Source organism: Bifidobacterium sp. A11, assembly GCF_000499185.1.
Classification (GTDB): Bacteria; Actinomycetota; Actinomycetes; order Actinomycetales; family Bifidobacteriaceae; genus Bombiscardovia; species Bombiscardovia mizhiensis.
In genome coordinates, this window is record NZ_AWUO01000003.1 from 1 (window position 1) to 57,671 (window position 57,671).

A 57,671-nucleotide genomic window follows, 5' to 3' on the forward strand; every position below is an offset into this window, starting at 1 on the left:
ACTTCACCTACCTGCAGGTCAGCGCAGGAACCTATCATTCCCTGGCCCTGGGCAGCGACGGATACGCCTACGCATGGGGATCCAACAGCTATGGCCTGCTCGGCGACGGGACAAGCAGCAGCTACCGGAATGCGCCGGTCAGGGTGAAGACGCCTGACCGCAGCACGTACCCGGACCTGCCAGCGGACTTCACCTACCTGCAGGTCAGCGCCGGAACCTATCATTCCCTGGCCCTGGGCAGCGACCGCAACGTTTACGCCTGGGGATACAACGGCTATGGCCAGCTCGGCGACGGGACAAGCAGCGAGCGGCATGCGCCGGTCAGGGTGAGGATGCCCGACCGGAAGGCGTACCCGGACCTGCCGGAGGATTTCACCTACCTGCAGGTCAGCGCCGGAGGCTGGCATTCCCTGGCCCTGGGCAGCGACGGCAACGTTTACGCCTGGGGATGCAACGGGTCTGGTGACCTCGGCAACAACAGCAGCGGCAGCTATGCGAATTCGTCTGTTCCTGTGCGCGTGCGCGACCCCGCCAGCCCCACAGACGCGAGCAAAGGACTGCAAGCCGTGCAAGTCAGCGGCGGATACCATTATTCGCTGGCCGTGGGCAGCGACGGCAACGCCTGGGCCTGGGGACGCAACCATTATGGCCCGCTCGGCAACAACAGCATCCCCACAGGGCAATATAACAGTAAAGCCCAGAGCCCTGTCCCTGTGCCGGTGTCGTTCAACCTGGCTCTGGTGATCACCGGCGTCAGGTTCGACCAGACCCCCGCATCAGGCCTGACGCGCGGCGACGGCAGCAGTGTCAGCGTGTTCACGCCCGCGCACCAGCCGGGCATGGTCACGGTCAGCGTGGACTACACGCTGGGCGGCGCAGGAAGCACGCTGACCGACACCTCGCTCAAATACACGTACCTGCCCGCAGGCGTGCTCCCCAAGGCAGGCGGGGAAGGCATCCTGCTCGCCCTGGCCACAGGCATGACCGGCATGGGCGGCGTCCTGGCCTCACGCCGCCACCGGAAAGAAACACACCAACTGCTACACGCTTCACCCGAGTAAGAGCGGCCGGGCGGCGTATCAATCCCCCCGCCCCCGGCCCTACACAGGGGGAGCAGGGAGGAAACGTGTCACTGTAGGCTCAAACCCCAAGAGAGCCGACACTTCCCTCCCGCGCCCCCACCACACTCCGTCCAGCCTGCAAAGTCTGGACGGCACATCAGGAGAGGGGCAACCGCCACGGCGGGATGTGGGCATGCAACCACCCCGCCATGGCGGCCACCCCCGCCTGATTCCAGCCAGAGCAAACACCTGTTATATGGCCAAACCGGCCATGTAGAATTGAACAAGACGACCATCCCGCCACAGACGGGAAGACAAGGAGGAGCAGATGGCTTTCAACGGGAATCCGCGGCCGCAGGCCCCATACGGTCAGTACACACAGCAGCCGATGCCGACCATGCAGGGCGGTGAGCCCTACGGCATGGGCGCGCCCATCGACACCAACGCAGCATACAGCTTTGAAAAGGCGGAACGGGTCTCCATGTCCCGCGCCTATGCGGAGATGGCCGTCGGCCTGCTGGTCACCGCCCTGACGGCCTACCTGACCGCCCGGACCGGACTGCTCCTGGCCTTCATGCAGGCCACGGGCACCCTGGGCTGGATCGGCATGGCCGTGGTCCAGGTGGCCTTCGCCATGATTCTGAGCTTCCGGGTCATGCGCATGCGCACCTCCACCGCCCGGGTCATGTTCTACCTCTATGCGGCCCTGATGGGCTTCACCCTGAGCACCATCTTCATGACCTACTCACTGCCCTCCATCATGCTGACCCTGGTGATCACTGCAGGCTTCTTCTTCGTCCTCAGCATGCTGGCGCTGACCACACGGCGCAACATGCTGGGCATGGGGTCCATCTTCATGGCCGGCCTGCTCATGCTTATTCTGGTCGAGGTGGTCATGCTCTTCGTGGCCCCCTCCAACACGGCCCTGCGCGTGGTCTCGGCCATCGGCATCATCCTCTTCGCCGGACTGACCATGTATGACGCCCAGCAGACCAGGGCCATCTTCGCCACCTACCGCAGCCAAGGGCCGGAGGCCATCAAGCGGGTCTCCATCCTCTGCGCCCTCAACCTCTACCTGGATTTCGTCAACCTCTTCCTCTACATCCTGGATCTGGTCGGCGACCGCAACTGACAAAAAGAAAATCCCCGCCCCTGGCATTGGTGGCGGGGATTTTTTGTATCTTCAGGCCTCCTGATCGGCCCTGGCCAGCAACCCACGCAGCACGTACTGCAGGATGCCGCCGTTGCGGTAGTACTCGGCCTCGCCAGGAGTGTCGATGCGCACCTTGGCCGCAAACTCCACCCTGCTGCCGTCGGGCCGCTGGGCCCGCACCTGAACCTGCTCGGGCAGGGAGCTGTTCAAGGCGTCGACGCCAACCAGGTCATAGGTCTCCTGGCCGTCCAGCCCCAGGCTCTGGGCCGACTGACCCGCAGGGAACTCCAGGGGCAGCACGCCCATGCCGATCAGGTTGCTGCGGTGGATGCGCTCGAAGGACCTGGCGATAACGGCCCGCACGCCCAGCATCCTTGTGCCCTTGGCCGCCCAGTCCCTGGAGGAGCCCGTGCCGTACTCGCTGCCGGCCAGCACCACCAGGGGCGTGCCCTGCCTGGCATAGTCCTGCGCCGCCTCGAAGATGGTCGTCTCCTGGCCGTTCAGGAAGTCGTAGGTGAACCCTCCCGGCCGCACGTCCAGCCCCACCGAGGCCAGCAGCTGGTTGCGCAGGCGGATGTTGCCGAAGGTGCCCCGGACCATGACCTCATGGTTGCCGCGCCGGGAGCCGTAGGAGTTGAAGTCCCTGGGGGCTATGCCGTGCTCCTGCAGGTAGCGGCCGGCCGGCGCGTCGGCCTTGATGGCCCCTGCGGGCGAGATGTGGTCGGTGGTGACCGAATCCCCCAGCAGAGCCAGCACCCGGGCCCCGTGAATGTCCTCCAGGGGGTCGGGCTGGGCCTTCATGCCGTCGAAGAAGGTCTGGCGGCGGATGTAGGTGGAATCCTGATCCCAGTGGAAGAGCTCGCCCTCCGGCACCTCCAGCTTCCGCCAGCGCTCGTCCCCGCCGAAGACGTCCGCATAGTCGCGCAGGTACATGTCCCGATCCAGGGCGGTGCCCACCACGGACTCGATGGCCTCCTGGGAGGGCCAGATGTCCGCCAGCATGACCGGCTTGCCCTGGCTGTCCTGGCCCAGGGGGTCGCGCCAGGGGTCGAAGTCCATGGTGCCGGCCAGGGCGTAGGCCACCACCAGGGGCGGCGAGGCCAGGTAGTTCATCTTCACATCCGGGCTGATGCGCCCCTCGAAGTTCCTGTTGCCCGAGAGCACGGCCGTCACCGTCAGGTCGTGGTCGGCGATGGCCTGGTGGATGGCCGGGTCCAGGGGGCCGGAGTTGCCGATGCAGGTGGTGCAGCCGTAGCCGACCAGCTCGAAGCCCAGGGCATCCAGGTCCTTGCTCAGGCCGGTCCGGTTCAGATAGTCCGTCACCACCTGGGAGCCCGGCGCCAGCGAGGTCTTGACCCAGGGCTTGGGCTTGAGGCCCCGGGCGCGCGCCTGGCGGGCCAGCAGACCGGCGGCCACCATGACCGAGGGGTTGGAGGTGTTGGTGCATGAGGTGATGGCCGCGATGACCACATCCCCGTCCCGCAGGCTGAACTCGCTGCCGTCGGCCTTCTTGACCGGCACAGCCTGGCCGTCTGCGTCCCTGCCTTGGTCGCTGTAATCCTTGAGATCCCGATGGAAGGTCTTCTGGGCCTGGTCCAGCAGGATGCGGTCCTGGGGCCGGCGGGGGCCGGCGATGGAGGGCCGCACCGTGGACAGGTCCAGCTCCAGCACCTGCGAATACTCGGGTTCAGGGCAGTCGGCATCCTCCGGGTCCATCCACAGCCCGTTGGCCTTGGCGTAGGCCTCCACCAGGCGCACATGCTCGTCGCTGCGGCCGGTCAGGCGCAGGTAGTCCAAGGTGATTTGGTCGATGGGGAAGATGGCGCAGGTGGAGCCGAACTCAGGGCTCATATTGCCCAGGGTGGCCCGGTTGGCCAGGGGGACCTGGGCCAGGCCCTTGCCGTGGAACTCCACGAACCTGCCGACCACGCCCACCTCGCGCAGCATCTGGGTCACGGTCAGCACCACGTCGGTGGCGGTGACCCCCTCGGGGATGGATCCGGTCAGCTTGAAGCCCAGGACCTGGGGCACCAGCATGGAGATGGGCTGACCCAGCATGGCCGCCTCGGCCTCGATGCCGCCCACGCCCCAGCCCAGCACGCCCAGGCCGTTGACCATGGTGGTGTGGGAGTCGGTGCCCACGCAGGAGTCCGGGTAGACCAGGGCCGGCCCCTCCCCCTGGGTCCTGTCCCTGCGCATGACCACCTGGGCCAGGTACTCCAGGTTGACCTGGTGGATAATCCCAGTGCCCGGGGGCACCACGCGGAAGTTCTGGAAGGCCTGCTGGCTCCAGCGCAGGAAGCGGTAGCGCTCACTGTTGCGCCGGTATTCCATGTCCATGTTGTGTTCCAGGGCGCCGGGCACGCCCGAGCTGTCCGCCTGGACGGAGTGGTCGATGACCATCTGCGCGGGGATGAGCGGGTTGACCAGGGAGGGGTCGTCGCCCAGGGCCTTGACGGCATCGCGCATGGTGGCCAGGTCGACCATGCAGGGCACGCCGGTGAAGTCCTGCATGAGCACCCGGGCCGGGCTGTACTGGATCTCCCTGTCGGGCTGGGCCTTGGGGTCCCAGTTCAGCAGCTGGTCCAGCTGGTCCCGGGTCACCGTGGTCCCGTTCTGGTGCCGCAGCAGATTCTCGGCCAGGATGCGCAGGCTGTAGGGCAGGTGGTCGATGCCCGGCAGGTCGCTGATCCGGTAGTATTCGAACTCCTCGGAGCCCACCTTGAGCTTGGAACGACCGGCATCTTGTGCGGATTCTGACATGCACCACCCCTTCCTTGGACGCTCAGGCACTGCCCTTGCGCCCATGTGGACCGGCGGCGGGAGGACCCCAGGCCGTCAGTGACGCTTATCTGTGCTTGTGAGGTTCATTCTTAGCGCCCATGTGTTACCTGACGGATGTAACGTGCGCATGCCGGATAGCCCAGGACGGCCAGGACCATGAGCAGGGCTCCCACCAGGGCGAAGGCCACGGTGGCGGACAGGGCCGGACCGGTGGGCAGGCTGATGGCGAAGAACCGCGCCACAACGGGGATCAGGGCCCCGATCACCCCGGCTGCGGCGAAGCAGAGGACCAGCAGCCCCCTCCAGGAGCGCAGGGGCCGGGCCACCTGGGTCAGGACCAGCACGCCCATGCAGAAGAGGACGATGGCGCAGACCGACCGCCAACGCCCCAGGTCAGCCTGCCGGGCCAGGTCCAGACCCAGCAGGCCGGGCAGGCTCCAGGCCGCCGCCAGCACAATCAAGGCAGTGGCGATGCCCGAGGGCAGGGCGAAGGCGACCACACGCTTGAGGAAGCCGGGCCGGTAGCGCCTGGTGTTGGGGGCCAGCGCCAGGAAGAAGGCCGGCGTGCCGATGGTCAGGGCGCCGATGTAGGTGATGTGCCGGGGCAGGTAGGGGAAGGGGATGCCGGTCAGGACCACGCCCAGGGAGATCAGGGCCGAGTAGACGGTCTTGACCAGGAAGAGGCCGGCAACACGCTCCATGTTGGCCATGACCTGCCGACCCCGGGCCACCACGTCGGGCAGGTGGGAGAAGCGCGAATCCACCAGGACCAGCTGGGCCACGGCCTTGGTGGCGGCCGCCGCATTGCCCATGGCGATGCCCAGGTCCGCCTCCTTCAGGGCCAGGGAGTCGTTGACCCCGTCGCCGGTCATGGCCACCGTGTGACCCTTCAGGTGCAGGGCCTGGACGATGGCCTTCTTCTGGTCGGGCAGGACCCGGCCCAGCACGTCCACGTCCTCCAGCACCTCGGCCAGGGCTACCGTGTCCTCGGGCAGTTGGCGGGCATCCATGGCCCTGGGGGCCCGGTCGCCGGTCAGGCCCACCTTGGTGGCGATGGCCGCCACCGTGGCCGGGTTGTCGCCCGAGATGACCCGGCAGCGCACGCCCTGCTGGCGGAACCAGGCCAGGGTCTCGGCAGCGTCGTCGCGGATGTGCTCCGAGCAGGTGATCAGGGCCAGGGGCTTCAGGTTCCCGGGCAGGTCGGGGCTGCTGGTGAAGTAGTCAGGCTGGTCGGTGCCCGGGTACCCGCCGGGGGCGGCCAGCATCAGCACCCGGTAGCCGCGGTCGGCCAGGTCGGCCACCTGCTGGTCCACCTGGGGCCAGCTACCCGCCTGAGATGCCAGGAGCACCTCCGGGGCGCCGAAGTACCAGATTCTGCCGGACTGGTCGGCCACGGCGCTCCACTTGCGGGCTGAAGAAAAAGGCAGGCGGCTGACGGCCCTGCCCGGGTGCAGGTCGTCCATCCCCTTGAGGATGGCACGGCCGGTGGCGTTGGGGCTCTCCTCCGCGCAGACGTCCACCAGGGCCTGCCGCAGCTGCTGGGCCGGCAGGTCCTCGGCCAGCGGATGCAGGTCGTCGTAGACGATGCCCCCGTCGGTGATGGTGCCGGTCTTGTCCAGGTTCAGGGCATCCACCCGGGCCAGGGTCTCCACGGACTCCATCTGCTGGACCAACGTTTGATGCCGGGCCAGGCGGATGGCGGCCAGGGCGAAGTTCAGGGAGGTCAAGAGGACCAGACCCTCGGGGATCATGCCCACGACCCCGGCCACGGCAGACACCACGGCCTGCCGCCAGGCTCCGGTGGCCAGGGCCGTCTGGAAGCCGCCCACGGTCCGCATCTGCGTGAAGATGAGCAGCAGGCAGAGGGGAATGACCACCACGGTCATGACCTTGAGGATGGTGTTGATGCCCTCGTTCAGGTCGGAGCGAACCTTCTTGTAGACCTTGGCCTTGGCCGTCAGCGTGGCGGCGTAGGAGTCGGCGCCCACGGCGGTCACCTGGGCCAGGGCCATGCCCGAGACGGCCGTGGAGCCCGAGTAGACCTGGTCCCCCGGCTTGTGCTTGACCGTGCGCGATTCGCCGGTCAGCATGGACTCGTCCAGCTCCAGGCCGTAGGTGTCGATGATCTTCGCATCGGCGGGCACCTGGTCCCCGGAGCGGATCCAGAGCAGGTCCCCCTTGACGATGGCATCGTGGGGCACGGTCAGGTTGCGGCCATCCCTGCGCACCGTGTAGTCGGAGGCCACCAGGATGGACAGCCCGTCCAAGGTGTGCTTGGCCTTGAGCTCGGTGGCCACGCCGATGCCGGTGTTGATGATGATGATCAGGCCGAAGACCGCGTCCTTCCACTGGCCGGTCAGCAGGACCACCACCATGGCGGTCAGGATGATTCCGTTGAAGAGGGTGAAGACGTTGTCGCGGATGATCTGGCCCAGGCTACGGGAGGTTTGGTCCTGGGAGACGTTGACCAGGCCCTGGGCCTTCAGCCGCTCCACCTCCTGGGAGCTCAGCCCCGGACGGTCGGTGTCCGGAAAGCCTGTGTCCGCTGCTGTGCTCATCCTTGGCCCCCCTCTCAGTCGGCGCTCAGGCGCACGGCCATGATCCTTGCATGCGGTCCGTCGTCCACAATGGTCTGCAGAGCGTCAGCCAGCAAGGGCGCGTGTGGATGCCCGGCAGGATCCACCGGGTGAACCGTAGCCGCATAGTAGAGCCTACCTGGGTCAGGGGTCCAAGCCTTGGCGCTTTGAGCGAACTCTACCACAGGAATGCCCGCCTTCCGGGCTGCCTTCAGGGCCGGGGTCCAGTCGCCGGCTCCGGGTTGACGAATCAGAATCAGACTGACCCCGCGGTTGATGGCATCCTGCACCCCATCCTGCTGATCGCTGGTGGACTGCGCCGAGGAGAAATAACCCTTCATGCGCTCCGCCTTCAAGGATGCCAGGATGCGGCTGTCAAGACCGGTATCCGGGTCCTTGCCACCCTTCTGCGGGCATCCAATCAAAGCCACGAGCGTGTCGGAGCGATCCACGCCGTCGTGGGGCACGGTGCCCTCGTGCCAGGAGTCGCCCACGGCCCTGTCCTTGGGGGCGCATCCGGTCAGCGTGGGCAGGCCTGCCAGCAGGGCGACCGCCAGCAGTAGACCCGCCAGCCGCCTGACCACTGCCACGATCCGCCCGGCGCGGCTCATGTCAGTGCTGCCTTCCCGCCGTGCGGGTGAAGACTGCCACGGTCTCCACGTGGTGGGTCATCGGGTAGATGTCAAAGGCCTCAAGGTGCTTGGGGCTGTAGCCCAGGGAGATCAGGGTGGCCGTATCCCTGGCCAGGCTGGTCGGGTCGCAGGCCACATAGATGATGGTCCCCGCCCCGCTGGCGGCCAGCAGCCGGCAGACTTGAGCCTTGGCGCCGGCCCTGGGCGGATCCAGCAGGATCAGGTCGGGATGGCCCAGCCCCTTGGGCGCACCGCCAGCCAGGACCTTGGCCACGTCCCCTCGCCGCAGGGCCACCCGGTCCAGTCCGGCCTGCTTCACGTTGTGTTTCGCGCTGGCAATGGCTCCAACGGATCCCTCCACAGCCAGGAGCCGGGCACGTCCGTCAGCCAGGGCAGCCAGGGGCAGGGTGAAGAGCCCTGATCCGCAGTAAAGATCCCAGATGACCGGTTCGGCAACCCCGTCCAGGGCCTGCCTGGCCTGGTCCAGAACCGCCTTGGTCAGCACGACCGGTGCCTGACGGTGGACCTGCCAGAATCCGTCGGCCCGAACCTGGTATTCAGGTCCTGCTCCGGCCTCCAACCGCTCCGTCAGCAGGCGGCTCCCCTGGCTCAGGCGGCCATCCACCAGCAGGGCGAAGTTGTCGCCGACCGGTCCCCCGTCGCGCGGCTGGGGCACAGCCAGGCGTATGCGGGCACCAGCAGGCAGGCCGCCCTCCCAGATGCCCAGTTCATCAGCCAGGTCCAGCAACTCCTGGGTGGCCAAGGGCATGGTCTGAATCGGCAGACGGTCATGCGAACCCCGACGGCGCATGGAGGGGCGTCCTTGGTCGTCAGCCACCAGCTCGATTCTGGTCCTCCAGTGCAGGCCACCCAGCTCCTCATCGCCCGGAACCCGAGCCACCGGCACTTGGACATCCACCCCGCCCAAGCGGGACATCTGCTGACCAATCAGATCAGCCTTCCAGGCCAGCTGACCGGGCAGACTGACGTGAATCAGATCGGCGCCACCCAGGCCACCTCCCCAGGCCAAGGGTCCAGCCAGGGGCCAGACGGGTTCGCGTCGGTCGGGGCTGGCTTCCAACACCTGGGTGACCTCGCCCGTGGCGAATCTGCCGGCCCGGCCATGAGGCTCGTCCAGGAGGACCTCCACCAGCTCCCCGGGCAGGGCGAAGCGGACGAAGACCACCCGACCGTCCTCCAGGTGGCTCACGCAACGGCCCTGGTCGGCATAGCGTTCGATGCGCAGACGAACCCTGGTCTCAGTCATGATCGGCATGAACCTCCTGGTCGGTCTGAGCCTGGTCGGCCTGACGACGATGGTATGGGCCGCCGATCAGCAGCCAGCTGACCCAGATGCCCAGAGCAAACAGGGGCAGGCCCAGGATCAGGCGTGCGGCGCCAAGCAACCCGACGGAACCAGTCAGGTAGAGCGGCACCTGGATCAGCAGGCGCAGCGCGAAGACGGCGATCCAGACCTGGGTGGCCTGATTATAGGCCCGTACCAGTTCTGGCTCGCCCCGCCAGGAGGCCAGCCACTGCCTCCAGCCTGAGACGACGGGCCGGCGCAGATACTCCACCAGCAGGCCGATGCCGGGCATCCGTGCCAGCAGCGAGGCGGCGAGCACAATGATCCAGAATCCGTTGGTCAAAAATCCTGGCAGGTAATAGTTGCGGGCATCCCGGGTCAGCCATGCGGCCACCAGGCAGATGCCCACCGAAAGCAGACCGGCCAGCGCCCCCAGAAAGGACTGCTGCTGGACCAGACGAATCAGCAGCTGCACGACTGCCAGGGCCGCTGAAACCTCCACGGTCAGCCCCAGACGGCCGGTCACCAGGAAGACAACCAGGAATACCAGCCCCGGCAGCAGGGATTCGACGATCCCCCGCCATCCGCCGATGGCCTCCATGACGGAGAAATCGTCGTCGGCCAGCGCTGCCAGCCCGGAATGCTTCTGCTTCACAGCCTTAGCGGACCTCCGAGAACATGGGTCCGCGCGACAGTGTGGTCTTCACCTCGGTCTGCTGGTCCGAGTCGAAGGGGCCCTCGGGCCTGCCGGGGATCTGCGCACTCTCATCGTCCTTGGACTCCGAGTCTTCGGCTTCTCCACGGCGCTGGTTGGGGGTGATGGGCGCATGCATGGGCACCAGGTCACGGGGGGCCAGGGGCTCATCGCCACGGACCACCACCAGGTCGGACAGGTAGCTGTCGAGCACATCCTTCTCCTTGCCGCCCTTGGCAGCAGGGCCGGAGAAGATGCCTCGCAGCATCCAACGGGGTCCGTCGATGCCCACCACCCGGGTCACCAGGTTCTTGCCCTTGACCTTGACGGGCAGGGTCAGCTCCTTGCCGAAGACGCCGTCCACCTCCTTGCAGGAGGGGTTGGCCTTGAGCAGGTCGGCCCGGACCTCGTCCCAGAGGCCCAGGGACTTGGGGGCCGCGAAGGGCTCCAGCTCCAGACTGGAGGACCCGTAGGTGATGGTGGCTCCCAGCACGTCACCGGTCTGCGAGTTGGCCTTGAGCCTCAGCTCGCTACCCTTGAGGAAGGGCAGCATCAGGGCACCGATGTCCAGGTACTCATCGGTGTCGGGAGCCTCGGGATCCAGGCTGTCCCAGGGGCCTTTCCCGCTCTGCTCGGCTTCATCGCGGTCAGCCTGAGAGGTCTGGTCTGATTTCTCCGTGGACTTTTCAACGTCCTTGGACTCCTCGACGGCCTCCTCAGCCTGCTTCTTGGCGCGTTTCCTGCCGAAACCGAACAATCCCATGATGCCTCATTTCCTTGTGAGTCTGTGCAAAGGATACCTAGTCAAGACCCAGGCGCAGCTTGCCGCCGGGGATGGCGTCCAGCAGATCCTTGGTGTACTGGCGTTGCGGGTGGTCGAAGACCTCGTCGGTGGTGGCGTGCTCCACCAGCCGGCCGTGCTGCATGACGACCACCTCGTCGGCGATCTGCCTGACCACGGCCAGATCGTGGGTGATGAACAGGTAGCTGAGCCCTTGCTCGGCCTGCAGGTCGTTGAGCAGCCGCAGCACCTGGTCCTGGACCAGCACGTCCAGGGCGGAGACGGCCTCGTCGCAGATGATCACATCCGGATTCAGGGCCATGGCCCGGGCGATGGCGATGCGCTGACGCTGTCCGCCGGAGAGCTCGTTGGGGTAGCGCCCCATGACCGACTCGGGCATCTCCACCATGTCCAGCAGCTCCTTGACCCGCTTCTGCCGGGACTTGGCGTTGCCGATCTTGTGGATGCGCAGGGGCTCCTCGATGGAGCGGTAGATGGAGTACATGGGGTCCAGGGAGCCGTAGGGGTTCTGGAAGACCGGCTGCACGTGCCGGCGGAACTCCATGAGCTGACGGCTGCCGAAGCCGGCGATGTCCTGGCCCTCGTAGGTCACCAGGCCCGAGGTGGGCTTGAGCAGGTGCAGGACCATGTTGGCCACGGTGGACTTGCCGGAGCCGGACTCCCCCACGATGGCCAGGGTGGTCCCCCGCTTGACCGAGAAGGAGACGTCATCCACGGCCTTGAACATCTCCTTGCGCCGGGGCAGCCTGAACTCGCGGGTCAGGTGCTCCACGGTGATGACGTGCTCGCTGCGCTCCAGGGTGCTCTCGCCCTTGACGTGATGCTCCAGCAGGTCTTCGGCATCCTGGCCGCGCTGCTTGGCGGAGATGATGCGCTGGGAGGCCAGCGAGGGCGCGGCCTGGACCAGCCGCTTGGTGTAAGGGTGCTGGGGGTGCTGAAGGACCTCCAGGCTGGGCCCGGACTCCACCACCTGGCCCCGGTACATGACCACGATGTGCTGGGCGCGCTCGGCTGCCAGACCCAGGTCGTGGGTGATGAAGAGCACGGCGGTGCCCAGGGATTCGGTCAGGCTGCGCAGGTGGTCCAGAATCCGCTTCTGGACGGTCACATCCAGGGCGCTGGTGGGCTCGTCCGCAATCAGCAGGTCGGGCCGGGAGGCCAGGCCGATGGCGATCAGGGCGCGCTGGCGCATGCCGCCGGAGAACTCATGCGGATACTGCCGGGCCCTGGTGGCGGCCTCAGGCAGCCCGGCCTCGGACAGCAGGCCGGCGATGCGGTCGTCCATGTCCGAGCCGGTCACATGCTCCTTGGCCAGCTTCCAGGCCGCATCGTCATCCACACCGGCGTCGATCAGGGACTTGGCCACGCCCCAGCGGGTCTCGGAGCCCACGTCCCACTCGGCCTTCATAGCCTCCATGGTCTGGTCCACGTCGGCGACCCCGGCATCGCTCAGGGCCTGGCGGGCGGCCTGGAGCAGGCCTGGCAGGTCCTTGGAGGAGATGAAGAGCTCGTCGTCGGACTTCTTGAGCGTCACCTCTTCATCGCTGGCCAAGGCCTTGGCCAGCCGGGAGCGCTTCTCCCGGGAGACATCCATATGGTTGGCGGTCAGCGCCTCCTTGACCTGGGAGCCTATGCGCCAGACCGGGTTCAGATTGCTCATGGGATCCTGCGGGACCAGGCCCACCTGGGAGCCGCGCAGCGCCTCGTAGTCCTTGCGGTCCAGGCCCACCAGCTCGCGGCCATTGAGCCGGATGCTGCCGCCGGTCACCTTGCCGGTGCCGGGCAGAAGACCCAGCACAGCCATGGCCGAGGTGGACTTGCCCGAGCCGGACTCCCCCACGATGGCCACCCACTGGCCGGGGTAGACGTTGAAGGAGGCGTCGCGAACTGCGTGGACGGTGCGCCCATCGGCGGTGAAGTCCACCTGCAGGTCCCGCACGTCGAGCAGGGGCTGCTGCTCCTGATTGGTGGTCATGTTCTTGTCTGCTTCAGTCATGCTTCCTCCGCTCAGGCCGTTCTGCTCTTGGGATCCAATGCATCCTTGACCGCGTCGCCCATCATGATGAAGGCCAGCACGGTGATGGCCAGGGCTGCGGAGGGATAGAAGAGGACCGAGGGGTTGGTGGTCAGGAGGTTCTGGGCCGTCGAGATGTCCCCGCCCCAGGAGACCACGGTGGAGGGCAGGCCGATGCCCAGGAAGCTCAGCGTGGCTTCAGAGACGATGTAGGTGCCCAGCGACATGGTAGCCATGACGATGACCGGGGCCAGGGAGTTGGGCATGATGTGCCGGAAGAGGTTGCGCAGGGGCGTGGAGCCCAGGGCCGTGGAAGCGGTGTTGAACTCCAGGTTCTTGGCCTCCAGGACGGCGCTGCGGGTGATGCGGGCCATGTTGACCCAGCCGAAGAGGGTCAGGGTCAGGATGATTTTCCACAGGGAGGTGGAGGTGCGGAACATCTGCAGGAGCACGATGGCGCCCAGGATCATGGGGATGGCGAAGAAGATGTCGGTGATGCGGCTGAGCACGGCGTCAACCCAGCCCCCGAAGAAACCGGCGATGGCACCGATGAGGCCGCCGAAGACGGTGACCAGGATGGTGGTCATGATGCCGATGGCCACCGAGGTCCTTGCCCCGTGGATGACGCGGCTGTAGACGTCGCAGCCCTGCAGATCGAAGCCGAAGGGATGCCCGGGCCGGCCGGGCTCCAGGGAGTCGGACAGGCTGCAGGCCATGGGATCCTGCCTGGCGAAGAGGTTGGGGAAGAGGGCCACCAGGATGACCACGATCGCCAGGATTGCGGAGATGATGAAGAGCGGGTTGCGCCTCAGGGTCTTCCAGGCGTCGGCCCACATGCTGGTGGGCGGCACGTCCTCATCCACCGAGTCCACCTCGCGCAGGGGCGTCTCGTCGATGGGGGCCACGAACCGCTCCTGGCCCGGCAGGGGGTCGGGGAAGTAGACGCGGGCCTGGCTTTCGTTCTGTTCGCTTGACTCGTTCATTGCCGTTTCACTCATAGTCGGTCCCTCTCCCTCACGCATACCGGATCCGCGGATCGAGCACTGCGTAGAGCAGGTCGACCAGGAGGCTGGTGATGACGAAGATCAGGACCAGAATGGTCACGATGGAGACCACCAGGGTGCCTTCGCCCCTCAGGATGGCCTGGTAAAGGGTGTTGCCCACGCCCTGGATGTTGAAGATGCGCTCGGTGATCATGGCCCCGCCCATGAGTCCGCCGATGTCGGCGCCCAGGTAGGTGACCACGGGGATCAGGGAGTTGCGCAGCACGTGCCGCACGATGACGGACCGGTTGCTCATGCCCTTGGCCCGGGCCGTGCGCACGTAGTCCTCGGAGATGTTGGAGGTGATCTCCGTCCTGGTCAGACGGATGATGGAGGCCATGGACACCGACCCCAGCACAATGGCCGGCATGAGCAGATCAATAAAGCCCGGATTGGCCCCGGCTGTGGCTGGCAGCAGATGCCATTTGACGCCGAACAGGTACTGCAGGATGAAGCCGGTGACGAAGGTAGGCACCGAAATCAGCAGCAGGGAGAGGACCAGGATGATGTTGTCCGACCACTTGCCCTTGGTCAGGCCGCCGATGATGCCGAAGATCACGCCGAAGACGCCCTCGAAGACGAAGGCCATCAGGGCCAGCTTGATGGTCACCGGGAAGGCCCTGCCGATCACGCTGATCACGGGCTGGCCGGCGAAGGTGTTGCCGAAGTTCAGGGTCAGCGCGTTCTTCAGGAAGAGCACGTACTGCACGATGAAGGGCTTGTCGAGATTGTATTCCGAACGTATCTGTGCGGCAACGGCCTGATTGACCGGCTTGTCCCCGAACATGGCGGCCACGGGGTCGCCGGGAAGCGCGAAGACCAGCGCGTATATCAGCAGTGTCGTGCCGAGAACGACGGGGATCATCTGCAGAATACGTCGCAGAAGATATTTTCCCATCGGCTATTCTCCTTTGTCATCCGCGACCGGGATCGGCATGGGGATCGGGGCCGCCGCAAAAATTCTTGTTTGAGTCTACCAGCACACCTCAACAGGGGTGCAAAGACGCCAAGGCCGGCGCGGAGTGGATCCTTCCGTGCCGGCCCGGGCGATGTCAGCTGTCAGGTGCGGGATTCAGGCTCCCGTCACCTCACTTGCTGATGTTGTAGTAAGCAGGGACGCCCTTCCAGGTGAAGGAGAATCCTTGGATGTTCTTGGCGGCCACGCCGTTGGAGTTCTGGTAGTAGAGCGGGACTGCGGGCAGATCGCGGAAGAGCAGCTCCTCGGACTGCTGGTAGATCTTGTTGGCCTCGTCGATGCTCTTGGCGGAGGCTGCCTTGTCCATCAGGCCGTCGAACTCGGGGTTCTTGTAGTCGCCGTCGTTGGACCCGTTGCCGTTGGCTGCCGAGCTGGCGAAGTTGCTGGACAGGTAGCTCTCGGGCGAGGGGTAGTCAGGCTGCCAACCGGAGCGGAAGGCCGAGTCGGTGAACTTGCGGTTCTGCACGTTGGAGCGGAACTCGCTGAAGGTGGGCAGAGGGTTGCCTGCAGCCTGGATGCCCAGGGCGTTCTTGATGGAGTTGGTCACGGCGTCGTAGATCTCCTTGTGGGCGCCATCGGCGTTGTAGGCGATCTTGAAGGTGTCGCCCTCGCCCCATGGGGAGATCTTGTTGGCCTCGGCCCAGAGCTCCTTGGCCTTGGACGGGTTGTACTTGAGCACGTCGGATCCCTTGATGCTGGTTGAGTAGCCGGGGATGACGGGGGCGGTGAAGTCGTGGACCTCCTTGGCGGTTCCGGACAGCACCTTCTTGATGATGGTCGGCCGGTCGATGGCCATGGAGATGGCCTGGCGACGGAGCTTGCCCTCCTGATCCTGGCCGAAGTGCTTCATGTAGGAGGGGATGGTGAACATCTGGATGACCGAGCCCGGGTCGTTGATGGCCTGGACCGTGTTATCGGTCTGGAAGGTCTTGCGAGCCGAGGCGGGCAGGGTGTCCAGCACATCCAGGTTGCCGGCCTGCACGTCGCGGTAGGCTGCGGTGGCATCGGTGTAGGCGCGGAACTCCACGCCGCCGTTCTTGACCTTGATGCCGCCCTTGTAAGCGGGATCCTTGACCAGCTTGATGGACTTGTTGTGCTCCCAGGACTGGAACTTGTAGGGTCCCACGGTCACCGGCTTCTCACCGAAGGCCTTGGTGTCCTTGTAGAAGGACTCGGGCAGGGGCGCAAACGCGGTGTAGCCCACCTGGATGGGGAAGGTGGAGGAAGGCGAGGTCAGATCAACGGTGAAGGTCTTGTTGTCGATGACCTTGAGGCCGGACAGCTGGGCATCGCCAGGGGTGCCCTCCTTCTGCAGGTCGTCATACCCCTTGATGTTGGCGAAGAAGCTGGAGCCCAGCTGCTTGTTGGCGATGCTGGACGCCCAGGACCAGGCCTTGGTGAAGGACTGTGCGGTGACCGGGGTGCCATCCGAGAACTTCCAGCCGTCGTTGATGGTCACGGTGTACTGGGTGTTGTCCTCGTTGGCCTTGATCTGCTTGGCGATCTCGTTGACCGGCTTGCCCTTGTCGTCAAAGCGGACCAGCTTGGAGAACATGACGTCGATGGGGTTGCCACCCCCCACCTCGTTGGTCATGCTGGGGATGAGCGGATTGGCCGGCTCAGGGTTGAAGACCGAGATGACGGCGTTCGAGCTGCCGCCGTTGCTCCCCTGGGCAGAGGAGCCGGATCCGCCGGATCCGCCGCAGGCGCCCAGGGTGAGCGCCATGACGCACAGTCCGGCACCCGCAATGGTCAGGGCCGATTGCTTCTTCATATATCTTGCTCTTTCCTTTGGTTGGTTTCCCGAACCGCCAGTCATCGACGGCGGTTCATGCCGTTTCCGGCACGATCATTACTGGTCCTTGGACAGCTCCGGGAAGATCGGATAGCCATCCCAGCCCAGACGCATCCCATGGACCTTCTTGGCGGAGGCGCCAATGTTGTTTCCATAATAGAGCGGAACCGCGGGCATGTCCTGCAGAAGGATCTCCTCAGCCTGCTGGAAGAGCCTGTTGGCTTCATCGGTGTCCTTGGCCTTGGCAGCCTGCTTCAGCAGGGCATCGAATTTGGGATTCTTGTAGTCGCCATCGTTGGATCCGTTGCCATCGGCCGCCGAGCTGGCGAAGTTGCTCATCAGATAGCTCTCAGGCGATGGGTAGTCGGGTGACCATGAAGACCTGAAGGCCGCATTGTTATAGAGGCGCTTTTTGATGTTGCCACGGAACTCGCTGAAGGTGGGCACAGGAGTGGCCTCGGCCTTGATGCCAAGCGTGTTCTTGATGGAGTTGGCCATGCCGTCGTAGAAGTCCTTGGCACCGCCATCCGAACTGTACAGCATTTGGAAGCTCCTGTCGGCCGGCCACTTGCTGATGGCATCGGCCTTGGCCCAGTACTCCTTGGCCTTCCTGGCGTTGTATTTGAGGTTGTCCGAACCCTTGAGATCCTTGGCATAGCCTGGGATGGTCGGTGCGGTGAAGTCGGTGGGCTGCACGCCCAGACCGCCCAGGACCTTGTCGATCAGCATCTTCCGGTCAATGGCCATGGAGATGGCCAGGCGGCGCAGGTGGCCCTCCTGATCCTGGCCGAAATGCTCCATCGTGGTAGGAATGGTGAACATCTGCAGGGTAGAGCCGGGCTTGTTATAACTCTGAACCATGCTGTCGGTCATGAAAGTCTTGACAGCGGAGGTGGGAATCCTGTCGATCACATCCAGGTTGCCCGCCTGCACATCGGAATAGGCAGAACCCAGGTCCGTGTAGACCTTATAGTCGATGCCGCCGTTGCGGACCTTGACCTCCCCGTCGTAGTCGTCGTTCCTGCGAAGCTTGATCATGGCGTTGTGCTGCCAGGACTCGAACTTGTAGGGGCCCGAGCTGACCGGGTTCTCCCCGTAGGCCTTGGGATTCTTGTAGAAGGACTCAGGCAGGGGCGCAAAAGAGGTATAGCCCACCTGAATGGGGAAGGTGGACGAGGGCGAGATGAGGTCCACGGTGAAGGTCTTGTCATCGATGACCTTCAATCCGGAGAACTGGGCATCCGTAGGCACGCCCTGCTTCTGCAGGTCATCAAAGCCCTTGATATTGGAGAAAAAGCTGGCGTTCAGCTGGCCGTTGGACACGTTGGCGCTCCAGGACCAGGCCCTGGTGAAGGACTTGGCGGTGATGGGGGTGCCATCCGAGAACTTGCGCCCGTCAACCAGGGTGACCTTGTACTGGGACATGTCGTCGTTGCCCTTGATCTCCGAGGCCAGATCGTTGTGGGCCTTGCCCTGGTCATCGAAGCGGATCAGCTTGGAGTTGATGGCGTCCACGACCTGTCCGCCGCAGCTTTCCGCGGCGCTGCTGGGAATGAGCGGGTTGGCCGGCTCGCACCCATGGACCGACACCACGGTATTGTTGCTGGCCTGGTCGCCGGACGACTGCTCGGCACCCTCGGTATCGGTACTGCTGCCACCACCACCGCAGCCGCTGGCCAGAAGCGCCAAGGCACAGATGACCGCTGACACCACCGTGAGCTGTGAACTTTTCTTCATTCCTGCTGCTCCCCTTTAGCTGGTTATCAACGTCTCGCCTGTATCCCGAAAGATACGCCATATTCTGATACCAGGATGTTTCCCAAGACAAGTCCTGTCTCATTTGCCGGATTTCAGGCCCTTGGAAAAGCCTGCCTGTACCGGGCCCGCAGCTGCTCGATGGAGACGTGGGTGTAGCGCTGGGTGGTCCGCAGGGAGGAATGGCCCAGCATCTCCTGAACCTCGCGCAGGTCGGCTCCCCCATCCAGCATGTGCGTGGCGGCCGAGTGCCGCAGGGCATGGGGGGCGATGTCGGGCACCCCGGCCTGACCGGCCGCCTGGTGGACCACCTTGCGGACCTGCCGTTGGCCAACCCTGCCGCCAAGCTGACCCAGGAAGAGGGCCTGACCTGCCTTGCGGGCCGATTTGGCCGTTGCGCCAGCCAGGACCGGCCGCCCCTCCCCCAGCCAACGGTCCAGAGCACGATCGGCGGGCAGGCCATAGGGCAGGACCCGCTCCTTGGAACCCTTGCCCAGGACCTTTACGGTGCGGCTGTGCCGGTTCACATCATCCAGATCCAGTCCGCAGAGCTCGGCCACACGCATGCCCGTGGCGTACAGCAGCTCCAACATGGCCGCGTCCCGCACCTGCAGGGCCGCCTGGACTTTCTGGTCCTCCCGGGGCTCGACCGGATCCTCGTCAACTGTATCCATCAAGGTACGAGCCTGGTCGTGCGTCAGAACCCGTGGCAGGTGCTCGGACTGCTTGGGGCTGCTCAGGGCCAGGGTGGGGTCGGTCTTGATGCGGTCGTGCCGGCTCAGCCAGCCGAAGAAGGACCTCAGTGCGGCTGTCTTCCGGGCCATGGTCGAGCGGGCGTGGGTGGCGGATTCGTGAGCCAGCCAGGACCTGATGGTGGCCAGGTCAATCTGCGCGGGATCATCGATGCCATGCAGATGCATCAGGTGCAGAAAGCCCGCCAGGTCAGCCCGGTAGGAGCGGACGGTATTGGGACTCTTGCCTGCCACCCGGGAAAGATAGTCGGTAAAGTCCTGCAGATCCTGGTCCACTACGGGCGCTCCCTTCGCTTGGCTGAGCAGTATGTGCAATACAGTCTAGGCGCTTTCGCCCTCGTCGCAGCCGCAGGCGATACTGACTCCGGAGGTGGATGGCCATGCGTTTGCCAGCAACCATACCGGCCGGAGCGCGGCTGGTGATCAGGATTGCCCTGGGATCGGACCCGGAAGACGGAAGGCCCAAGTTCCGCGACTACGTGGGCCATGTGGTCGACTGGGACGGACGGCGGCTGATCCTGGACAGGGACCCGGCGGCCAATGGGTCGCGTCCCGGGGAACGGGTGACCCTGCAAGCAGAAGACATGGTGGCCCTGAAGCCGGTCCCGGAACGCCGTTCGCCCCGTCCGGACCCACCTGATCTCAGTCGATGACCGGCGGGTGCAGCACCCGGGCACGGCTGGTGGTCAGGAAGGCCGAGACCTGCTCGCCGCGCAGGGCCGAATCCAGCAGCTCCTGCCGCCAGTTGCCCTCCTGCGGATCCAATTCAAGGTCGGTGGTGGGCATCGGCTCCTGGCCGGCCAGGGCAGCCTTGTAGCGCCGGAAGGGATCGGCCTGGAGGAAGAAGCCCCGGCGCTTTTCATCGGCCGCCGCATCCTGGTCCCGCAAGAGAGAGGCCATGCCCTGCAGATTCTCGGCCAAGTCATCCAGAAGGTCGGCCACCTGGTCGGCGTTCTCCTCCACCATGGCCCGGGTCCGTTCCGGATCGGTCAGGGCCACCCGGGTCATGTCACGCCAGGATCCGGCCGCCAGAGCCGAGGCCACACGGCGGTCAGGCGATCTGGTCAGCATGTTGGCCAGGGCGGTGGCCACCACATGGGGCATGTGCGAGATCAGCGCAGCGGCCCGGTCATGGGTGGCATCGTCCAGGGCGATCAGCCGGTTGCCCAGACCCTGGGTGACCATGTCGGCCACGGTCAGGAATCGGCTGTAATCCGTTTGCTTATCGACGCAGAGAGCCCAGAGGGCATCATCCAAGAGGGCCGGGTCCGAGTCCTCGTAACCGGAGCCCTCGCTGCCCGCCATGGGATGGGCGCCCACATACCGATCAGCCAGACCGGCCTGCTCGACCTGACGGCGGACCGGCCCCTTGACACTGCCCACGTCGGTCAGGGTGGTGCCCCGGGTCAACACCGGAGCCAGGGCCTTGAGCACCTCGGGCATGGCCCGCAAGGGGGTAGCCAGCACCAGCACGTCTGCCTTGCCCTTGGCCAGCTCTTCCAAGGTGTCCACGCAATGGATCCCCTGGCTGCGGGCCTGCTCGTAGGGACGGTCATTGTGGTTCCATGCGATCACGAACCGGCCCCGGGCGGCCAGGCGGCGGGCCAGCGATCCGCCGATCAGACCCAGCCCCGCCACGGCGATCTTGTGGGCCGAGGTCAGCACCGGCGAGGCGGCCATGCCTGCCATGGGGTGCATGTGCTCGGGCCCTGACAGGTCCATGTGCGGGAAAGACGCGGATTCATCTACCATAACAACTCCTTGCTGATCGTCTCGGTGTCGGGGTCCTCGCCCCGGAAGGCCCCCGCCCTGGGCAGCATCCATTCACGGATGGGGGGCGCAGGATGCGGGGTGCGCGGATGGACCGCCAGGGTCTTGAGCCAGTCCCCCCTGTCCAGCAGGTCGGCCAGCACCTGATGCAGACCCTTCTGCCAGGGTGCGGCGTCGATGCTGGCCACGAAGCTGTAGGTCCCGTCGTGCCCCTTGATGGGCCGGGACATGAATGAGGTCATGTTCAGGCCCGCATCGCGCAGACGGTCCAGCAGGTTGGCCAGCACGCCAGGCCCGGTATTCAGGGGAATGAAGGTGACGATGGACTCGAAATCCCCGCCCGGCGCCAGGCGGCGTGCCAGCCGGGCAGCCTGATCCCGGGGAGCCAGCAGCAGAAAGTCGGTACGGGCCCCCTGATAGTCCTGCACCTCGCGCCGGTAGGTCTCCAGTCCGTAGAGGCTCCCGCATATGCGCGGCCCCAGAGCCACCTGGTCGGGGCCCAAGTCACGACAGGCCGCAGCGTTGGAATCGGCCGGCACCGGATTGAGGCCGGTCTCTGCGATGAAGCCCTTGCACTGGGCCAGTCCATGGGGATGGGCGGCGACCTGGCGCAGGGGGCCATGGTCAGCCCGGACGAAAGCGTCGAAGACGATGGGCAGGCGAACCATGCCGAAGCCCGCTACCGCCTGAGCATCGATCAGGGCATCCATGTTGGGCACCACATGGCCCTCCACGTTGTTCTCCCAGGCCAGCACTCCCCAGCCTCGGCCCTCCTCCACAGCGGCCACAATGGCCGCCGCATCCGTGCAGGGCCTCAGATCCGCCTGGCAGCCCAGCCTTGTCGCCATGAGGCTGGCGGCCTCAAGGGCGGCCTGATGTGTGAAGGTCCCCTCGGGACCCAGGAAGTGCAGAGAAATTCGGTCGGATGAAGTCGCCGGCCTCGCTAACGGGTCCTGGCTCATGCAGATCGCCCCTGACGACGCAGGGGGCCATCGGCAAACCAGGAGGCCGGCAGACAGATGGCCAGGGTCTGGATCAGAACCAGCCCGCCCATCCAGAGGAAGACCGCATACTTGGCAAAGAATGTCGGGAAGTTGGCATAGGGCATGAGCACGTCGCCGCCGGGTCCGCGCATGGAGAGCAGCCAGACCGTGACCGTCGAGGCCACCAGATGCAGGGCCAGCCCCATGGTGCCGCTGTCGCAACGGACCCACCAGGCAGCCAGGGCCACCAGCAGATAGGCCAGGACCATCCCCCAGGGCAGACCCTGAGCGGCCCCGGAGCGCTGGACCAGGGTCCCCAGCACCCCCACCGCCAGGCCGATGGGCAGGCCCAGCAGGCAACGGAAGGCGCTGGCCTTGCTAGTCTCCCCCGTCGAACGGGAGGGGGCTTGGTCCTTGGATTTGGAAACCTGAGACTTCATGGGTTCCAGACTAGTCCGACCCGGTCACCGTGGGGCGGCCGGGTCGGACTGGTCTGATTGTGAGAGCAGGCTTACTTCTTGTTGGCCCTGCGCTGACGGGCGTTCCACTTGTACCAGGCATCCCTGTCCAGGATGATCTTGCGCACACGGATGGACTCGGGGGTCACCTCCACGCACTCGTCATCGTTGGCGAAGTCCAGGGACTCCTCCAGGCTCATGTCGATGGGCGGGGTCAGGGTCTCCAGCACGTCGGCGGTGGAGGAACGCATGTTGGTCATGTGCTTCTCCAGGGTGATGTTGATGTCCAGGTCGCCGGGCTTGTTGTTGATGCCCACGATCTGCCCCTCGTAGACGGGCGACTGGGGCTTGACGAAGAACTCGCCTCGGGCCTGGAGCTTCTGCATGGCGTAGGGGCTGGCCTTGCCCGAGCGGTCGGAGACCATGGATCCGTTCTGCCGGGTCTTGATGTCGCCCGCCCAGGGGGCGTAGCCGGCGGAGATTGAAGCGGAGATGCCGGTGCCGCGGGTGGCGGTCAGCAGGGCGGTGCGGAAGCCCAGCAGGCCACGGGAGGGCACGGTGAACTGCATTCTGACCCAGCCGGAGCCGTGGTTGGTCATGGTCTCCATACGGCCCTTGCGGTCGGCCATGAGCTGGGTGACCGCGCCCATGTACTCCTCGGGAACGTCGATGGTGTCGGACTCCATGGGCTCTTGAAGCTTGCCGTCCACGGTCTTGGTGACCACCTGGGGGCGGCCCACGGTCAGCTCGTAGCCCTCCCGGCGCATCTGCTCGGCCAGGATGGCCAGGGCCAGCTCGCCACGGCCCTGAACCTCCCAGGCATCAGGCCGGTCGGTGGGCAGCACCTTGATGGAGACATTGCCGATCAGCTCGCGGTCCAGGCGGTCCTTGAGCATGCGGGCGGTCAGCTTGTGGTCCTTGCCCTCGGTGCCGGCCAGGGGTGAATCGTTGGTGCCGAAGGTCATGGAGACGGCCGGGTCGTCCACGTGGATCAGCGGCAGGGGGCGGGGGTCGTCCTGGTCGACGATGGTCTCGCCGATCATGATGTCCTCCACGCCGGCCACAGCCACGATGTCGCCGGGGCCGGCCTCCTCCACAGGGAAGCGCTGCAGGCCCTTGGTGCGCAGGATCTCGGTCAGCTTGAAGTTCTCGATGGACCCGTCCACGCGCGACAGGCCGTACTGGCGGCCCTTGGTCAGGGTGCCGTTGTAGATGCGCACCAGACCCAGACGGCCCAGGTAGTCGGAGGCGTCGATGTTGGTCACATGGGCCTGCAGGGGGGCGCCCTCCTCGTATTCCGGCGCGGGAATGTTGGTCAGGATGGCCTCGAAGAGGGGCTCCAGATCGTCGTTGTCGGGCACAGCGCCGTCGGCAGGCTGGTTGACGGAGGCCTTGCCGGCCTTGGCTGCGCAGTAGATGACCGGCAGGTCCAGGAGGGAATCCAGGTCCAGATCCACTCCCTCCTCGCTCACGTCCTGGGCCAGGCCCAGGAGCAGATCGGTGGACTCGGAGACCACCTCGGAGATGCGGGCATCGGGACGGTCGGTCTTGTTGATGACCAGGATGACGGGCAGCTTGGCCTCCAGGGCCTTGCGCAGGACGAAGCGGGTCTGGGGCAGGGGCCCCTCGGAGGCGTCCACCAGCAGGACCACGCCGTCGACCATGGAGATGCCGCGCTCCACCTCGCCGCCGAAGTCGGCGTGGCCGGGGGTGTCCACCACGTTGATGGTGATGCCGTCGGGCTCGCCCAGCTTGGCGGCCAGGGGGCCTGTGTATTTGACGGCGGTGTTCTTGGCCAGGATGGTGATGCCCTTCTCCTTCTCCAGGTCGTTGGAGTCCATGACCCGGTCGGGCACCTCCTCCCGCTCGGAGAAGACGTGCGACTGCTGCAGCATGGCGTTGACCAGGGTGGTCTTGCCGTGGTCAACGTGTGCCACAATCGCCACATTTCGTATATCGCCGCGTACCGCCATCAAAACCTCATTCTCGTGAATGCTATCCCGGAATTGGACAAACAGAGACAAGTGTAACCGCCTTGTGTGACAGGCGATCACTCCTCCTCGCCCTGGGGTGAACCCTGGGCAAGATCCGGGGACTGAAGTTGGCCGGACAGCTCCTGGCGGGCCTGGGCCAGAGCCGAGTCCTCGTCGGGCAGGAAGGGGGCCAGGGAGGGCAGATCCTCCAAGGATTGCAGGCCCATCCGCTCAAGGAAAAGGTCGGTGGTGACCAGCAGCGCGGCATGGGTCTGCTCGTCCAGGCCCTCCTCGCGGACCAGGCCGCGCACCAGCAGGGCCCGGATGACCCCGTCTGAGTTGACCCCGCGGATCTGGCCCACCTGGGCACGGGTCATGGGCTGGCGGTAGGCGACGATGGCCAGGGCCTCCAGGGCCGCCTGGGAGAGGCGTGCCGTCTGGCCGTCCTTGACGAAGGCCGCCACCACGGGCTGGTAGGCGGTCCGGCTGGTCAGCTGCCAGCCCCGGGCGGTACGACGCAGTTCGAACCCTCGGTCGCTATAGGACTCGGCCAGCGATTCCAGGGCGGCATTGACCGGCTCCGGATCCACGGCCAGCACCCGGGAAAAATCCTCTGCGGTCAGCGGCCGGTCCGTGGCCACCAGAATGGCCTCCAGACAGGCGGTCAGTCCGCCGGGAAAGTCCTGTACGTCGAAGTCCACATATTCGGGACGGGTGTCGGGAGCCGAGGTTTGGCTCATGCGAAGTCCCCCTCACTGATCAAGGCTGTTTCCGGCTCCTGGGTAGGCCCTACCCAGCGCAGGTAGAGCGGCTGGTAGGGGCCATCCTGACGGTACTGGATCAGCTCCTGTCTAAAGAAAATCAGCACGGCCAGGAATCGGGCCACCACCTGCGCCCGGCCCTTGGAGGAGGCGACCAGATCGGCGAAGGCCACTGGCTGCCCGGGCTGTGCCAGCAGGGCCTGGCGAACCAGGTCGGCCTCCTTGTTCAGGTCGACCAGGGGCACGTGCAGCTGGTCCAGCCGGACCTGGGAGGCCGGAGCGTTGACCAGGGCGTTGGCACAGAGCAGGGCCAAATCCTCCGGCTTCAGGGTCCAGACCAGATCAGGCAGCAGATGGGCCAGCTGGGGCTCCAGATGGCCGGGATGCGGGTAGCGGCCTGAGTTGGCGGCCAGCCTGGCTCGAAAGTCCTGCCCTGCCTGCTTGAAGGCCCGGTACTGCAGCAGCCTGGCAAAGAGCAGATCACGCTCCCGGAGGGCATCCATGGAGGCCTGGTCGCGCATGGACTCGTCCTCCACAGGCAGGAGGGCAGCGCTCTTGGCCTCCACCAGCACCGAGGCCACATCCAGAAAGGCACTGGCCTGGTCCAGCCCTTGGCTGAAGTCCAGGGTGCGCACATAGTCCAGAAACTCCCCGGTGATGGAGGCCAGCGAGACCTCCGTCAGCGAGAGCTTGCGGTTGGCCAGCATGCCCAGCAGCAGGTCGAAGGGTCCCTGGTAGACATCCAGGTCGACGGCGAAACCGTCCGTTGATCCGCTCACGCCACGATGCCGCGGGCAATCAGCTCCCGGGCGACCTCCCGATACTCCTTGGCGGTCTTGTGCTCGGGAGCGAACATGGTGATGGGCTCGCCGGCCACCGTGGCATCGGGCAGCTTGATGGACCGGCTGATGATGGAGTGCAGAACCTTGCCCTTGAAGGCCTCGTAGATGCGCTGAAGCACCTCGTCCGAATGCAGGGTCTTGGTGTACATGGTGACCAGCACCCCGTAGATCTGCAGGTCGGGGTTGATGCGGCTGCGGACCTTCTCGATGGATTGCATGAGCAGGGCCACGCCGCGCAGGGCGAAGAACTCGGCCGCCACGGGAATGATGACCCCGTCCGCAGCAGTCAGCGCGTTGACGGTCAGCAGGCCGAGCGAGGGCTGGCAGTCGATGATGATGGCGTCATACTCCTGCCGCAGGGGCCGGATGGTGGCCGCCAGGGCCTGCTCCCGGCCGACCTCGGTGACCAGCTGAATCTCGGCGGCCGACAGATCGATGTTGGCCGGGATGATGTCCAGACCGTCGAAACGGGTGTGCCGGACCACCTCGTGAACATCCAGGGAGGTGTCGAACATGGCGGTGTAAATGGTGTTGTCCACGCTGTTGGCGTTGATGCCCAGGCCCACGGTGGCCGCGCCCTGGGGGTCGAAGTCCACGATCAGCACCCGGCGCCCATACTGGCACAGGGATCCGGCGATGTTGATGGATGAGGTGGTTTTGCCTACGCCGCCCTTCTGGTTGCACATGGCGAGAACACGGGCCGGGCCGTGCTGTTTCAAAGGCTCCGGGGCAGCGAACGTCTCATACTCGCGCCCTAACAAATCCGTAGGCATGCTTCTACCCTATCAAGTTTCCGACCGCATTCGCGGGTTGGCGGGTCAGCGAGCGCGGGGATGGGCCGTCTGGTAGGTCTCCATCAGGGCCTGGGGGCTGACGTGTGTGTAAATCTGGGTTGTGGTCACCGAGGCGTGGCCCAGCAGCTCCTGAACCGAACGTACATCGGCGCCTCCCTCCAGCAGATGAGTGGCGAAGGAGTGCCGCAGGGTGTGGGGGTGCAGGGGTCTGTTCAGGCCCGCCCGACGGCCGGCATCCCTGACCACCTGCCAGACGGTCTGCCTGGTCAGCCGCCTGCCCCGCTTGTTGAGGAAGACGGCACGCAGCTCCCTGCCCTTGGTGGCCCGATCGCACAGGCTGGACCGTCCCAGATTCAGGTAGGCCTGCATGGCCTGGCAGGCGTAGGAGCCCATGGGCACCAGACGCTGCTTGTCGCCCTTGCCGGTCAGACGGACCACACGCTCGTTTAGGTTCATGTCCTCCAGATCGGTACCGACGGCCTCCGAGACCCGGCAGCCGGTGGCGTACATGAACTCCAGCAGAGCCTTGTCCCGCAGGACCACCGGATCCTTGGATCCGCCCATGGCAGCCACATCCAGCAGCCGGGCCACCTGGTCCACGTCCAACACATCGGGCAGGGCCGAGGTGCCCTTGGGAGCCTTGACGGTGCGAGAGACATCCTGGTCGGTCACCCCCTGCTTGAGGGCGAACCGGTGCCACTCATGGACGGCGGCCATCCTTCGGGAGCGGCTGGCTGGACTCTCGTCGGCCAGGTGGGCCAGGAAACCCTCCACATCGGCGGTCTTGATCTGTTCCAGGTTGGTGATGCCTCGAGCGGATAGCCAATTGATGTACATGGTCAGATCGGACTTGTAGGCCTTGACCGTGGCAGGGGCCAGACCCCGCTCCAGTCCGGTATAGGCCAGGAACTGATCCAGCAGGGCGGTCAGCCCCTCCTGATGATCACCGTCCACTACCGCTTAACCTCCGGTTCTCTTCATCAGTGCTGGTCTGTAGGCCATATTCTAACGCCCCGCTCCCCTGTTTCCACGCTTCCGACGCGCTCGGTATTGCTGCGACCGCTCAAGAGAGCTCCCGGATCAGCCCTTGGATCCCCTCTTGCTGAAGAATCCGTCGGTAGGGTCCGGCCTCCCTGCTGATGATCCTGTCGATGGCATGCATACCCAGCAGCTCCACCGGTGCATTGTCATCGGTCAATATCCTCCCCTCTGCATCCCCAACCGTGCTCAGACGGGAGCTGACCTGCGCCATCATCCCGGATAGGTCCGGATCAGGGCTGACCCTGGCGGCAGCCTCCGCCAACAGGTCGGAACCCGGGTAGCCCCCCATCGCCGCCTTCTTGCCCTGGGTATCCACTCCTGATCCCGAGCAATTCCCGGAAGAGGGGCGGCGCGCAAAGAGCTCGCGGTTGGTGGTCTGGGGCACGTCGGCCGTCAGGATGGCATCGGATCCGAAGACCCTGGTGATGGTGTTGGTCAGGGCCGCATTGATGGACCCCTGACCGTCGTCGATCATGTTCATGTTGACCACCATGACCCCGCCCGGATTCAGGTGATTCCTGACCAGGGTGAAGAACTCGGTGGAGCTCATCTGGAAGGGGATGGTGCTGTCCTGATAGGCATCGACCATGATCAGATCGTAGCGCTGGCCACTGGCTGCCAGCCAGGCTCGGCCGTCGTAGGTGGAAACCGGGATGTCGGCGGGCTGATCAAAATACTTGGTGGCCAAGTCGCTGATGGTCCGGTCGATCTCCACCCCCTGGATGGCCATCCGAGGATAGTACCGCCTCAGTTGCCTGGCGTAGGTCCCGGTCCCCATGCCCAGGATCAGAGCCGAGCGGGCCTGCTCGGCCATGAGCGGTGCAGCCAGGGCCGTGTCGTAGTACATGCCGGTCATTCCGGGATGCTTCATGGTGACCGACTGGACGCCGAAGAGGACGTTTGTGGAAAGGATGGTTCTGTCCGCCAGGGTTTTGACCTGCAGGTAGTTGTAGATGGACTCGCCCTCGTAGGCCAGGCCCTTCTCCCAGAAGGCGAACCCCGTCATCGGCGACAGGGCGGTCGAGATCACAAAGGCCACCGTGGCTAGAAGGCAGGCCAGGCGGTGGGCATGGGAGGAAAGGAAGTAGATCAAGGCCACCAGGAGCAGTATCCCGGAGAAGATCAGAAAGGTGACGAAGGTCCCCACGGCCGGGATGGTCACAAAGGTGGGCAGGAAGGTGCCCAGGATGGATCCCACGGTATTGCAGGCGCTGAGCCGGCCGACCACCGAAGCGTTGTCATCCAGGGAGTCGGTGGCGCTCTTGACCAGGCCGGGGGTGATGGTGCCCAGGAGGAAGAGGGGCGGAACAAAGATGATTAGGCAGGAGATGAAGGCCGCCAGGATCAGGAAGTTGGTGGAAACGGCCACGATCAGCAGCCCCGAGATCAGGATGATCAGATACTTGCCGACCAGGGGGATCAGGGCGATCCAGACGGCCGCGGCCAGAATGCACAGGTAGAGCCTGTCCGGGTCGGGATTTCTATCGGCCCAGCGACCGCCGACGACGGCACCCAGGGCCAGGGCGATCATGATGGTCCCGATGATGATGGTCCATACGATCTGGGAGGACGAGAAGTACGGAGCCAGCAGGCGGGAGGCCCCCAGCTCAGCGGCCATGACAGCCATCCCCGAGAAGAATTCCGTCACATAGAGAAAGATCCGCGACCGCAGAATAGGGCGCGACCGATTGATCACCGCTGGTTTTGATCCACCGCTACTCGGTGATGGACTGGACTGACCAGTCAATTCTGCCGATACAGCCGACGCGTCTGCGCTGTGATCATCGTTCATGGCGGCTCCCGGCATCATTGTCGTCAATCAACTTACCGTCCCCATGAGGAATGGTCAAATATGCAAAGAACCCCGCGAAAGGCGAGGTTCTTGAAATGCGGTGTTCGGGTCCGCTGATCAGGCAGCGACCGGAGCGTTCACATCGGCAGGCAGGGCCTTCTTGGCCTCGGCCACGATGGCGTTGAAGGTGTCGATGTCGTTGACGACCAGGTCGGCCAGGGCGCGGCGGTCCAGCTCGATGCCGGCCAGGCGCAGCCCTTGGATGAAGCGGTTGTAGGTGATTCCCTGGGCGCGGCATCCGGCGTTGATGCGCTGGATCCACACCTTGCGGAAGTCGCCCTTGCGGGCCTTGCGGTCCCGGAAGTTGTATGTGTATGAATGGAGCAGCTGCTCCTTGGCCTTGCGGTAGAGACGGGAGCGCTGGCCACGGTAGCCTGACGCCCGCTCCAGGACGACCCGACGCTTCTTATGCGCGTTGACTGCCCGCTTGACTCGTGCCATAGATATTCCTCAGCTTTCTAAAATCTCACTCGACGCGACAGCACCCGCTCAGCGGGCCAGCATCCTCTTCATGTTCTTGGACTGGGTCGGAGCGAGCACCTCGTCAGTGGACAGGTGACGACGCTTCTTGGCCGACTTGTGCTCCAGATTGTGGCGCATACCGGTCCCGGCGTGCATGAGCTTGCCCGAACCCGTGGCCCGGACGCGCTTGGATGCGGCGGAGTTACTTTTCATCTTCGGCATTGCTGCCCTCCTTGGATTTCATCTGCTTGGGAGAAGTATTGTTGTCGGCCTTGGCAGCCAGATGGGCCGCCTGACGGGCCTTGCGCTCGGCACGGGCCTGGCCGCCCCGCCGACGCTGCTCGGACTGGGTGTGGACCTTCTTGCCCTTGGGCGACAGGGTCATGATGATGTTGCGCCCCTCCTGCTTGGGGGCGAACTCGATGGAGCCCAGATCCGCGACGTCGTCAGCCAGCTTGCGCAGGAGCTCCACGCCGCCGATGGGCCGGGACTGCTCGCGCCCACGCAGCATAATAGTGACCTTGACCTTGTCTCCGGCGGACAGGAAGCGGCGCACGTGCCCCTCCTTGACCTCGAAGTCGTGGTCGTCGATCTTCAATCTGAAGCGGATCTCCTTGATCTCCGACATGCTCTGATTGCGGCGCGCCTCACGAGCCTTGATCTTCTCGTTGTATTTGAACTTGCCGTAATCAATGAGCTTGGCGACCGGAGGCTTGGCCTTGGGTGCAACCTCGACCAGGTCAAGGTTGGCCTCCTTGGCCAGGTTGAGGGCGACGGAGGTCGCAATGATTCCCACCTGCTCGCCGTTGGGCCCGATCAGGCGTACCTGAGACACTCGTATATCGTCGTTAATCCTTGGTTCGTCGCTAATGATGACTCCTTCTCAAATACCACAACATCCACTGCCAGGCGAAGAACCCATAGGTTTCGAACATGACCACCGCTGCTGTATGGCAACGACACCGCCAATGCCTGCACCGTGCATGATGACGGCCAACCGTCATCGGCGCAGGTCGAACCCGAAGCCATGGAAGGCTCCCAGGTGGGATCATCCGCTTTCTTGATTTCTCAAGCCGAATAGCAGTATAGCACAGCCCTCGGGACAGACTCCTAGGCCGGAAGGTCCAGCAGCTCTGGTTTGGTCCCGTCGTGGATGAAATAGACGTCATACCAGGTCAGGAAGGAGTAGACGGTCCAGATCTTGCGACGGGCGTCGTTGCGCTTGGCGTAGTTGTCGTCCAGCATGCGCAGCAGGGCCTGCTGGTCGAAGAACTCGGACACCCATTCCTGTTCGAACATGCTGCGGACCAGCCGGTAGTAACGCTCCTGATGCAGCCAGTCCCGGATGGGCACGGGGAAGCCCAGCTTCTCCCTGGCGGACCACTCCCGGGGAATATGGCGGTCGGCAGCCTTGCGGAAGGCGAACTTGGTGTTCTGATCAGTGATCAGGTATTTGGTCGGCACCTTCTCGGCCACATCCATGAGCTTGCGGTCCAGCAGGGGCACACGCAGCTCCAGGGAGTGGGCCATGGTCATCTTGTCGGCCTTGAGCAGGATGTCCCCGGGCATCCACTGATGCATGTCCAGGTACTGCTTCTTCTTGAGCTCGGACAGGCTGCGCCCCTTGAGCCGGGCATAGATTCGTCCCGTGATCTCAGAGACACGGGGGGCCTTGCGGTAGGCCGGCTTGAGCAGCCTGCCGGCCTCGTCCTCGTCGAAGACCTTGGCCTGGCCGATGAAGCTCTCCTCGGCGGGGGCCAGGTTGGCGTACAGGTGCCAGGCCCCGTGGAAGTGCTTGCCCTTGGCCCAGCGTCCGATGGCATACCGGGCCTTGCGAGGCAGCCGCCCCAGCAGACGGGTGACATCCTTGATGATGCGCGAGCGCGTATGCACGCCGTAATCTACGTAGCCTGCGAAGAGCTCGTCGGCGCCCTCCCCGCTCAGGACCACGCGCAGGTCCCGGCTGGCCAGCTCGGAAAGGAAGAAGAGCGGCACGCAGGAGGGGTTGGAGTCAGGTTCGTCCATATACCACTGAATCTGCGGGAAGTAGCTGAAGGCCTGGTCGCCGTCCAGGGACTCGGTGGTGTTGTTGAGCTTGAGTATGGAGGCCAGCTCGCCAGCCTGGTCGGACTCGTTGTAAGTCCCCTTGCCGAAGCCGATCGAATAGGTGTGCCGGGGGCGTGCCAGGGCTGCGACATAGCTGGAGTCCACCCCGGAGGAGAGGAAGGAGCCCACCTCCACATCGGCCACCTGGTGGGCCTTGACCGAATCCTGGACGGTCTGGTCGATGGAGTCGACCAGGTCCTTCAGATCCTGCTTGCTCTCGCCAAAGGCCGGGTCGTAATACTGGTGGATGTCCATCTTTCCGTCCCGGAAGGTGAACCAATGGCCCTCGGGAAGCTTGAATACGCCCTTGAAGAAGGTCTCGGGGAGCGCCGGGTACTGGAAGGTCATGTAGGGACGCAGGGCCTGGGTGTTGAGCTCCTTGTGGAAGTCCGGATGCTGCAGGAGGCTCTTGATCTCCGAGGCATACATGAAGGTGCCGCCCATCCGGGCGTAATAGAAGGGCTTGATGCCGAAGTGGTCCCGGGCCCCGAAGAGCTCGCCGCGGCCGCGGTCCCAGATGACGAAGGCGAACATGCCGCGCAGGCGGTTGACCACTTCGTGACCCCACTGCTCGTAGCCGTGCAGGATGACCTCGGTGTCGGACTCGGTGGAGAAGGTGTGGCCCAGGTCGATCAGCTGGCGGCGCAGTTCACGGTAGTTGTAGATCTCCCCGTTCATGGTGATGGCCATGGAGGAGTTCTCGTTGAAGATGGGCTGGTCGCCGCCCTGCAGATCGATGATGCTCAGGCGCCGAAAACCCAGGGCCACCCGCTCATCGACGAAATGCCCCTCATTGTCGGGGCCTCGGTGGGCAATGATGTCCGTCATCCGCTTGAGCACGGCCGTTTTTTCCTCGGTAGAGGTGTCGTTGACGAACCCAGCAATTCCGCACATTGGCATGACTCCTTATCGATCCACCAGCAGTCCACAATAGCCCAAAAGGGCAACAGGAAACAGAGGGGCCTCATGCGTGGACTGCGCCGGAACTCCATGGGTTCGAAGCTCCGGCGTGTCACTGGAGGCAGAACGGTCAACGACCGGCTTGGTCCACCAAGGGCAGGTAGTCGCCGTAGCCCTCCTCCTCCATCCGGTCCCGCGGCACGAACCGCAGGGCGGCGGAGTTCATGCAGTAGCGCTGCCCGCCACGGTCGGCAGGACCGTCGTCGAAGACGTGCCCCAGATGGATGCCGGTCTGTGCCGTCCGGACCTCGATCCGGGGCCGGCCCAGCAGCTTGTAATCCTTGCGGTTGACCAGCAGGTCGGGATCGATGGGCTTGGTGAATGCCGGCCAGCCGCAGCCCGAGTCGTACTTGTCCGCCGAGGAGAAGAGCGGCTGCCCGCTGACCACGTCCACATAGATGCCCGGGCGGAACTCCCCGTCGTAGGCATTGGTGAAGGGCCGTTCGGTGGCCGAGTGCTGGGTGACCTCGTAGCTTTCAGGGTCCAGGGACCATATGCGCTCGATGTAGCGCTGGCGGGAGGCGGCGTTGGCGATGGCCTCCAGAGGGATGTGGCAGTATCCGCCGGGGTTCTTGAGCAGGTAGTCCTGGTGGGACTCCTCCGCCGGATAGAAGTTGATCAGGGCCTCCACCTGCACAGCAGGATGACGGCCGGTCCTGCCCTCCAGCTCCTCCAGGGCGCGGCGGAAGACGGGCTCCTCCTGCTCGCGATGCTCGGGATCCCAGTAGAGGCCGCTGCGGTACTGCCTGCCCCGGTCGTTGCCCTGCCGATCCACCGAGAAGGGGTCGATCAGATCCAGCAGAAGCAGGGTCAGGGTCCGCAGACTGACCGTCTGGGGATCATAGGTCAGTCGCACGCTCTCCACGGCGTCGGTGACACCGCTGCAGACCTGCTCATAGCTGGGGTTGGGCACTGTGGACTGGGCGTATCCCACCTGGGTGTCGATGATCCCGTCCACCTCCTGGAAGAACCGCTCGATGCCCCAGAAGCATCCCCCCGCCAGGACGACCGTGGCCGGGTTGTTGGTCGAAATCTTGTTCTTGTCCATGATTCCTCCTCGCATACCGGTGCCTATCGCTAGGTTCAACAGGAGCGGGAGAGCGCCTATTCCGTTCCTGCCACGTCTTGACAGCCTTCTCACATTGTCGACCGGCCTATCCCTGCGGCGCGAGAGGGGATTATCATTGCTGACCATTCCCCAAAACGAAGTCAGGAGGCGGGTCATGCAGCAAGCGCAAAAAGACGCTGACGAAGATGCGAGGTCCTCCGGGACCATCCTGGGCTCCCTGGCTGCGGCCTTCCCACGGACCCTGCCTATCATGGCCGGATTCCTGGTGCTGGGGATCTCCTACGGCTTTCTGATGACCAGCCGTGGCTTCCCGGTGATCTACCCGCTGGCCATGAGCGCCCTGATCTACGCCGGTTCCATGGAGTTCGTGACCGTGGACCTGCTCATGTCCACCTTCAATCCCTGGGGCGCGCTGATGCTGACCCTGATGGTCAATGCCCGCCACCTCTTCTACGGCCTGGCCATGCTGCCGGTCTTTCGCGGGACGGGCCGGAAGAAGCCCTACCTGATCTTCGGCATGTGCGACGAGACCTTCGCCCTGGAGTCCGCCGACCCCCACCCGGCCGGGACCGACAAGGGCTGGTACCTCTTCTTCGTCACCCTGCTCGACCAGATCTACTGGGTGGGCGGCGCCACCCTGGGCGCTGTGCTGGGCAACCTGGCCAACTTCGACACCCGGGGGCTGGATTTCGTGCTGACCGCCATGTTCCTGGTCCTCTTTCTGGAGCAGTGGCGGCAGGCCGAGGCTCGCCTGCCGGCCCTGATCGGTCTGCTGGCCTCCCTGGCCTGCCTGCTGATCTTCGGACCCGACCGGTTCATCATCCCGTCCATGGTGGTCATCCTGGCCATCTTCATCCTCTTGGACTTCCACAGCCAAAGGGAGGCCTCATGACCACCACGCAGCAACTGATCACCATAGGCATTGTGGTCCTGGGAACCATGGCCACCAGATTCCTGCCCTTCTTCATCTGGCCGGAGGGACGTCGGCCGCCGGCCCTGGTGACCAGGCTGGGACGTCTGCTGCCCGCCGCCGTCATGGGACTGCTGGTGGTCTATTCGTTGAGGCACACCAACCTGGTCGGAGGCGACCACGGGCTCTACGAGGCCCTGGCTCTGCTGGTCACAACCCTGGTCCACCTGCGCTGGCGGAACATGATGGTCAGCATTGCCTGCGGCACACTGACCTACATGGCCTTGGTGCAGGGATGGCTGACCTTCCTGGTCAGTCTGGCTGGTCTGGGATGATGGAGGCGCCTCCAAGGGACGAGCGCAGAAAGAAGACTCTTATGCAGGATGACGGTCAGTCTGGCGAGACTGTCCAGGCACCGCTCTGCCGGATCTGGGGCGCCGGACAGTACTTTGGCGAAGAGGTGGTTCGCGGCGGCCAGGCCCTGGTCATCGCAGCGGACGGAGGACTGGAGCCGGCCCTGGAGCACGGGGACGAGCCTGATCTGGTCGTCGGCGACTTCGACTCTCTGCCCGCTGGCAGCCGCAAGCTGCGTACAGACATCCCTCGCCGGGTCCTGCCTGCCGAGAAAGACGATACAGACCTGCTGGCTGCAGTCAAGGTGGGCTGGCAGCGCGGTTGCCGGCGATTCCTTATATATGGTGGCCTGGGCGGACGCATGGACCACACGCTGGCCAACTTGAACCTGATCCATCTGATCGCGGCCAGCGGAGGCCGGGCCGAACTCTGGGGGCGGGGAATGCTGGTCACGGCCCTCGGCCCTGGAAGCCTGGACTTCCCCGTCTGGGACTGCCCGCCCAGGTCCATGATCTCCGTCCTGGCCGCTGACGACCAGGCTCTGGGCGTCGTCGAGCAGGGCCTCAAATACCAGACGGATGGCATGACCATGACCAACCAGCAGGTGACCGGCGTCAGCAACGAGTTCCTGCCTGGCAGACCGGCCCACATAGGCTTGAAACAGGGAACAGTGTTCGTCACCTACCCCATCTCGGCGCCCCAGCCGGTATGGAGTGCCGCCTTGGAGCCCAAGGCAGACCTGGGCTCCTTGGAGACCCGGCCCTCCCGCCGGCTGGCCTGAACCCCACTTGGAAAGGAACAACTATGACAGCATCACCTACAGCCCAGCACCCGCTCTTCATCTGCTACAGCCGCTGCTCCACCTGCGCCAAGGCGCGCACCTGGCTGCGTGACCACAATGTGGACTTCACCGAGCGCGACATCAAGGAGGACCGCCCCACCCAGGAGGAACTGACCGAATGGCTGGACATGAGCGGCCTGCCCGTCCGACGATTCTTCAATACCTCAGGTCAGGCCTATCGCAGCCAGGGCTTAAGCAAACGGCTGCCACAGATGGACACGGAGCAGGCTCTGCAGCTGCTGGCCACCGACGGCATGCTGGTCAAGCGTCCCATCCTGCTGGATGGCCGGCGTGTCCTAGTCGGATTCCGTCAGCAGCAGTGGGAGGATTGGCTGGCCGATACGAACGAAAATTCTCACAATTCTTGATCGTTTTGTTGCGTAAACAAACAACAAAACCTACCAATTATTTTGTTCGTTTTTTCCTTGGCAGAACCCGCGTTATCGCTTGCTATAAGTACACAGGGTTCTATAAACTATGAGATGTTATCAGTAATCGGCCATATACGGTCCGGTAATTTTTGTGCTGTATACGGCCAATCTCCAAGGGAGAATTGAATGACAGTAAAGATTGGCATCAACGGATTCGGACGTATCGGTCGTCTGGCCTTCCGGCGCATCTTTGAGCTCCAGGCCCGTGGCGGCGAAGCCTCCAACATCGAGGTTGCCGCTATCAACGATCTGACCACCCCGGCCATTCTGGCCTATCTGCTCAAGTACGACAGCACCCAGGGCACCTTCCGTCACGACGACGGCACCCCTGTCTCGGTCACCTCCACCGACACCGCCATCGTGGTGGACGGCAAGGAGATCCCGGTCTACGCCGAGAAGGATGCCAGCAACATCCCCTGGGCCAAGAACGACGGTGTGGAATGCGTGCTGGAGTGCACCGGCTTCTACACCTCCACCGAGAAGTCTCAGGCCCACCTGAACGCCGGAGTCAAGAAGGTGCTGATCTCCGCCCCCGCCAAGGACGAGGCCACACCCACCGTGGTCTACGGCGTCAACCAGGAGACCCTGAAGCCCTCCGACAAGATCATCTCCGCCGGCTCCTGCACCACCGGCTCCCTGGCCGCCATGGTCAAGATGCTGGATGACAACTTCGGCATCCGCATCGGGTACATGACCACCATCCACGCCTACACCGGCTCCCAGATGCTGCTGGATGGCCCCAAGGGCAACAAGCCGCGCAACACCCGCGCCGCCGCCCTCAACACCATCGAACACTCCACCGGTGCCGCCAAGGCCATCGGCAAGGTCGTTCCCTCCGTTGACGGCAAGCTGCAGGGCCACGCGCAGCGTGTGGCCGTTCCCGCCGGCTCCGTCACTGAGCTGTTCTGCCTGCTGAACAAGAAGGTCACCGTCGACGAGATCAACGACACCGCCAAGAAGGCCTTCGAGGGCAAGGACTACTTCGGCTACAACGACGAGGGCATCGTGACCTCCGACGTGATCGGCGACACCCACGGCGGCATCTTCGATCCCACGCAGACCGATGTCAACACCTATGGTGACGACCAGATGGTCCGCACCGTTGCCTTCTACGACAACGAGTACGGCTTCACCAGCAACATGATCCGCACCCTGATCTACTTCGCCGGACTGGGCGACTGAGCGTCAGGCCGGCTCCTCCGGCCCTAGCGATGATGGGGTCCGCTCCCTACGGGGGCGGGCCCCTTGCTTATCATCAGCGCCTCCGGGTGAGCGCCCGCATGGCCAGGTCGCAGACCAGTCCGACGACCATGCCCGTCAGAAAACCGATGGCCATGACGGCCAGGGGGTTGTTCTTCAGCCAGGAGGAGGCCAGATACCCCAGGGTCCACATATACATCGACCAGAGCAATCCGGCCAGGGCAGCCAGGGGCAGGTAACGGTTCAGCGGATACCTCGCCGCCCCGGCAGTCAGATTGACCACGGTCCGACCCGAGGGCACAAAGCGCGAGGCCAGCGTGAAGAAGCCACCTCCCTGCAGCAGGGCCCGATGGGCCCATGTGGTTACCGCCTTGCCTGCGGCGCCACGGAAGACGGCCAGACGATTCAGCGGGACCAGCCGCCCCAGCCCATAGGTGCAGGCATCGCCGCCCGCGAAGGCCAGGGCGCATACCAGAAAGACCTGGATGGGCAGAGGTCGTCCCGAGGCCCGAAAAGCCGAAGCCGTGGCCAGGACCATGAGTTCCGTGGGTATGGGAATGATCAGCGCATCCAAAAAGGCAGCCAGAAAGAGCACGGCCAGCCCCCAGCCGCCCGTCACCGCATCGAGCAGCCAGGCATTGACAGCGGTCATGGACTACCCTTTCCGCGCAATGGCGCCAAAGACACCCATCAGCCTACCCAAACGGTCAGTACCTTAGCATGGAGTCATGAGCAAGAAGAAGCGGGCGGACTCGGATGCCGCGACCCCGGCCATGGCCCAGCTGGAGCGTCTGGGGGTGCCCTTCACCATCCACGAATACCATCACAGCGCCGACCACATGGACCAGGGATACGGCATCGAGGCCGCCAAAAAGCTGGGCCTGGACCCGCGCACGGTCTACAAGACCCTGATGGCCGACACGGGCAAGGAGCGGGTCATCGGCATTGTGCCGGTGACCGGCCACCTGAACCTCAAACACCTGGCGGCGGCCGTGGGCGCCAAGAAGGCCCGCATGGCCGACAAGGCCCAGGCCGAACGAGAGAGCGGATACGTCCTGGGCGGCATTTCACCCTTCGGCCAACGCACCCGACACCTGACCGTACTCGACCAAGGCGCCCTGGAGTTCGACACCATCATGGTCTCCGGCGGCAAGCGCGGAATCAGTCTGGGTCTGGACCCACGGGATCTGATCCGTGTCCTCAAGGCCAAGACCGCCCCGCTGGCCACCGACTGAGCGATCTTAGCGCTGGGGCCTAGCCCTGCGGCTGTGGAACTTTCCTTGATGCACGGGCTGAACGCAGGGCCGCAGGCAAGACGAAGTGCATATGCTCGTCGACTGCCCGGGCCCGGGTCACCTGGGTGAACCCTCGGGAGGCCAGGGTCTCCAGCACCCCCTGAACCAGGTTTTCGGGAACCGATGCACCCGAGGTGAGTCCTACCGAATCCATGCCCTGCAGCCAGGTCGGATCCAGCTCGCCCGCATCGTCGACCCGGTGGGCCCTCTGCTCGCCCTGACCGGGAAAGCGCGCATCCAGGGCCTGACGGGCCACTTCGACCAGACGCACCGAATTGGAGGAATTGGCCGAGCCCACCACAACCATGCAGTCCGCTTGGCCGGCCACCAGCTTGACCGCCTGCTGCCTGTTCTGGGTGGCGTAGCAGATGTCGGAGCCCGGCGGCTCCTCTATCCAGGGGAAGCGTCGACGCAGGGCCGCGGCCAGGTCGGCGGTCTCATCCAGGCTGAGGGTGGTCTGGGTCAGCATGACCAGCGGGGTGTCGGGTCCGAAGTCCAAGGCCTGAATATCGGCCTCATGCTCGACCAGATGAACCCGGTCCGGGGCCTCCCCCATGACTCCCACAGCCTCGTCGTGCCCTCGGTGGCCTATGTAAATAATTCGGTAGCCGTCCCGAACGAAGCGCTGGACCTCCCGGTGAACCTTGCTGACCAAGGGGCATGAGGCATCAACCACACGCATCCCCCGCCGCTGGGCCTCCTTGACGACCGAGGGGGCGATTCCATGGGCCGAGAAGACCACGGGAACCCCGGCACGGACGGCCTGATCGGGAATCTGATCCAGCTCGTCCACGAACACAGCCCCTCGCCGGGACAGGTCCTCGACCACATGCCGGTTGTGGACTATCTGCCGGCGCACGTAGACCGGCGGCAGATCCCGATGGGGGTTGTCCGCATCCAGGATGGTCTGCACGGTCTGGATGGCACGGTCCACCCCCGCGCAGAAGCCACGCGGATCAGCCAGGATGACCCGTCCATGCCCCTGCGTGGTCGGCTGTTCGCACACGGTGGTCCGAAATACTGCCACTGCCGCTCCTTATCAACGTCCATCCGGGCGGTCCCGGACATTGCAAGACCATGGTAGAAAGCCAGAGCGGCTCCCGGTAGTCCATCCGCCACTCTTTCACCAAGAAGCCAAGACCACCCAGGCGCTAGGATGGTGGCGTAGCAAGCATCAACGGCACTATGGAAGTGGGAGCATGCATACGAACGAGATGATGGGCGGGGCCGTGCCCCGGACAGGACAGCAGTACAGCATCCGTCACGGGGACTACGAGGCAGTGGTGACCGAGCTGGGAGCCATCCTGCGCGTCCTGAAATACCAAGGCAAGGACCTGCTGGCCTCATTCGACCCGGATGGAACCGTACCCTGCAGCAACGGGAACGTGCTGGTCCCCTTCCCCAACCGGATTGAGGACGGCACCTACGACTTCCAAGGCCACACCTACACCCTGCCCATCGACGAGCACGACCGGCGCACCGCCATCCACGGCTACGGCTACCGGTCCTACTGGCGCCTGCAGGTTCTGGCCGAAGACTCCGTCAGCCTCTCCTGGCGGGTGCCCGACATGGCCGGATACCCCTTCGACGTGGTGGTCACCGTCACCTACACCCTGGACGACCAGGGGCTGACCATGACCACCCGGGCCCTGAATCTGGGCGACGAGGCTGCACCCTGGGCCTTCGGCATCCACCCCTGGCTGGCCAACGGCAAGCAGGGCGCCGGTGACCAGATCCAGAAGGACAACGCCCCCTGCACCTTGTCCATCCCCTGCCGCACCCACGTAGTGGTCGATCCGGACAGGCTGCTGCCCACCGGCACCGAGCCCGTCCAAGGACGGACTGATCTGCGCCAGGGCCCTGTCTTGGGCGAGGATGCGGCCTTCGACGACGCATGGACCGATGTGGAACGGGACGACGACGGCACCTGCTCGGCCTGGTTCACCAGGCCGGACGGCATCCGCATTCAGCTCTGGGGCGATGAGACCATCACCTCCTGGCAGGTCTGCACCGGGACCGGCTTCGATGCCGGCATGCGCCCGGCCGGCGTCGCCGTGGAGCCCATGACCGCCTACGCCAACGCCTTCAGAACTGGCCGGAACCTGGTCATTCTGCAGCCTGCCGCCGTCTACACCACCCAGGTGGGTTACCGGGCGCAACAGCTCTGAGCAGCCTGCTGGTCGACAAAGGTCAGCCCGGTGTGCGATAATCGGCAAGGCTTATCGGATCATCAGTAGCAAAGGAGTCCAATCATGGGCATGCGCGGACGCAAGCGCAGGGATCGCCGCAAGAAGGCCGCCAACCACGGCAAGAGGCCGAACACCTGATCGTCTGCCCCGGCACCATTGGTGCCGGGGTTTTGCATATATGCGTAAAAAAAAAACAATGGCTGCATACGCATGACCATGATCCCTGCAATAACCTGAATAGCCAGGCACTGAACCTACTTGACTTTATCTACTTGTCTCTGGTGCGATCCGGAGTCCCCTGCTCCAGTTCATCCATCTGGTCGAACATGTGCCTGAGCCGGTCCAGCAGACAGTCCGGCGCGCATTCGGGGCGCAGATACCGGCGCAGCTCCTCGATGACCATGCGCTCCCGATCGTCGCAGCAGGATTCCGGATCGAAGCAGTCGCTGGGATCCACACAGGAGGCATCCCGGTAGATGCGCAGGCTGGTGTGGGACACCCTGACAGAGCCGCCGTCATCGTAGGCGTAGTGACTCATCTCCACGCGTCCGTCCATGCTCCTGCCCACTTCCTGGTACCCGATCTTCGGGGGCCCTCAGTGCCCCTTGCTGCTGATCTCTTTTTTATACTAGGCCTGGCAGCACCAGCACCATGTCGTTCCGCTGAGGGCTTGCCTGCAGCACCGCGCCCCTGCTGGTAGCCGCGCTCCTGGGCATATCGCTCCAGCTCCTGGCGCAACTGCGAGCGCGCACGGTTCAGCCGGCTCATGACCGTGCCGATCTTGATGCCCTCCTCATCGGCCACCTGCTGATAGCTCTTGCCGTCGATGGCAGCATCGATGAAGACCCGTCGGCGCTCCGGGCTGAGCCGGTTCAGGGCGGCCATGATCTCCTCGGGGGCGAAGGTCTCCATGTACTCCTGCTCGGCGGATTTGAGCCCCTCCGACCCGTGCTCCGAAGCCGAATAGATGTCCCAGTCGTTGTACTCGCCTGTCGAGTCGTTGGCCCTTTGGGGGCGCCGCTTGGCCTTGTGATACTGGTTGAAGTAGGCGTTGCGTTCGATGGTGGTCATCCAGGCCTCAAAGTTGCTGCCCGGCTGAAAGCGGTCGAAAGCCTTGAATCCGCGCTCGAAAGTATCCTGAACCAGATCCTGGGCATCCTCCGGATTGTTGGTCAGGCGCATGGCCTGGCGGTACAGCACATCCACCGCAGGCATGGCCAGGGCCTCGAATTGACGTTTTCTGCTTTCGAGTTCGCTGGTATCTGCCACACTTCTATTGTGCCATCCCCCCTCGCCCGTGGCGGTTTCGACCCGTTCGCGGGCCGGTCGGTCCTCGGTTACCATAATGACGAAGGAGAAATCACGCTTATGGAAAACACCGAGTACACAAGCATGGAGCAGGCGCTTGCGTCAGCCCCGCAACAGGAGGGGTCGACACGCCTAGGGGACTCCTGGCTTCTGGGGTTCGACACCGAGACCACGGGCACCAGACCAGGCAAGGACGGCATTGTTTCGGCCAGCCTGGTTCTGCGCGACCCGACCAAGGGCTACGCAGGGGATGTCGTAGCCACCTGGATAGTCAATCCGCACCGACATATCAGCAAGGGGGCCAGTCGGGTCAACGGGTTCACCGATGAGCAGCTGGCCACCGAGGGCATGGAGCCTGAGCTGGCCACCGAGCAGATGGCCGGGTTCATTGCCCGCGCCCAGGACAAGCGCATCCCCCTGCTGGCCTACAACGCGCCCTTTGACGTGCAGATGCTGGATGGGGACATCGCCCACTGGTGCGCGGAGTCGGTCAAGCCTCTGAGCGAGGGGAATCTGCTGGTGGTTGATCCTCTGGTCCTGGACAGGGAGATCTCCCATCGGTCGGGCCGCCGCACCCTGGGGCTGACCAGTGAGTACTACGGCGTCATCCCCCATGGCAACTTCCACAATGCCACGGCGGATACGGTGGCAGCCGTCGACCTGATCAAGCCCATGACCACCCTCTTCCCCCAGGTGGCCCGAATCACCATGGACTCCCTGATGGACTGGCAGCGGCAGGCGCAGGCCAAGTGGCGGGAGCAGTTCAACCAGCATCTGATCTCACAAGGCCGTCGCCCAGTCACCGACTCCTGGCTCTGAGGCTCAGCTCCAGGGCCGATCCGCTACCTGCTTTTTGCCCATTCAGTCAAGGGGTCGTCGAATCGCCCTGCCCTCGCCTGGAGGCGGTTTAGACTTGTATCTGGTCTCGATCGGGGTCACCAATCGGGCAGGAACAAGTTACGTGACAAACCTACAGACAAGGGGGAAGCCGGCATGGCGCTGACGATGGCTTCAACTCTGGAGCTGCTGCGCAAACATCATCAACTGCGCGAGGTGATCCAGGGCGACCAGTGGACCTTGAATACTCCAGAAGACACCCAGTCATCCAAGCCCTTCACCGACATCACCTACGACACCCGCCAGGCTGGACCTGGCAGTCTGCTCTTCTGCAAGGGCCACTTCCGGCCCGAATATCTGGACGCCTGCGATCCCGAGGGACCGCAGGCCTATGTGGCCCAGCAGGATCTGTCCGCCCACACCAAAGCCCCGGGGATCATCGTCAACGACGTGCGCAAGTCCATGAGTCTGCTGGCCGCGGCCTTTTACGGGTATCCCCAGGATCAGCTGACACTGGTGGGCATCACCGGCACCAAGGGCAAGACCACCACCGCTTACTTCCTGCAGGCCATGCTGGGCAAGATCTCCGGAGGCCGCGCCGCCCTGCTCTCCTCAGTGGACAACTGTCTGGACGGCCGGCACTACGAAGAGTCCCAGCTGACCACACCCGAATCGCTGGACCTCTTTCGGATGATGCGCCAGGCGGCAGACGCCGGCATGCGCTACCTGGTCATGGAGGTCTCCTCCCAGGCCTACAAGGTGGACCGTGTCTACGGGCTGACATTCGACCTGGGGGCATTCCTGAACATCTCCCCCGACCACATCAGCCCCATCGAACACCCCAGCTTCGAGGATTACTTCTACTGCAAGCGCCGCATAACCTACAACAGCCGGCAGCTGGTCCTGGGAGCCGATGCGCGCGGAGCCGACCTGATTCGTCAGGATGCCCGCGCCGCCGGCATTCCGGTGACCACATTCGGTGATGGAACCCGACAGGCCGATTTCCTGGTTCGCAAGGCTCCCGGCCAGGGCGACGACTACCTGATAGGACCCGCCGGCGGAGCCATGAATCCGGTCAGCCTGTCCATGGACGGGGATTTCAACGCCCTGAACGCGGCCGCTGCCCTGGCCATGCTGACCCGTCTGGGTCTGGAGCCCGATGCCGACGCACTCCAGGCCATGGAGAGCGTCAGGATCGCCGGCAGGATGGAACGCTTCAAGGCCGACAACCGAGTGGTCTACGTCGACTACGCCCACAACAAGGCCTCGGTCACCGCCCTACTGGATTTTGTGGACGAGCGCTACGGCGAGCTCAAACCCCTGATTACTTTGGTCTCCGGTTCCGCTGGCGGCAAGGCCATCGACCGCAGGGAGGGCATCGTCAGCGCCGCTCAGAACCGCGTCGACCGGCTGATCCTGACCGCCGACGACGAGGAGGGGGAGAGCGCGGATCAGGTGGATCGCCAGATGCTGGGCTTCGTGACCAACCCAAGCCTGGATGCCAGCATCGTTCCGGACAGGATCCAGGCCATCCAGCAGGCCCTGGGAGATCCGGGCCAGCCAGGGGACCGTCTGCGCGTCACGCTGGTCATCGGCAAGGGTGAGGAACGCTGGTTCAAGACGGACGGCGGCCACGTGCCCTATGAGGGCGATGACCACGTGGTGGCGCGCCTGCTGGGCACGGAAAGCTACAACCTGGGAGCCACCGGCGCAGCCCAGGGATGACGATCCCGACAGGACCCTAAGATGGAAAGCCAAATGCCCCGCGGCAGGGCGGGGCGCACGAGCACATGGTAGGTGGTTTCATACAGATGCAAGAATTCCAACCGGTCATACTGGGCAGCGACATCAACGCCTACGGCATGGCGCGCGCTTTTCATGAGGCCTATGGACTGGTCTCCACCGCCTTCGCCCACCAGCAGCTCTCCCCCACCAAGTACAGCAGGATCATCGACGTGCACCTGGTGCCGGATTTCGCCAATCCCAAGGTCTTCGTACCGGCCCTGAACGACTGGGCCGACGCCTATCACCGGGACCACCCAGGAGCCACCCTGCTTCTATTGCCCTGCGGGGACACCTACGCCAACCTGCTGGACGAGTTCGGCGATCCCCTGCGCGAACGATTCGTCTTCAACGCCATCGACGCCAAGCTCAACCGCGCCCTCTCGCTCAAGTCCTCCTTCTACGAACTCTGCGACCGCTACGATCTGCCGCATCCGCAGACCGTCTCGGTGGATGCCGACGATGTGAAGGCGGGTCGCCACCGGAAGCTGCCCTTCGACTACCCGGTGGCCATGAAGCCAGCCGACAGTGACGAATGGCTGGGCATCGACTTCCCCGGCAGGAAGAAGGCCTTCATCTTCAGCAACCCGGAGGAGCTGGACACCATGATCCGCAGGTCCTACCAGGCCGGGTACACCTCGAAAATGGTCATCCAGGACTTCGTGCCTGGGGGCGATGACAACATGAGAGTGCTCAACGCCTATGTGGACCGCCACCACCGGGTGCGCATGATGTTTCTGGGTCACCCGCTGCTGGAGGACCCCACCCCCGAGGCCGTGGGCAACTACGCAGCCATTATGCCCGACTACAACCAGGACATCTTCGACCGGATCAAGGCCTTCCTTGAGGACATCAACTACAGCGGTGTGGCCAACTTCGACATGAAGTACGATCCGCGCGACGGCGTCTACAAGCTTTTCGAGATCAATCTGCGCCAGGGTCGCAGCAGTTACGTGGTCACTTTGAACGGCTTCAACCTGGCCCGCTACTTCGTGGACGACCTGGTTCTGGACACCCCCTTCAACGGACGCACCGTCTTCGGCCGGGGGCATCGCCTCTGGATGGAGATTCCCAAGGACATCTTCCGCACATACTGCGCCGAGTCCGAGGACAAACGACAGGCCATGGCCATGATTCGCCGCGGGGACTGGGGCACCACTCTGGAGTACAACAAGGACCGCAGCCTGCTGCGCCGGCTGATGATCCGACACATGTTCGCCATCTACCGGCGCCGTTACCGGCGCTACTTCCGCGACAAGGGGGAGCTGGCATGAGGAACTTCTTCGTCGTCCTGGGCGGCATGGGCACCCTGGCCACCGAAAGCTTCGTACGTGTGCTGGACCGGATGACCGGGGCGCACCGGGACCAGGACTTTCTGGACTATGTGGTCTTCAACCACGCCACTGTCCCGGATCGCACCGAGTTCATCCTGGGCCGCAGCGAGGATGATCCCTTCCCCTATCTGGCCGAGGATGTGCGCCAGGCCACAGCCATGGGCGCCTCATTCATGGTCATGGCCTGCAACACCGCCCATCAGATTCTGCCAAGGCTCCAGGCCTTGACCCCGGTGCCCATCCTGGACATGCCCCAGGCCACCATCGACTGGGCCGACCGGCACTATCCGGCGAAAACCCATCCTCGCATGGGGTACATGGGCACCGAGGGGTCCCGCCATGCCGCCATCTACCAGGGCCCGGCCGACAGCGCCGGTTACCAGCTGGTGGACCCGGACCAGGCCCTGCAGGATCGCGTGAGCGCACTGATCTACGACGACGTCAAGGAAGGGCGACTGGACAAGGACCGCTACCTGGGCGTTCTCAACGCCTTCCTGAACGACTACCGCTGCGACTCGATCCTGCTGGGCTGCACCGAGCTCTCAGTACTCAACGAGGTCTACCCCATGCCACAGCTGCCCATCGTGGACTCCCAAGCCGTTTTGGCAGAGGTCACCCTTGATCGGGCTCGGGCTCTTCGCGACCGGGACGATTCGGATCCTTCAGCCGCTGGGAGATGACGGCCGTCACTCCGTCCCCCCGCATGGTGACCCCGTAGAGGGCGTCAGCGATGCCCATGGTCCGTTGCTGGTGGGTGATGATGATCAGCTGAGCATGCTCCCGCAACTGTTCGAAGGCCTTGAGCAGCCTGGTCAGGTTCACGTCGTCCAGGGCGGCCTCGACCTCGTCCATGACATAGAAGGGGCTGGGCCGGGCCGTGAAGATGGCCAGGAGCAGAGCCAGGGCCGTCAGCGACCGCTCCCCGCCCGAGAGCAGGGAGAGCCGACGGACCTTCTTGCCGGCCGGGCTGGCCTCGACCAGAACGCCGGTGGTCAGCAGATCGTCCGGATCCTCCAGCCGCAGCCGCCCGCGCCCGCCGGGGAAGAGGGTGGCGAAGATGCGTTCGAAGGCCTGGGCCGTGTCGTCGAAGGCCTCCTTGAAGACCGTGACCATGGTCGAATCCAGATCCTTGACCAGGGCCATCAGATCGTCCCGGGACCCGATCACATCCTGACGCTGCTCGTGCAGGTAGCGGTTGCGGGACTCCAAGGCCTCGTATTCCTCGGTGGCCAGCGGGTTGACCTTGCCTAGAGCGGCCAGGTCCCGCTTGGCCTTGGCCAGCCGCTTCTCCTGCTCGCCGCGCTGGTAGGGCACCGTTTTGAAGGCTGGCGAATCGCCGTCTTCCTCCGTCGTCTCCTGATCCAAGGGAACCGGATTACCCTCGTCATCCAGGACGGGCACCGGACGATCGGGGCCGTATTCGCGGATCAGCTCCTCAGGCTCCATGCCCAGGTCATCCTGAATGCGCTGGCGCAGGCGACCGTCCTCGCCAGCCAGGCGCTCCCGCTCCAGATCCAGACCGTGCTCATCCTGGCGCAGACCGGCCACCTTGGGTTCCAGATCGTCCCTGCTGGCCCGCAGATCGGTCAGCTCCTTGTCGTGGGCCGAAGCCTTGGCCCTGAGCTGATCCCGGCGGCGGGCCGCATGTTCCATCCTCCCCTTGATCAGCTGGGCCAGCAGGTCGGCCCTGAGCGCGATCAGCCCCAGGGAGGCCATACCGGCCTTGCGACGACGGTTTTCCTCGCCTATCCGCTGACGATGGCGTTCGGCCTGGTCGGCCTGATCCCGCAGCAGATCAATCTGCCGCAGCAGGGAGGCATGCCGCCGGTCGCTCTCCGTCCAGGTCAGCTTGGCCTCCATCTCGGCGGTGCGGGCCTGGTCCAGGGCTGTCTCCAATTCATGCTGCCGGTCTTCCATGCCCTCCGGGTCATCCGGATCAGAATCCCCATCCTCCTGGGCGCGGGCCAGGCCGGCTTTCAGATCTTCCAGTTTGAGTTCGTGGGTGCGTACCTGGTCGCGCACCTGGGTCAGCCGGTCATCCAGATCCTTGACCCCGGCCTGGGCCCGATCCGACTCCTTGCGTGCCGTTGCCAGATCCCGGGCTGCCTGCTCGGCCTTGACCCGGGCCTCGGTGCACCGGTTGCGCGCCTCCTGCAGCTGCTGCTCGGCCTGCTCAAGGGCAGCACGGGCCCCATCCATCTGCGGCTGCAAAGTCCGGGACTCCTCCTGGAGGGTCTCCACCTGCGCCAGGGCCTTATCCCTGCGTGCAGTCAGCGCCAAGTCGCTGGTGGCCGGAGCGGATCCGCCAACCGCACCCACCCGGTCGTAGAGGTCGCCTTGGCAGGTCAACGCCTGCTGCCACCCGTCCTCCAGGGCAAGCCGGGCCTGATCAGCGTCATCGACGGCGGCTGTGGAGGCCAGCAGACTGCGGACAGCCGCCAGCACTCCCTGGGCCTGGTCAGGATCGGCAGGATGCTCCCGCAGATCCACCAGGTCGGCGGCCGACCGCCAGGGGCCATCGCCGGGCCTTACACCGGCGCCTTCGAGCGGGCCTGATGCCGAGATCAACGCGGCGCGTCCCAGACGGTCTCGGCGGGCCCGCTCCAGGGTCTGGTCGACCGCCTGGCCATCCTTGGCCACCAGGGCCGAGGCATAGTCATGCAAGGCCTGGGCCAGGGGCTCCTCCCAGCCATCCTCCACTCGGACGAAGTCGGTCAGTACACCCAGCAGGGCAGGATCCCCCGCCTGGGACAGGGCCTCGCCGGCGCCACGATGGTCCAGCGTGTCCGCCAGGGCATCGGCCTTGGCCTGGGCCGATATGGCATCGGATTGAATACGGCGTTCGCGCTCCTGGAGGTCGTTGAGCCTGCTTCGGGCCTGATCCCTGACCTGACCTGCATGATCAAGGGCCTGTCTGCCATCCTGGTCAGGACTTTCCTCCTGGCTGTCCAGGTCCCGTACCCGGTTCCTGGCACGCTCTAGGCCTTCCCTGAGCTGATCCTGCTGGCGGGACAGGTCACGCTCGCGCTGCCTGGAAAGTTCCAGGGCCGATTCCTCCTTGGCCACCAGCTGGGCCAGGTCGCCCAACCGAGCCTGCCGCTTTCTGGCCGCCTGCCGCAGCTCGGTCATGGTCTGCCGGTGGGCGGCCAGCCGCCGCTCCAAATCCGCACGGGCTTGAACGCGGCCATCCAGGGCGATCCGATCGGCTCCAACCTGGCTCTCCGCCTGGTCGGCCTGACCCTTGAGCTCGTCGGCCCGCCGTCTGAGCACCCCGGGGTCCTGCCCCTGGTCGGCCACCATACCGGCCTCCAACGAACGGCTGCGCTCCCTGGCCAATGATGCCAAGGAACCGGCTCGCTCACCCAGCTTGGTCAGGTCGTTCCACTGCTGGTTGACAGCCTCCAGAGCCGGGCTGGACTGTCGGTCCAGCCCCTCCAGCTGTTCGATGCGCAGCTTGACCCTGGTCAGATCCTCCTGCCCGCGAGCCAGCTGCCCCCGAGTCTCTGCCATCTGCGAGCGCAGGTCCTCCAGCTTTTTCTGCGAGGTCAGGGCATCGTCGGCATGGATGCGGGCCTGGGCGTCCCGCAGGCTGACTTGGATCATGTCGGCACGGCGGGAGACCTTGGCCTGGCGGCCCAGCGGCCCCAGCTGCCGATGAATCTCGCCGATCAGATCATCCAGACGGGACAGGTTGGCCTCGGTGTTGGCCAGCTTGTGCAGGGCCCGTTCCTTGCGCTTGCGGTGCTTGAGGATGCCGGCCGCCTCCTCGATGAAGGCGCGATGGCCGGCCGGATCAGCCCGCAGGATGGCATCCAGCCGACCCTGGCCGACGATCACGTGCATCTGCTGGCCCAGCCCGGTGTCGCTGAGCAGCTCCTGAATGTCCAGCAGGCGGCAGTCGGACCCGTTGATGGCGTATTCGGACCCCCCGTTGCGGTAGATGGTCCGGCTGATGGTCACCTCGGTGTAGTCGATGTCCAAGGTCCGATCAGTGTTGTCGATGGTCAGGGTGACCTGCGCCCGGCCCAGCGGCGGCCTGGAGGAGGTGCCGGCGAAGATCACGTCCTCCATGGATCCGCCGCGCAAGCTCTTGGCTCCCTGCTCGCCCATGACCCAGGCCAGGGCATCGACGATGTTGGATTTGCCTGATCCGTTGGGGCCCACCACAGCGGTGATGCCCGGCTCGAAGCGCAGGGTGGTGGCCGAGGCGAAGGACTTGAAGCCCTTGAGGGTCAGCTCCTTGAGGTACATCAGGCGCGCTCCGCCTTAGGTTTGGCCAGATCGGGATTGGGACGCTCGGCCAGCAGGGTGCGGGCGTCGCCGGCGGTGACGAAGCTGCCGCAGATCAGCACCCCCCGGCCGTAGCCCACGCCGGTCTGGTCCTCGCTGTCGACCATGTCGACGGCCGTCTGGATGGCATCGGGCATCCGGTCGCGCCGGACCACCCTGTCAGGTCCGAAGACCCGCACCGCAACCCGTTCCAGATCCTCGGCGGGCATGACCCGACCCTTCCAGGAGTTCTCGGTGACCACGACGCTGTCCAGCACGGGTTCCAACAGTCCCAGATAGTCCTCCACCTGTTTGTCGGCCATCATGGAGATCACGCCCACCAGCTGCTTGAAGTCGTAGTTCTCCTCGATGGCCGCACGCAGGGACTGGGCCGCGTTCAGGTTGTGCCCGCCATCGATGATGATGGTGGGCGAGGTGCGCACCTGCTCGATCCGGCCGGGGATGCGCACCTGGCTCAAGGCTTCAGCCACCAGATCCTGGTCCAGGGCTCCGTTGACGGGGATGACCGTCTCGGCCGCGGCCAGGGCTGCCAAAGCGTTGTGGGCCTGGTGCTCGCCGAACTTGTCGATGGGCACATCCTTGTAGAGTCCCTGCGGCGTGCGCAGCGTAGCCACTTGGCCGCCCACTGCGGGCATACGGGAGACGACCTCCAGCTCGTTGCCGTCCCTCAACAGGGTGGGGGCGCCCTGCTCGCGCACGGCCTGCTCAATGATGGGCATGACGGCCTCCTCATGAGGCTGGGCACCGACGATGACCGTGGACTTGGGCTTGATGATCCCGGCCTTCTCCCCTGCTATTTGCTCGACCGTATCCCCCAGCCACTGCATATGGTCCATGTCCACCGGACCAATGATGGCGGCATCACCATCGAGGACGTTGGTGGCATCCCAACGGCCGCCCATCCCCACCTCGACGATGGCCACGTCCACCGGGGCGTCGGCGAAAGCCCAGACGGCCATGGCGGTCAGGACCTCGAAGAAGCTCATGGGAGCCCTGCCCTGCTGGGCGAAGCGGTCGTCCACCATGGCGATGAAATCCTCGATCTGCTGGTAGAGGTCTACGAAGTCCTCGTCTGAGAGCTCCTTGCCGTCGATGGCGATCCGCTCGTTGATCCGCTCTAGGTGGGGCGAGGTATAGAGCCCGGTGCGCAGACCGTAGGCCCGCACCAGAGCCTCGGCCATCCGCGCCGTGGACCCCTTGCCGTTGGTACCGGTGACGTGAATGACCCTGAAGCTGTGCTCGGGGTGACCCAGCAGGTCCAGCATCATCCCCATCCTGTCCAGGTCCAGGTTGGGGCTGTCATGCTCGGCGGGACGCGACATGATGGCCCGCTCGACATCGCGAATATTCTGACCCTTGCTGTTGGGGTGTTCGAATGACATATTCTGCCTGCGCCTCCTGCTGGCTGTGGATGCTTCCCGCCCATTCTATGCGCCACCGACCCCGATTGAGGGCCGGAACAGCCGACTGTCACATCGGCCGAACGCACTACCATGGAACCAACATAGTCAGAACCGGAATCTCAAGGAGGCTGGACGTGACCGCATCCGCACAGGAGCATCTACAAGGAGACACTGATCCCAAGAACGTGGACCTGGATGAGCAGAACATGGAAGACCGGGTGAACAACCGCACCCTGCGCCCCAACTCCCCCGCCTTCCAGAAGTTCATGACCACCGGGTGGCAGGCCCAGGAGCCGCAGATCGAGCCACTGGAGTCCAGCAAGTATACTGAGCGCCGTCTGCGTGAACTGGGTCAGCGTTTCCCTGGTGAACGACTGGTCATCCCCGCCGGTTCCTACAAGACCCGAAACAACGACAACGATTACGCCTTCCGCCCAGACACCACCTTTGCCTACTACACGGGCCTGGGCGAGGACTACGAACCCGGAGCCATCCTGGTCCTGGACCCAGTGGATCCCGACAGCCCGGAGGCCGCCAAGGGCCTGACCCATACCCCCGAGCTCTTCGTCCATCCCCGGGCCGATCAGTCCACCCGCGACTACTACAGGTCCTCCCAGTATGGGGAGTACTGGGTGGGTCCCCGGGCCGGGCTGCGGGAGCTGGCCATCATGACCGGCGTCCCCACCAAGGACATCGCTTCCTTCCCTGACGCCATCGCCAAGGATCTGGGGCCGGACCAGGGAGCGGTCAAGATGCGGGTAATCCGCACTGCCGACCAGGAGGTCCTGAACCAGGTGGAGGCCGCCCGCAAGGCCAACGGCATCGGCGGTCCGGACCGCAATGAGGAGGCTGACGACAAGCTCGAAGAGTTCACCTCTGAGGCCCGCATGATCAAGGACGACTATGAGATCAGCGAGATGCGCAAGGCCATCGCCGCCACCAAAGACGGATTCGACCGGATTCTGACCCACCTGCCCCAGGTGGTAGGCAAGCCCCGTTCCGAGCGGATGCTGGAGGGTGTTTTCAACGCCAACGCCCGCGAGAAGGGCAACGACGTGGGCTACGGTTCCATCATCGCCTCGGGCAAGCACGCTCCCATCCTGCACTGGATGCGCAATGACGGAACCGTCCAGAAGGGCGACCTGCTCCTGATCGACGCCGGCGTGGAGGTCAACAGCCTCTACACGGCCGACATCACCCGCACCTTCCCCGTAGGCGGCACCTTCAGCCCCCTGCAGAAGCGGATCTACCAGACCGTGCTCAAGGCCCAGCAGGCCGGCTTCGAAGCAGCCAGGCCCGGCGCCACCTACTCGGACATCCACCATGCCGTCATGCGTGTGCTGGCTGAAACTTTGCACGAGTGGGGCATCCTCAAGGTCAGTGTGGAGGAGTCCCTCTCCCCCCAGGGCCAGCAGCACCGCCGCTGGCACGCCTGCGGATGCGCCCACCACCTGGGTCTGGACGTGCACGACTGCGCGGAGGCCAGGTACGAGTCCTACCAGGGCGCGCCCATCACCCCCGGGATGATCTTCACCATCGAGCCCGGACTCTACTTCAAGGAGAACGACCTGCTGGTGCCTCCGGAGTTCCGCGGCATCGGCGTGCGCGTGGAGGACGACGTGCTCATGACCGAGCAGGGACCCCAGTGGCTGTCTGCTGGCATCCCCAAGACCGTCGAAGAGGTGGAGGCCTGGATGGCGCAGCGGGCCGCACTGGCCGACCCGGACAGGGACTGATGTATGCCCACCCCTGACTTTGTGCTCAGACTGCGCCGGTCCATAGGCCATGACCTGCTCTGGCTGAACGGTGTGACGGCCTTCGTCAGCGATGACCAGGGCCGCCTCCTGTTGGGCCGGCGCTCCGACACCGGACAGTGGGCCCTGGTCTACGGGATCAACGAACCGGGCGAGGACCCGGCCGACACCGTGGTCCGCGAGGTCAAGGAGGAGACCGGGGTGGATGTGATCGTCACCGACCTGGCGGCGGTCACATCCTCCCAAGAGGTGATCACCTATGCCAACGGGGACCGGACCATGTACATGGATCATCTGTTCATCTGCCGGCCTGACCCCAGCGGCAACACCGATCCCTTTGTGGGTGACGAGGAGAGCCTGTCAGTCGGCTGGTTCGACCCCGATCAACTCCCCTCTCCGCTGGCCCAGACCACTGCGGAACGCATGGCCCGAGCCCGGACCTATCTGGAGCGCCTGCAGGGCGGAGATGCCCACGCCCTCTTCAAGGTTGGCGGCAGAGAGCTGCCTGCAAATCCCGACTAGTCTCAAGTTGACCATTGGGCCCTTGGAAGGTTCAGCCCTTGGCGGCTCAGTCCTCGAAGAAATTCAGCGGATCGTCGATGAAGCGGCGCAGGCCTACCAGTGCTGCTCCCTTGAGGGCCGGATAGTCGGCCTGGGTGGGGATGAGCACGCGAATATCCACGGCATCTCGGCCCAGGGTCAGCTGATTGAGCCGATCCTGCAGACGCTGGGCCAGGTTGCCACCGAAGTGCGACCAGAATCCCCCCAGAATGACCGTATCCACGTCAACAATATTGATGGCTGAGGCGATGACCGAGATCATGGCATCGAGCCCGCGGTCGATGGCGTCTACCGCTTTGGCATCGCCCTGCTGCCAACGCTGGTAGAGCTCCTCCATGGCCTGGGGCGTGACCGCCTCAGCTCCAGTGGCGATGTCAGCCGCCTCAACCAGAGCCCTGCGCCCGGCGTAGGTCTCCAGGCACCCACGGCGGCCGCAACGGCAGGTTGGGCCGTTCAGATCCACCGAGGCATGCCCCAATTCACCGGCGAACCCATGGTCTCCGGTCTCGACGGCCCCGCGACGCACCACGGCCCCGCCGATACCGATGTCAGTGGAAATGTAAATAAAGGAGTCGGTGGGCGAAAGTGGCCCCTCATCTCCGCCCGCAGGACGCTGGGCAGCGTAGCCGGGAATCTGTGCAAGGGCTGCCAGACGCGCCTCGTTGCCCACTCTGGGAGCTAGTCGACGGACCAGGGGAAATTCCTGCAGATCCAGACGTTCCCATCCCAGGTTGCGGGCCATGAGCAGGGTGGTGTCGCCGCCGACCAGGCCGGGCAGGGCCAGGCCCGAACCCACTGTGCGGTAGTGCCGACGTGACAGCTTGCGTTCGATGGGCTTGGTCAGTTTCTCCAGTTCAGCGAAGACCCGATCGGGTTCCGCCTCATGCATATCATCCTTGACCCAGGCCGAATCGATCAGGGTCCCATCCAGATCCATGGCCAGACATCCGTAACCATCGGTGTTGATCTGCAGGCCCAGACCGGCCCAGCGTCCGTGTGCGATGGACAGTGGGGTGCTTGGTCGGCCATGGCTGCTCTGCGAAGTCTCAGGCTCTTCCTCGCGTACCACCCTATTCCTGAGTAGGAGCCCTGCCAGGAGCGACATGGTGGCCTTGGTCAGCCCGGTGGCCTTGGCCAGATCCGCCCTGCTGAGCGAGGTAGGCGACCGCAGAATGGTGTCGATAATGACCGAGAGGTTGTGGTTCCTCAGATCATCCTGATTGATAGAGCGCAGGGCAGTCACGGAAATCATCCCTCCAAATCCGGGCGGCAAAACCACCCTACATGCCAGAAACCACCTTTCAGTATCACACATGAACCCGCCAAAATCCGCAAATTCAGCTGGAGCTTCCACCCTCGGATACGTAGGTAGAAGCCAGGAAGGAAAATTAACGACGAGCCTTAAACAAGGCCCCGCCCTCTGTTCTTCCACGCAGGAAACGAACAGAGGGCGGGGCGCAGACAGGTCAGCAATTACTTCTTGTGACGTTTGCTGATCAAATCATATGCCACGGCGATAATCACAACCAGACCCTTGATGATCTTCACTATGGCGGCATCCGCACCCATGATCGACAGTCCTTGGTTGAGCACACCCATGATCAGTGCACCTACCATGGCACCGGGGATGGTACCTACGCCACCAGCCACAGCCGCACCACCAATGAAGCAGGCGGCGATGGCGTCCATTTCAAACTCCATACCGGTCTGGGCCGTAGCCGAAGCCAGTCGGGACAAAGTGATGATTGCAGCGATGGCGGCAAGCAGCCCCATGTTGAGGAATATCTTGAAATCGACCTTGCGTGTATCGATGCCCGAAAGCACGGCGGCCTTTCTGTTGCCACCGACAGCATAGATATCGCGCCCCAGCACCATCCTGTTGAGAACGAACCAGTAGATGCCCACTAGCACAGCGATAATGACCAAGACGATAGGTATACCACCCTGGGTTTGGTTTCCGGAAGAAGCCAGCAGGTAGGTTACGAACCCAATGACCAAGGTGGCCAGCACGCACTTGATGATCATCCAGCTCTTCGGCTCAGCCTGCAGCCCGACCCGGATAGTATGAGACCGACGACGGACCTGCATGACGATGACCAGGAGTATGACCACTGCCCCAACGACCAAGGTCAGCCCATCCAGACCAAACCAGAAACCGAAGATGTTCGGCAGGAAATCCTTGGAGATGGCACGGAACTCACGCGAGCGAAGGGGAATGGATTCACCGGCGATCACAGTTGCCAGACCACGGAAAACCAGCATTCCGCCAAGGGTCGTGACAAAGGCGGGTACGCCAACATAGGCTACCCAGAAGCCCTGCCAGATACCCACAATCAGCCCGAGCGCCAGCATGAGCACAATGGCCAGGAACCAGTTCAAACCCCAGTTCTTCATCATGAAAGCGCCCATGCCGCCAATGAAAGCAACCACAGAGCCCACAGACAGATCGATATGAGTACCGATGATCACCATAAGCATGCCGATGGCCAGAACGAGCACATAGGCATTCTGCTGAAATAGAGCAACGAAATTGTTGGGGAAGAGCAGACGCCCTCCGGTCAGCACTTCGAAGATGGCAATGACCACTACCAGTGCCAGATAGATTCCATATTGTCGAGCATTGCCCAGCAAGGTGGACTTAAGAGTGGCCACCTGCGGATTTCCGCTGTCATTGGACGCTTCAGCGACCGACTGCTTCATTGTTGTTTTTCCTTCCTTGACGCTCATGCGAACACCGCTTCCTCACTGCAAGGGATTTCAGACGTCAT

General features: G+C 64.4%; 51 protein-coding genes (1 of these 51 running past the window's edge). 16 read left to right on the forward strand and 35 right to left on the reverse strand.

Annotation, left to right across the window (positions count from 1 at the left end; genetic code table 11):
• Together P273_RS09515 and P273_RS0103705 are read left to right on the forward strand one after the other, a co-directional pair.
• The coding region (locus P273_RS09515) for a hypothetical protein (protein ID WP_024627140.1) at window positions 1–1,061 on the forward strand (1,061 nt) is incomplete at its 5' end.
• A gap of 328 nt (window positions 1,062–1,389) precedes the next feature.
• A complete protein-coding gene (locus tag P273_RS0103705; protein ID WP_024627141.1) occupies window positions 1,390–2,193 on the forward strand; it encodes a Bax inhibitor-1/YccA family protein in 804 nt (267 codons plus the stop codon).
• Window positions 2,194–2,244: 51 nt separating this feature from the next.
• On the opposite strand, the gene acnA is transcribed toward P273_RS0103705, so the two are convergent.
• From acnA to P273_RS0103765, 12 genes are all read right to left on the reverse strand, one after another.
• A complete protein-coding gene (gene acnA, locus P273_RS0103710; RefSeq protein ID WP_024627142.1) occupies window positions 2,245–4,977 on the reverse strand; it encodes an aconitate hydratase AcnA in 2,733 nt (910 codons plus the stop codon).
• Between the two features lie 110 nt (window positions 4,978–5,087).
• On the reverse strand, window positions 5,088–7,556 hold the full coding sequence (locus tag P273_RS09235) for an HAD-IC family P-type ATPase (RefSeq protein ID WP_024627143.1): 2,469 nt from the start codon (window positions 7,554–7,556) through the stop codon (window positions 5,088–5,090).
• A 14-nt stretch (window positions 7,557–7,570) separates the two neighbouring features.
• Complete coding sequence (locus tag P273_RS0103720; protein ID WP_024627144.1) at window positions 7,571–8,185, reverse strand: substrate-binding domain-containing protein; 615 nt, start codon at window positions 8,183–8,185, stop codon at window positions 7,571–7,573.
• 1 nt (window position 8,186) lies between these two features.
• Window positions 8,187–9,473 carry a class I SAM-dependent RNA methyltransferase gene (locus P273_RS0103725; protein WP_024627145.1) on the reverse strand — a complete coding sequence of 429 codons (1,287 nt, stop codon included), beginning with the start codon at window positions 9,471–9,473 and terminating at the stop codon, window positions 8,187–8,189.
• Window positions 9,466–10,167, reverse strand: a complete 702-nt coding sequence (locus P273_RS0103730; protein WP_024627146.1) for a DUF3159 domain-containing protein — start codon at window positions 10,165–10,167, stop codon at window positions 9,466–9,468. The genes P273_RS0103725 and P273_RS0103730 overlap by 8 nt, the downstream gene beginning before the upstream one ends.
• A 4-nt stretch (window positions 10,168–10,171) precedes the next feature.
• Complete coding sequence (locus P273_RS0103735; protein ID WP_024627147.1) at window positions 10,172–10,969, reverse strand: DUF3710 domain-containing protein; 798 nt, start codon at window positions 10,967–10,969, stop codon at window positions 10,172–10,174.
• A gap of 37 nt (window positions 10,970–11,006) precedes the next feature.
• On the reverse strand, window positions 11,007–13,004 hold the full coding sequence (locus tag P273_RS0103740; RefSeq protein ID WP_024627148.1) for an ABC transporter ATP-binding protein: 1,998 nt from the start codon (window positions 13,002–13,004) through the stop codon (window positions 11,007–11,009).
• 11 nt (window positions 13,005–13,015) lie between these two features.
• A complete protein-coding gene (locus P273_RS0103745) occupies window positions 13,016–14,005 on the reverse strand; it encodes an ABC transporter permease (RefSeq protein ID WP_034524826.1) in 990 nt (329 codons plus the stop codon).
• A gap of 31 nt (window positions 14,006–14,036) precedes the next feature.
• On the reverse strand, window positions 14,037–14,963 hold the full coding sequence (locus P273_RS0103750; RefSeq protein ID WP_024627150.1) for an ABC transporter permease: 927 nt from the start codon (window positions 14,961–14,963) through the stop codon (window positions 14,037–14,039).
• A 190-nt stretch (window positions 14,964–15,153) separates the two neighbouring features.
• Window positions 15,154–16,815 (reverse strand): ABC transporter substrate-binding protein, encoded by a 1,662-nt coding sequence (locus P273_RS0103755; RefSeq protein WP_024627151.1) that lies wholly within the window; start codon window positions 16,813–16,815, stop codon window positions 15,154–15,156.
• A gap of 78 nt (window positions 16,816–16,893) precedes the next feature.
• Window positions 16,894–18,573, reverse strand: coding sequence for an ABC transporter substrate-binding protein (locus tag P273_RS0103760; protein ID WP_024627152.1), 1,680 nt, complete (start codon window positions 18,571–18,573; stop codon window positions 16,894–16,896).
• A gap of 113 nt (window positions 18,574–18,686) precedes the next feature.
• On the reverse strand, window positions 18,687–19,619 hold the full coding sequence (locus tag P273_RS0103765) for a tyrosine recombinase XerC (protein WP_024627153.1): 933 nt from the start codon (window positions 19,617–19,619) through the stop codon (window positions 18,687–18,689).
• Window positions 19,620–19,723: 104 nt separating this feature from the next.
• On the opposite strand from P273_RS0103765, the gene P273_RS0103770 reads away from it, so the two are divergent.
• Window positions 19,724–19,996, forward strand: coding sequence for a DUF6725 family protein (locus tag P273_RS0103770; protein WP_024627154.1), 273 nt, complete (start codon window positions 19,724–19,726; stop codon window positions 19,994–19,996).
• Here the strand turns inward: P273_RS0103770 and P273_RS0103775 are convergent.
• The 14 genes from P273_RS0103775 to msrB all read right to left on the reverse strand — a co-directional run bounded on the left by P273_RS0103775 (window position 19,986) and on the right by msrB (window position 34,393).
• Window positions 19,986–21,023 carry a prephenate dehydrogenase/arogenate dehydrogenase family protein gene (locus tag P273_RS0103775; RefSeq protein ID WP_029676112.1) on the reverse strand — a complete coding sequence of 346 codons (1,038 nt, stop codon included), beginning with the start codon at window positions 21,021–21,023 and terminating at the stop codon, window positions 19,986–19,988. The genes P273_RS0103770 and P273_RS0103775 overlap by 11 nt on opposite strands.
• Before the next feature lie 65 nt (window positions 21,024–21,088).
• Window positions 21,089–22,075 carry a prephenate dehydratase domain-containing protein gene (locus tag P273_RS0103780; RefSeq protein WP_051354116.1) on the reverse strand — a complete coding sequence of 329 codons (987 nt, stop codon included), beginning with the start codon at window positions 22,073–22,075 and terminating at the stop codon, window positions 21,089–21,091.
• Window positions 22,072–22,536, reverse strand: a complete 465-nt coding sequence (locus tag P273_RS0103785) for a hypothetical protein (RefSeq protein ID WP_024627157.1) — start codon at window positions 22,534–22,536, stop codon at window positions 22,072–22,074. The genes P273_RS0103780 and P273_RS0103785 overlap by 4 nt, the downstream gene beginning before the upstream one ends.
• A gap of 71 nt (window positions 22,537–22,607) precedes the next feature.
• Window positions 22,608–24,527, reverse strand: coding sequence for a translational GTPase TypA (typA, locus tag P273_RS0103790; RefSeq protein WP_024627158.1), 1,920 nt, complete (start codon window positions 24,525–24,527; stop codon window positions 22,608–22,610).
• 77 nt (window positions 24,528–24,604) lie between these two features.
• Window positions 24,605–25,267, reverse strand: coding sequence for an SMC-Scp complex subunit ScpB (gene scpB / locus P273_RS0103795; RefSeq protein WP_024627159.1), 663 nt, complete (start codon window positions 25,265–25,267; stop codon window positions 24,605–24,607).
• On the reverse strand, window positions 25,264–26,067 hold the full coding sequence (locus P273_RS0103800; RefSeq protein ID WP_024627160.1) for a ScpA family protein: 804 nt from the start codon (window positions 26,065–26,067) through the stop codon (window positions 25,264–25,266). The genes scpB and P273_RS0103800 overlap by 4 nt, the downstream gene beginning before the upstream one ends.
• Complete coding sequence (locus P273_RS0103805; protein WP_024627161.1) at window positions 26,064–26,903, reverse strand: ParA family protein; 840 nt, start codon at window positions 26,901–26,903, stop codon at window positions 26,064–26,066. Before P273_RS0103805 ends, P273_RS0103800 begins: the two co-directional genes overlap by 4 nt.
• Before the next feature lie 45 nt (window positions 26,904–26,948).
• Window positions 26,949–27,878 carry a site-specific tyrosine recombinase XerD gene (gene xerD / locus P273_RS0103810; protein ID WP_024627162.1) on the reverse strand — a complete coding sequence of 310 codons (930 nt, stop codon included), beginning with the start codon at window positions 27,876–27,878 and terminating at the stop codon, window positions 26,949–26,951.
• A 109-nt stretch (window positions 27,879–27,987) separates the two neighbouring features.
• The gene (locus P273_RS0103815) at window positions 27,988–29,661 is read right to left on the reverse strand and encodes a spermidine synthase (protein ID WP_051354117.1); all 1,674 of its coding nucleotides are present in this window, start codon (window positions 29,659–29,661) and stop codon (window positions 27,988–27,990) included.
• Window positions 29,662–29,874: 213 nt separating this feature from the next.
• On the reverse strand, window positions 29,875–30,258 hold the full coding sequence (rplT, locus tag P273_RS0103820) for a 50S ribosomal protein L20 (RefSeq protein ID WP_024627164.1): 384 nt from the start codon (window positions 30,256–30,258) through the stop codon (window positions 29,875–29,877).
• A 48-nt stretch (window positions 30,259–30,306) separates the two neighbouring features.
• Window positions 30,307–30,501: a 50S ribosomal protein L35 gene (rpmI, locus tag P273_RS0103825; protein WP_024627165.1), complete on the reverse strand. Its 195-nt coding sequence runs from the start codon at window positions 30,499–30,501 to the stop codon at window positions 30,307–30,309.
• Window positions 30,482–31,153 carry a translation initiation factor IF-3 gene (gene infC / locus P273_RS0103830; protein ID WP_029676114.1) on the reverse strand — a complete coding sequence of 224 codons (672 nt, stop codon included), beginning with the start codon at window positions 31,151–31,153 and terminating at the stop codon, window positions 30,482–30,484. The genes rpmI and infC overlap by 20 nt, the downstream gene beginning before the upstream one ends.
• A 236-nt stretch (window positions 31,154–31,389) precedes the next feature.
• Window positions 31,390–33,279, reverse strand: coding sequence for an asparagine synthase (glutamine-hydrolyzing) (gene asnB / locus P273_RS0103835; RefSeq protein WP_024627166.1), 1,890 nt, complete (start codon window positions 33,277–33,279; stop codon window positions 31,390–31,392).
• A gap of 136 nt (window positions 33,280–33,415) precedes the next feature.
• Window positions 33,416–34,393: a peptide-methionine (R)-S-oxide reductase MsrB gene (msrB, locus tag P273_RS0103840; protein ID WP_081709248.1), complete on the reverse strand. Its 978-nt coding sequence runs from the start codon at window positions 34,391–34,393 to the stop codon at window positions 33,416–33,418.
• 175 nt (window positions 34,394–34,568) lie between these two features.
• Between msrB and P273_RS0103845 the strand changes: the two genes are divergently transcribed.
• The 5 genes from P273_RS0103845 (at window position 34,569) to gap (ending at window position 38,132) form a co-directional block, all read left to right on the forward strand.
• Entirely contained in the window at window positions 34,569–35,306 is a 738-nt protein-coding gene (locus P273_RS0103845) for an AzlC family ABC transporter permease (RefSeq protein ID WP_024627168.1), read from the forward strand.
• Window positions 35,303–35,659, forward strand: coding sequence for a branched-chain amino acid transporter permease (locus P273_RS0103850; protein ID WP_024627169.1), 357 nt, complete (start codon window positions 35,303–35,305; stop codon window positions 35,657–35,659). Before P273_RS0103845 ends, P273_RS0103850 begins: the two co-directional genes overlap by 4 nt.
• 41 nt (window positions 35,660–35,700) lie before the next feature.
• Window positions 35,701–36,459: a thiamine diphosphokinase gene (locus P273_RS0103855; protein WP_024627170.1), complete on the forward strand. Its 759-nt coding sequence runs from the start codon at window positions 35,701–35,703 to the stop codon at window positions 36,457–36,459.
• Between the two features lie 23 nt (window positions 36,460–36,482).
• Entirely contained in the window at window positions 36,483–36,887 is a 405-nt protein-coding gene (locus tag P273_RS0103860; RefSeq protein WP_024627171.1) for an arsenate reductase family protein, read from the forward strand.
• A gap of 189 nt (window positions 36,888–37,076) precedes the next feature.
• Window positions 37,077–38,132 (forward strand): type I glyceraldehyde-3-phosphate dehydrogenase, encoded by a 1,056-nt coding sequence (gene gap / locus P273_RS0103865; protein WP_024627172.1) that lies wholly within the window; start codon window positions 37,077–37,079, stop codon window positions 38,130–38,132.
• 73 nt (window positions 38,133–38,205) lie between these two features.
• Here gap and P273_RS09520 read toward each other — a convergent pair whose 3' ends face one another.
• Window positions 38,206–38,802: a DedA family protein gene (locus P273_RS09520; RefSeq protein WP_024627173.1), complete on the reverse strand. Its 597-nt coding sequence runs from the start codon at window positions 38,800–38,802 to the stop codon at window positions 38,206–38,208.
• 76 nt (window positions 38,803–38,878) lie between these two features.
• Between P273_RS09520 and ybaK the strand changes: the two genes are divergently transcribed.
• Entirely contained in the window at window positions 38,879–39,385 is a 507-nt protein-coding gene (ybaK, locus tag P273_RS0103875) for a Cys-tRNA(Pro) deacylase (RefSeq protein WP_024627174.1), read from the forward strand.
• Window positions 39,386–39,404: 19 nt separating this feature from the next.
• Here ybaK and P273_RS0103880 read toward each other — a convergent pair whose 3' ends face one another.
• Window positions 39,405–40,472 carry a 4-hydroxy-3-methylbut-2-enyl diphosphate reductase gene (locus tag P273_RS0103880; protein ID WP_155804687.1) on the reverse strand — a complete coding sequence of 356 codons (1,068 nt, stop codon included), beginning with the start codon at window positions 40,470–40,472 and terminating at the stop codon, window positions 39,405–39,407.
• A gap of 172 nt (window positions 40,473–40,644) precedes the next feature.
• On the opposite strand from P273_RS0103880, the gene P273_RS0103885 reads away from it, so the two are divergent.
• Window positions 40,645–41,613: an aldose 1-epimerase family protein gene (locus P273_RS0103885; RefSeq protein WP_155804688.1), complete on the forward strand. Its 969-nt coding sequence runs from the start codon at window positions 40,645–40,647 to the stop codon at window positions 41,611–41,613.
• A gap of 289 nt (window positions 41,614–41,902) precedes the next feature.
• Here the strand turns inward: P273_RS0103885 and P273_RS09240 are convergent, their stop codons facing one another.
• Both P273_RS09240 and P273_RS0103900 read right to left on the reverse strand, forming a co-directional pair.
• Window positions 41,903–42,190, reverse strand: coding sequence for a hypothetical protein (locus P273_RS09240; protein WP_024627177.1), 288 nt, complete (start codon window positions 42,188–42,190; stop codon window positions 41,903–41,905).
• Window positions 42,169–42,849 (reverse strand): sigma-70 family RNA polymerase sigma factor, encoded by a 681-nt coding sequence (locus P273_RS0103900; RefSeq protein ID WP_253269568.1) that lies wholly within the window; start codon window positions 42,847–42,849, stop codon window positions 42,169–42,171. Before P273_RS0103900 ends, P273_RS09240 begins: the two co-directional genes overlap by 22 nt.
• 153 nt (window positions 42,850–43,002) lie before the next feature.
• Between P273_RS0103900 and P273_RS0103905 the strand changes: the two genes are divergently transcribed.
• The 4 genes from P273_RS0103905 to P273_RS0103920 all read left to right on the forward strand — a co-directional run bounded on the left by P273_RS0103905 (window position 43,003) and on the right by P273_RS0103920 (window position 47,575).
• Window positions 43,003–43,761 carry an exonuclease domain-containing protein gene (locus P273_RS0103905; protein ID WP_024627179.1) on the forward strand — a complete coding sequence of 253 codons (759 nt, stop codon included), beginning with the start codon at window positions 43,003–43,005 and terminating at the stop codon, window positions 43,759–43,761.
• A 174-nt stretch (window positions 43,762–43,935) separates the two neighbouring features.
• Window positions 43,936–45,504, forward strand: coding sequence for a Mur ligase family protein (locus P273_RS0103910; RefSeq protein WP_024627180.1), 1,569 nt, complete (start codon window positions 43,936–43,938; stop codon window positions 45,502–45,504).
• Window positions 45,505–45,590: 86 nt separating this feature from the next.
• The gene (locus P273_RS0103915; RefSeq protein WP_029676119.1) at window positions 45,591–46,835 is read left to right on the forward strand and encodes a carboxylate--amine ligase; all 1,245 of its coding nucleotides are present in this window, start codon (window positions 45,591–45,593) and stop codon (window positions 46,833–46,835) included.
• Window positions 46,832–47,575, forward strand: a complete 744-nt coding sequence (locus tag P273_RS0103920) for an aspartate/glutamate racemase family protein (protein ID WP_024627182.1) — start codon at window positions 46,832–46,834, stop codon at window positions 47,573–47,575. Before P273_RS0103915 ends, P273_RS0103920 begins: the two co-directional genes overlap by 4 nt.
• On the opposite strand, the gene smc is transcribed toward P273_RS0103920, so the two are convergent.
• Together smc and P273_RS0103930 are read right to left on the reverse strand one after the other, a co-directional pair.
• A complete protein-coding gene (gene smc / locus P273_RS0103925) occupies window positions 47,508–51,146 on the reverse strand; it encodes a chromosome segregation protein SMC (RefSeq protein ID WP_024627183.1) in 3,639 nt (1,212 codons plus the stop codon). The genes P273_RS0103920 and smc overlap by 68 nt on opposite strands.
• Window positions 51,146–52,567 carry a folylpolyglutamate synthase/dihydrofolate synthase family protein gene (locus P273_RS0103930; RefSeq protein WP_024627184.1) on the reverse strand — a complete coding sequence of 474 codons (1,422 nt, stop codon included), beginning with the start codon at window positions 52,565–52,567 and terminating at the stop codon, window positions 51,146–51,148. The genes smc and P273_RS0103930 overlap by 1 nt, the downstream gene beginning before the upstream one ends.
• 206 nt (window positions 52,568–52,773) lie before the next feature.
• Between P273_RS0103930 and P273_RS0103935 the strand changes: the two genes are divergently transcribed.
• Together P273_RS0103935 and P273_RS0103940 are read left to right on the forward strand one after the other, a co-directional pair.
• Window positions 52,774–54,324 carry an aminopeptidase P family protein gene (locus P273_RS0103935; protein ID WP_051354125.1) on the forward strand — a complete coding sequence of 517 codons (1,551 nt, stop codon included), beginning with the start codon at window positions 52,774–52,776 and terminating at the stop codon, window positions 54,322–54,324.
• A 3-nt stretch (window positions 54,325–54,327) separates the two neighbouring features.
• Entirely contained in the window at window positions 54,328–54,864 is a 537-nt protein-coding gene (locus tag P273_RS0103940; RefSeq protein ID WP_024627186.1) for an NUDIX domain-containing protein, read from the forward strand.
• A 46-nt stretch (window positions 54,865–54,910) separates the two neighbouring features.
• Here P273_RS0103940 and P273_RS0103945 read toward each other — a convergent pair whose 3' ends face one another.
• From P273_RS0103945 to P273_RS0103955, 3 genes are all read right to left on the reverse strand, one after another.
• Entirely contained in the window at window positions 54,911–56,146 is a 1,236-nt protein-coding gene (locus P273_RS0103945; protein ID WP_024627187.1) for an ROK family protein, read from the reverse strand.
• Window positions 56,147–56,376: 230 nt separating this feature from the next.
• On the reverse strand, window positions 56,377–57,603 hold the full coding sequence (gene mmsB / locus P273_RS0103950; RefSeq protein WP_024627188.1) for a multiple monosaccharide ABC transporter permease: 1,227 nt from the start codon (window positions 57,601–57,603) through the stop codon (window positions 56,377–56,379).
• A gap of 23 nt (window positions 57,604–57,626) precedes the next feature.
• Window positions 57,627–57,671, reverse strand: the end of a protein-coding gene (locus P273_RS0103955; protein ID WP_024627189.1) for a sugar ABC transporter ATP-binding protein. It continues 1,524 nt past the right edge of the window; 45 of the gene's 1,569 nt are visible here — the last part of the coding sequence; its start codon lies beyond the right edge, outside the window; its stop codon occupies window positions 57,627–57,629.

Bases quoted from the DNA above. Each gene is read 5' to 3' on its own strand.
- P273_RS0103705 (WP_024627141.1), top strand. From the start codon at position 1,390: ATGGCTTTCAACGGGAATCCGCGGCCGCAGGCCCCATACGGTCAGTAC.
- acnA (WP_024627142.1), bottom strand. From the start codon at position 4,977: ATGTCAGAATCCGCACAAGATGCCGGTCGTTCCAAGCTCAAGGTGGGC.
- P273_RS09235 (WP_024627143.1), bottom strand. From the start codon at position 7,556: ATGAGCACAGCAGCGGACACAGGCTTTCCGGACACCGACCGTCCGGGG.
- P273_RS0103720 (WP_024627144.1), bottom strand. From the start codon at position 8,185: ATGAGCCGCGCCGGGCGGATCGTGGCAGTGGTCAGGCGGCTGGCGGGT.
- P273_RS0103725 (WP_024627145.1), bottom strand. From the start codon at position 9,473: ATGACTGAGACCAGGGTTCGTCTGCGCATCGAACGCTATGCCGACCAG.
- P273_RS0103735 (WP_024627147.1), bottom strand. From the start codon at position 10,969: ATGGGATTGTTCGGTTTCGGCAGGAAACGCGCCAAGAAGCAGGCTGAG.
- P273_RS0103740 (WP_024627148.1), bottom strand. From the start codon at position 13,004: ATGACTGAAGCAGACAAGAACATGACCACCAATCAGGAGCAGCAGCCC.
- P273_RS0103745 (WP_034524826.1), bottom strand. From the start codon at position 14,005: ATGAACGAGTCAAGCGAACAGAACGAAAGCCAGGCCCGCGTCTACTTC.
- P273_RS0103750 (WP_024627150.1), bottom strand. From the start codon at position 14,963: ATGGGAAAATATCTTCTGCGACGTATTCTGCAGATGATCCCCGTCGTT.
- P273_RS0103755 (WP_024627151.1), bottom strand. From the start codon at position 16,815: ATGAAGAAGCAATCGGCCCTGACCATTGCGGGTGCCGGACTGTGCGTC.
- P273_RS0103760 (WP_024627152.1), bottom strand. From the start codon at position 18,573: ATGAAGAAAAGTTCACAGCTCACGGTGGTGTCAGCGGTCATCTGTGCC.
- P273_RS0103770 (WP_024627154.1), top strand. From the start codon at position 19,724: ATGCGTTTGCCAGCAACCATACCGGCCGGAGCGCGGCTGGTGATCAGG.
- P273_RS0103775 (WP_029676112.1), bottom strand. From the start codon at position 21,023: ATGGCCGCCTCGCCGGTGCTGACCTCGGCCCACAAGATCGCCGTGGCG.
- P273_RS0103780 (WP_051354116.1), bottom strand. From the start codon at position 22,075: ATGAGCCAGGACCCGTTAGCGAGGCCGGCGACTTCATCCGACCGAATT.
- P273_RS0103785 (WP_024627157.1), bottom strand. From the start codon at position 22,536: ATGAAGTCTCAGGTTTCCAAATCCAAGGACCAAGCCCCCTCCCGTTCG.
- typA (WP_024627158.1), bottom strand. From the start codon at position 24,527: ATGGCGGTACGCGGCGATATACGAAATGTGGCGATTGTGGCACACGTT.
- scpB (WP_024627159.1), bottom strand. From the start codon at position 25,267: ATGAGCCAAACCTCGGCTCCCGACACCCGTCCCGAATATGTGGACTTC.
- P273_RS0103805 (WP_024627161.1), bottom strand. From the start codon at position 26,903: ATGCCTACGGATTTGTTAGGGCGCGAGTATGAGACGTTCGCTGCCCCG.
- rplT (WP_024627164.1), bottom strand. From the start codon at position 30,258: ATGGCACGAGTCAAGCGGGCAGTCAACGCGCATAAGAAGCGTCGGGTC.
- rpmI (WP_024627165.1), bottom strand. From the start codon at position 30,501: ATGCCGAAGATGAAAAGTAACTCCGCCGCATCCAAGCGCGTCCGGGCC.
- asnB (WP_024627166.1), bottom strand. From the start codon at position 33,279: ATGTGCGGAATTGCTGGGTTCGTCAACGACACCTCTACCGAGGAAAAA.
- msrB (WP_081709248.1), bottom strand. From the start codon at position 34,393: ATGGACAAGAACAAGATTTCGACCAACAACCCGGCCACGGTCGTCCTG.
- P273_RS0103845 (WP_024627168.1), top strand. From the start codon at position 34,569: ATGCAGCAAGCGCAAAAAGACGCTGACGAAGATGCGAGGTCCTCCGGG.
- P273_RS0103850 (WP_024627169.1), top strand. From the start codon at position 35,303: ATGACCACCACGCAGCAACTGATCACCATAGGCATTGTGGTCCTGGGA.
- P273_RS0103855 (WP_024627170.1), top strand. From the start codon at position 35,701: ATGCAGGATGACGGTCAGTCTGGCGAGACTGTCCAGGCACCGCTCTGC.
- P273_RS0103860 (WP_024627171.1), top strand. From the start codon at position 36,483: ATGACAGCATCACCTACAGCCCAGCACCCGCTCTTCATCTGCTACAGC.
- gap (WP_024627172.1), top strand. From the start codon at position 37,077: ATGACAGTAAAGATTGGCATCAACGGATTCGGACGTATCGGTCGTCTG.
- P273_RS09520 (WP_024627173.1), bottom strand. From the start codon at position 38,802: ATGACCGCTGTCAATGCCTGGCTGCTCGATGCGGTGACGGGCGGCTGG.
- ybaK (WP_024627174.1), top strand. From the start codon at position 38,879: ATGAGCAAGAAGAAGCGGGCGGACTCGGATGCCGCGACCCCGGCCATG.
- P273_RS0103885 (WP_155804688.1), top strand. From the start codon at position 40,645: ATGCATACGAACGAGATGATGGGCGGGGCCGTGCCCCGGACAGGACAG.
- P273_RS09240 (WP_024627177.1), bottom strand. From the start codon at position 42,190: ATGGACGGACGCGTGGAGATGAGTCACTACGCCTACGATGACGGCGGC.
- P273_RS0103900 (WP_253269568.1), bottom strand. From the start codon at position 42,849: ATGCCTGCGGTGGATGTGCTGTACCGCCAGGCCATGCGCCTGACCAAC.
- P273_RS0103905 (WP_024627179.1), top strand. From the start codon at position 43,003: ATGGAAAACACCGAGTACACAAGCATGGAGCAGGCGCTTGCGTCAGCC.
- P273_RS0103910 (WP_024627180.1), top strand. From the start codon at position 43,936: ATGGCGCTGACGATGGCTTCAACTCTGGAGCTGCTGCGCAAACATCAT.
- P273_RS0103915 (WP_029676119.1), top strand. From the start codon at position 45,591: ATGCAAGAATTCCAACCGGTCATACTGGGCAGCGACATCAACGCCTAC.
- P273_RS0103920 (WP_024627182.1), top strand. From the start codon at position 46,832: ATGAGGAACTTCTTCGTCGTCCTGGGCGGCATGGGCACCCTGGCCACC.
- smc (WP_024627183.1), bottom strand. From the start codon at position 51,146: ATGTACCTCAAGGAGCTGACCCTCAAGGGCTTCAAGTCCTTCGCCTCG.
- P273_RS0103930 (WP_024627184.1), bottom strand. From the start codon at position 52,567: ATGTCATTCGAACACCCCAACAGCAAGGGTCAGAATATTCGCGATGTC.
- P273_RS0103940 (WP_024627186.1), top strand. From the start codon at position 54,328: ATGCCCACCCCTGACTTTGTGCTCAGACTGCGCCGGTCCATAGGCCAT.
- mmsB (WP_024627188.1), bottom strand. From the start codon at position 57,603: ATGAAGCAGTCGGTCGCTGAAGCGTCCAATGACAGCGGAAATCCGCAG.